Raw genomic sequence first — 53095 nt, forward strand, 5'->3', positions numbered from 1 at the left:
CCGGACTTCCGGTGCAGGAAGTCCCGGACTTCCGGTGCAGGAAGTTCGCAGGCGTACCTGGCCACCGCCGCGGGCAACCCTCCGACCATGACCATCGCCGGACGGTTCGCCACCGCGCTGGACTCGGTCACCGACCCGGAGCTGGCCCGCCCGGAGCTGCTCCCGGTCCGGCTGGCCCGTGCCTGCGTGAGCATGCTCCCCGTCGACGGCGTCGGGCTGAGCCTGCTCGCCGTCGACGGCCACCGGGTGCCACTGGGCGCCGCCCCCGAGGAGGCGGCGCTGGCCGAGCGACTGCAGTTCACCGTGGGCACGGGGCCGTGCGCCTCGGCGGAGAGCTGCCGCCACCCGGTGTTCGCCGTCGAGGAGGAGATGCTGCGCCGCTGGCCGGTGTTCGCCGGCCTGCTGCACCGCGAGACGCCGTACCGGGCGGTGGTGGCGCTGCCCCTGGAGCTCGGCCTCAGCGGCTCGGCGGCGATCGACCTGTACTTCCGGCGCTCGGCGGACGTGGCCGCGCTCGACGTGTTCGAGGCGATGGCCGTCGGCGAGCTCGTCGGCTCGGCGCTCAGCGACGCGGCCCTGTGGTCCACGTGGCGGGCCGAGCGGGGACCGGACTGGCTGCACGGGCCGACGCCGCAGGAGCGCACCGCGGCCTGGGCGGCCGTCGACCGGATCGCCGCGGAGCTGGGCGTGGGCCCGGACACGGCGGTGGCGCTGCTGCGGGCGCGGGCCTACGTGCTGGGTGTTCCCGCGGACCAGGTCGCCGCCGACGTGCGGTCCGGCCGGCTGCCGGTCAGCGACCTCCAGGTCCCGACGGAGACCTGAGCTCAACCGGTGACGGCGGCCGGCGTGACCCCGGCCAGTTCGAGCGCCGTCCGGACCGCCCGGGCCAGGTCGACGGCGCCGGGGGTGTCCCCGTGCACGCAGATCGACTCCACCCGTGCGGGGACCGTGCTGCCGTCGACGGCGACGACCGTTCCCTCGACCGCCATCCGCACGGCCCGGTCCGCCACGACCGCCGGGTCCAGCAGGAGCGCGCCGGGTCCTCCGCGCGGGACGAGGTGCCCGTCGGGCGTGTACTGGCGATCGGCGAACCCCTCGGCGATCGGCCGGAGGCCCGCGGCCTCCGCCGTCCTGAGCAGCGCCGAGCCGGGCAGCCCCAGCACGGGCAGGCCGGGGTCGTACGCGACGACGGCGTCCACCACCGCCCGCGCCTGCTCCGCGTGCCCGACCGTCGCGTTGTAGAGCGCGCCGTGCGGCTTGACGTAGCCGACGCGGCCACCCTCGGCGCGCGCGATCCCGTCGAGCGCGGCCAGTTGGTAGAGCACGTCGTCGGCCAGCTCGCCCGGCTCGACGTCGATGAACCGGCGGCCGAAGCCGGCGAGGTCCCGGTAGGAGACCTGCGCCCCGATCGCCACGCCCCCGGCCACGGCCGATGCGCAGACGCGACGCATGGTCGAGGGGTCGCCGGCGTGGAAGCCGCAGGCGACGTTGGCGCTGGTGATGACGCGCAGCAGCGCGTCGTCGTCACCCAGCCGCCAGACGCCGAAGCCCTCGCCGAGGTCGGCGTTGAGGTCGACGGTGCTGCTCACCGGCGCAGTCTCGCACTGCACCGGGGAGCGGGCCGGTCACTGCTCCGGCTTGAGCTGCACCTTCACCACGCCGTCCTCCTTCTCCTGGAACTTCCGGTACATCTCCGGCGCCTCCGAGAGCGGCACCCGGTGGGTGGCGAAGTCGTCGCAGCCCAGCGGGTCGGCGTCGGTCAGCAGCGGCATGATGTCGGGGATCCAGCGCTTGATGTTCGCCTGGCCCATGTGCAGCTGGATCTGCTTGTCGAACAACGTGAGCATCGGGATCGGGTCGGCCATCCCGCCGTAGACGCCCGACAGGGAGATCGTGCCGCCGCGGCGGACGATGTCGATCGCGGAGTAGAGGGCGTTGAGCCGATCGACGCCGGCGGTCTGCATCAGCGGCGCGGAGATCGCCTTGGGCAGCAACCCGGCCGCCTTCTGCACGAACGTCGTCGCCGGCGAACCGTGCGCCTCCAGCCCGACCGCATCCAGCACCGAGTCGGGGCCGCGCCCGCCGGTCAGGTCGCGGATCGCGTCACCGAGGTCGTCCTCGTGCTCGCGCAGGTCGACGACCTCCACGCCCCGGGCGCGCACCCGCTCGAGGCGCTCGGGCACCAGGTCCACGCCGATGACCCGGTACCCCTTGTGCTGTGCGATCCGGCAGGCGAAGTCCCCGATCGGGCCCAGGCCGAGCACGACGAGCGTCCCGCCGTCCGGGACGTTCGCGTACTCCACGCCCTGCCAGGCGGTGGGCAGGATGTCGGAGAGGTAGGCGAACCGGTCGTCGCTCGGGCCCTCCGGCAGCGGGATGTGCGTGAACTGCGCCTGCGGCACCCGCAGGTACTCCGCCTGGCCGCCGGGCACCTCGCCGTACAGCTTCGAGAAGCCGAACAGCGCCGCCCCCATCCCCTGATCGCGCACCTGGGTGGTCTCGCACTGGGTGTACAGGTGCTGCCGGCACATCCAGCAGTGCCCGCAGGAGATCTGGAACGGGATCGCGACCCGATCGCCGACCTTCAGGTCGCCGACGTCCGAGCCCACCTCCACGACCTGCCCCATGGCCTCGTGGCCGAGGATGTCGCCGACGCCCATGAACGGTGCCAGCGGCTCGTACAGGTGCAGGTCCGAGCCGCAGATGTTGGTCGTGGTCACCCGGATGACGGCGTCGGTCGGCTCCTGCACGAAGGGGTCGGGCACCTCCTCGACGCGTACGTCGCGCTGTCCGTGCCAGGTCACTGCCTTCATGGGTCCACCCGTTCGTCTCATCGCGTGCGCGCCGTCGTCGGCGCAGGCTCACGGCTCCACGGGTGCCCGTGACCGACCGACCGAAACCGGATCGTCCACCACGCTCCCATCGGAATGCACCCGGCCGGCGGCGTGCTGCTGACGGCATGGCACCGGCCGAGCCGCTGACCCTCTTCGATCTCGAGTCACCACCCGCTCCCGCACCGCCGAACCGGCTGCTGCAGGTGCGCCGCATCTACGCCGAGCCGGCGGCCCTCGGCAGCCCGCGCGGCCGGCAGGTGCTCGGCCGCTTCCCCGACGCCGAGGTCGTCGAGGTGCCGTCGCACTGGCAGATCCCGGACCTGCACGGCAACGAGGGCAACGTCGAGCGCTGGGTGCGGGTGAAGACCGAGACGCTGGTGCTCGGGGTGAAGAAGTCGCTGTCCGCCCGGCCCAACGGCCGCTCGGCCGACTTCATCGCGCCCTCGACGGCCAACGGGTGCGCGATGGCGTCGCCTACTGCTACGTCCCCCGGAGGAAGGGCTACGCGAACCCGATCACGGTCTTCACCAACATCGAGCAGATCACCGGCTACCTGCGCCGCCACGCGATCCGGCAGGGGCCCAAGCCGGCCCCGAACCAGGTGGACCCGGACAGCTGGGTCTACGACCTCGGCGAGAACAGCGACTGCTCGGTCGACGCGCTGGTGAGCGACAACGTGGCCGACCTGGTCGCCACCTTCCGCGAGCTGCCGACGGCGAAGGCGTCCTTCGCCACCAAGTACGTCAACCGGCGGCTGCTCGACCTGGATCCGGCCGGCCGCACCCGGATCCGGTTCTCCGTCATGCCCGAGGACGACGCGCACCTGCCCGACGTGCGCACCAGCCGGGTGGCCGAGCGGATCGCCGCCGTCGACGACTTCGTGGCCGCCGGCTACGAGGTGCACCTCAACCTCTCCCCCGTCGTCCTCCGCGACGGCTGGGAGGCCGACTGGGGTGCGTTGTTACAGCGACTGGACGACGAGCTCTCCCCCGCGACCAAGGCGCAGGCCGCCCCCGAGGTCATCCTGCTGACGCACAACCGCGGGCTGCACGAGGTGAACCTCGGCTGGCACCCGCAGGCGGAGGAGGTGCTGTGGCGGCCCGACCTGCAGCAGGCCAAGCGCAGCCAGAACGGGCAGGACAACGTCCGCTACCGCACCGACGTCAAGCGTGACGGAGTACAGCGACTGCACCGACTGGTCGAGCGCCATGCCCCGTGGCTCCGCGTCCGGTACGCCTTCTGAGGCCACCCGCCGACGTGCTGGAAACCCGGCTCCCACTTCCCTCGCACCCCTTCAAATGGTCACCGTTGGTGTGACAAGGTCGTACAGGTAGTGATCGATCGATGGCCGAGGGAGCACGCACGATGGACCTCGGACATCTGTCGGCGGTGCCGCCGGAGCACCTCCTGGACGCGCTGCCGGTCGCCGTCGTCGTCGCCGACGACCAGGGCCGGATCACCTACGCCAACCCGGCCATCCGCACGCTGCTCGGCCACGATCCCGCGTTGCTGATCGGCCGGTCGCTCACGAAGTCGCTGCCGCAGCGCTTCCAGCCCAGCGGGAACGGCACGACGCTGCGCCCGCAGAGCGTCGGCCAGGGCGAGCTGCTCGGTCGCACCACGCAGCTGCCGGTGCTGCACGCCGACGGGCACGAAGTGGTCGTCGACCTCACGCTGGCCCGGCTCGACGCCGCCCCCGGCAAGCCGGCCGACCAGCGCTCGATCGTGTGCGTGCTGCGCGATGCCAGCGCCACGATCCTGCTCGAGCGCCAACTGCAGGTCAGCCGCTACCTGACCGCGACCCTCCGGGTCACCACCGCGCTCACCGAGGCCGCCGACGCCGACGTCGCCTTCCAGCGCGTGCTGCCCACCCTCTGCACCGAGCTGGACTGGGACGCCGCGGTGCTGTGGGAGACCGACGACCACAGCGGCCGCCTGGTGCACGCCGGCACCTGGACCGCGCCCGGCGAGGAGGTCGCCGCCCTGCGCAGCGAGACCCGCCGCACCTTCGGTCGGGGCGAGGGGCTGCCCGGCCTCGTGCGGGCCGGGCGGGCGCCGGTCGTCATCGAGGACCTCTGGACCGATCCGCGGTTCCTCCGCGGGGCGGCGGCTGGTGCCGACGACGTGCGCACCGGCGTGGCCTTCCCGGTGCTGCACGGCGAGTCGGTGCTGGGCGTGTGCGAGCTGTTCTCCCACGAGCAGCGCACGGTGCCACCCGAACTGGTCGAGGTGCTCGCGCACGCCGGCCGGCAGATCGGGCAGTTCCTCGGCCGGTTGCGGGCCGAGTCCGAGGTCCGGGGGCTCGCGGAGACGCTGCAGCGCTCCCTGCTTCCCTCGCACCTGCCGACGGTGCCCGGCGTCGACCTGGCCGCGCACTACCGGGCCGGCGGCGGCTCGGCGCTGGTGGGCGGCGACACCTACGACGTCATGCCGCTGCCCGACGGCCGCTGGATGGCGCTCGTCGCCGACGTGTGCGGCACCGGTGCGGAGGCCGCCGCGCTCACCGCGCTGACCCGGCACACCGCGCGCGCCGCCTCGGCCGCCGGCTGCCCCGCCGCGGTGCTCGCGGCGATCAACACCGCGCTGCTGCACGAGCAGGCCACCGGCCCGCTGCGCTTCGTCACCGCCTGCTGCCTGGTGCTGGAGCGCGGCCCGCGCGGCCACCGCGTCGGCATCAGCATCGCCGGGCACCCCCCACCGCTGCTGCGCACCGCCGACGGCGCGGTCGTTGCGCTGGGCCGGCCCGCCGCGCCGCTGGGCGTCGACCCGGACACCGTCTACTCCGCCCACCCCGTGGACCTGCCCGCCGGGAGCATGCTGCTGCTCTACACCGACGGGGTCACCGAGGCGCGGGACACCGCGGGCGAGCAGTTCGGCGAGGACGCGCTGCAGGAGCTGCTGCGGCACGATCGCTGCGCCGACGCCGAGGTGGCGGTCGCGGCCGTCGCGGCGGCCGTCGAGGACCAGGTGTCCGGCTCCCGGTACGAGGCCGACGACATGGCGCTGCTGGCCCTCGGCGTGCCCGGCTGAGCTCAGCCGGTCTGCCCGGTGTCGGCGTGCGCCACCCCGACCGGCTTGGACTCCGGCGAGCCCCGCTGGCGGAGGTAGACCGCGAAGATCGCCATCGAGCCGACCGCGAGCATCTCCGACTGCCAGTTCTGGAAGCTGCGATTCCAGAAATCGGCCTCGGCCAGATAACCCGCGAAGGTCACCGGGTCCTGTCGCTCACCCAGTTGCTCGCTGTTGAAGGCCACCCATCCGGTGAGCGCCGACGCCGCCCACGTCAGCAGGAACAACCCGCCCATGAGCAACCCGAGCGAGCGGGAGAACAGCGTCGTGCGCCAGCCGCCGGCTCCCGCCCAGGCCGGGGAGTCCGCGTGGGTGTGCTGCCCGACCCGCTGCTCCCGGTCCGATTCCGTGCCCTCCCGACCGGGCTCCTTCGACTCGCTGGAGCCCTTCTGGACCAGCCAGACCGTGGCGAAGATGTAGAGGAAGAACTGCAGGTACTCCGACTGCCAGTTCTCCATCACGTCGACCATGAACGACGACGAGGTGACGTAGTCGGCCAGGCTCATCCGCTCCAGCCCGTTCGCGACCTGGTCGGCGTTGACGTCGGCCACCCCGGAGAGCGCCTGGCCCACGAGCGTGACGAGGAACAGCCCACCGAAGGTCAGGCTGAGCGCGTTGGTGCGCAGGAAGCCGTAGCTCGGTTCGTCGACGCTGCTCACCGGCCCAGCGCCCCCAGCGCGAAGGCGTAGGCGACGCCCATCAGGACGAGCACCAGGTAGGCGAGGAAGACGACCCGGACGCCGTTCACGGCCCGTCCACCTCGCAGTCGTACGGCGCCTCGCCCCGCGGCTCGCACGCCGCTGCGGTGATCCGCCACCCGGCACCGGTGTCGGTCAGGAACAGAACGTCATCGCCGACCCGCACCTGCGCCTCCCCGCTCCAGACCTCGACCGCCGACACCCCGCCGTCCGGCAGCGCCACCTCGCCGATCGCGTCGGGACACGGCGCCGACGCCTCGAACTCGAGCGCCGCCAGGGTCGCCGGGGCCAGGAGAGCGCAGCGCGCCTCCTCGGCCGTCCCGGGGTCGGCGAAGGTGGCCACCACCGCGCGCACCTCGTCGTCCGACGCCCCGGCGCAACCGGCCAGCGCCGCCGTCGCGCCGGCGGCGGCGCACCACGTCCTCACCGAGCCCACGACACCTCCTCGAAGGGGGCGCCGGCCTGCTGCTCGACCGGACCCCGGGAGCGCTACCCCCCTCGATCGCGCGGGCAAACGATCACCACCCGACCGGGCGGTGCCGGCCCGGCTACCGTGGCGGCGTGGCGCGGGTGGTGGTCGTGGGCGCCGGGCTCGGCGGGCTGGCCGCCGCCGCGAGGCTGGGCGCGCTCGGTCATCGGGTGACGGTGCTGGAGCAGGCCGCGGAGATCGGCGGCAAGCTGGGACGCGCCGAGCTCGACGGCCACGTCTTCGACACCGGCCCGAGCCTGGTGACCCTGCCGCAGATCCAGCGCGACCTGTTCGCCGCCACCGGGGCTCCGCTGGAGGCCGCTCTGGACCTGGTCCGGCTCGACCCGGCGGTCGCCTACCGGTTCGCCGACGGGACCCGGCTGTCGATGCCCGGGACGCCGGACGCGGTGCCCACGGCACTGGACGCCGCGCTCCGGGACGGTGCGGGCGCCCAGTGGGCGGCACTGATGGCCCGGGCCGAGCGGATGTGGGCGGTCAGCGAGAGGCCGTTCCTGCGCAGCCCGCTGGCCGGTGCGGGCACGCTCGCCCGGCTGGCCCGCCGTCCGGCCGACGTCGCGACCGTCGCGCCGTGGCGCTCGCTGCGCGGCCTCGGGGAGAGCTACCTGCGGCATCCGCACCTGCGCACGCTGCTCGACCGCTACGCCACCTACTCCGGGTCCGACCCGCGGCGCGCGCCGGCGGTGCTGGCCACGGTGCCGTACGCCGAGCAGGCGTTCGGCTCCTGGTACGTGCGCGGCGGGTTGCGCCGGCTGGCGACGGCGGTGGCCGAGCGGGCGGCGGCGCACGGGGCGGAGCTGCGCACCGGCTGCGCGGTGCGCCGGGTGCTGGTCGACGGCGGTCGGGCGAGCGGCGTCGAACTGGCCGACGGCGAGGTGGTGCCGGCCGACGTCGTCGTCTCCGGGGTGGACGCCGAGGCGCTGTACGCCGATCTGCTCCCGGCGGGCGGCGAGGCCGACCGGGCCCGTCGGAACCTGGCCCGGGCGACGCCGTCGCTGTCCGGGTTCGTGCTGCTGCTGGGGCTGCGCGGCCGCACGCCCGGCCTGGCCCACCACACCGTGCTGTTCCCCGCCGACTACGACGCGGAGTTCGACGCCGTCTTCGGGACCGGGCGCGACGAGGGCCGCCCGCGACCGGTGCCCGACCCGACCGTGTACATCAGCGCGCCCGACGACCCGGAGCTGCGTCCGGACGAGGACAGCGAATCGTGGTTCGTGCTGGTCAACGCCCCCCGGCACGACCCCGTGCGCGGCGTCGACTGGGACGAGCCGGGCTTGGCGGAGCGGTACGCCGAGACGGTGCTGCGGGTGATGGCCGGCCGCGGCCTCGACGTCCGCGACCGCATCCGGGTGCGGGCCGTACGCACCCCGGCGGATCTGGAGCGCGACACCGGCAGCGTCGGCGGCTCGATCTACGGGACGTCGAGCAACGGCGCGCGGGCGGCGTTCCTCCGGCCCGCCAACGCCTCCCCCGTCCCCGGCCTGTTCCTGGTGGGCGGCTCGGCGCACCCCGGCGGCGGGCTGCCGCTGGTCACCCTCTCCGCCGAGATCGTCTCCGGACTCGTCAGCTCCACGTGATGGCCACGGCGGGCTGGAACGGGAGATCGCCTCGGTCGGACCGCTGGGCATCGGTGCTGGGCGAGGATTGGTCGCCGGGTGCTGCGGCGCAGGGTCATGAGGCGCTGCGAGCCGAGGTGCGGGAGACGCTCGAGTCGCTGTGCCAACCGGTCTCGTACTGCCGGATGGGTACGGACGACGCCGCGGTGGTGGACTCGAAGCTGCGGGTGGACGGCATCGAGGAGCTGCGCGTGGCCGTCGCCTCGGTCATGCCCACGCTGATGCGCGGCAGGACGAACCTGCCGTCGACCATGATCGGCGAGCGCTCGGCCGACCTGATCCTCGGCCGCACCAGTGCAGTAGCGGCGGCGTCCCCTCAATGGCGCAATTCCCCTAGCAATCGGACACTCACATTTCGAAGTAGCGGTCGCCCTCGCGGGCGGGCAGCTGCCCCTGCGACCGAGCCCTCAATCGGGCTTTGACTGTTGACGCAGCCTTCGCGCCGCCGGATGTAGAAGTCGCAACTAGCGGTCGGTCGTCCTCTTATTCGTAGACAGCCGCGGCGAACAGCAGTTCAGCAACTAGGCGCCAGGCCTTCTCGGGGAGAGTGGCATATGCGGCTAAGGGGCCTGATCCGGCATCAACCACGAACGCTTGCATTTGCTCTAGAAAGTCATCCAGAGACGCGATTGCATGCACAGCGTCGTCTGCCCGTAGTTGCCCGAGAAAGTTGGCCAATGACTGGGCGTCTGACACGTTTCTAATAGCGTCGTCTATCTCCATCGAATACTCCTTCCACCGTTACGCGTCGTGAACTTTCGTGTCCATTCGCGGGCAACTTCTCGCTTCGTTGCCATTCGATAGGGCATCATCACACCAGCCTGCTTGAATGCCCCCAGGCGTCGATTGTCCAATGAGTAAAGGGTTCCCCCGCGATTCACCAGCCTAACGGCTGGTACCGACCCAGGACTAATCTTTCCCGATCGAAGGCCCGCCGCCAATCCGGCTACAGACTGGCCATCTCTGAACGTCTTCTTTGCGCTGGATTGCGTGTACCGAACCACAGCGGGATCGATCACCTGACACGACGAGTTGTGGACCAGCGTGCCAACCTGGTGGCTGCCAACGAGGTACGTATGCACGTTGGCAACTGCGAGGTTGTAGACGGTTCGGCCGGCTACCCACCCGTAGTCGACCACGTTGGTAATGACCAGGGGCACCCCGGTGGCACCAATGGTCGCGTCTCCGACCCGAAGGTCTTGGGCGTCGGTCCAGCCAGGCCCTTCGACCCAGATGGGGTGGTTCGCCGTGGCGATCCACGTGTCACTGCCTGGGAGGTCTTCCGTGCGGCCATCGCTGGAAGGTGCCCGAGCGGTGGTGACTTCGATGAGATGCTTGTCCCCACGACCCACAATGACGTTAAGAACGGGTTGAGCGGTGAGCTCGCCCGTGAGGGGGTGCCTGGCAGCAACCAAGTCACCGACCTGAACGTCGCTGATTGGTCGAGTGGTTCCGTCGGTCATAAGCACAGCCGTCTCCGGCGTGAAGCTGTTGCATTTACTCAGCTTGTTGACCGAGGCCCCGATCTTGGATGCAACGCGACCGCCGGCTCGTGCGGCTGCGAAGCCGGCCTTGGCGGCCGCCCCACCACCCGGAACCATCGCGGCGGCTGCGACGACGCCCATCTCAAAGGCTTTCCTCTTGTTGCCGGTCGCCGCGTAGGCGCCGGCGGAGATTGCTCCCGCCGCTGCTCCGATGGGCCCGGGAACCACGGTGGCCACGACTTCGGAGACCTTGGCGACCTTCTTCATGGCCTTCTTGAGGATCTTGGGCATCCCCCACTGGCCGTCGAGGTCGACGCAATTGACCGGGTCGCCGGAGCAGTAGTCGTAGGCCGTCGCGTTGCCGCCCGGTGAGGGGTCGCGGGACCAGAACCGGCCGGTGGCCGGGTCGTAGAGCCGCACCCCCATGAGCAGCACGCCGGCAAGTGCGTCGGCCGAGCGCTGCTTGCCGCCCAACCAGCCGTACCGGCCGTCCTTGGCGGGCGCCTGGCCGGCGGTGACGATCCGCCCGCCGATGTTGGACCCTTGGGTGTTCAGGTCGGTCAGGTTGCCGAACTCGTCGGCGGTCTGATGCCTCAGCCCCGTCCAGTCGGCGGTGTTCTCGCCGTCCCGGATCGGCAGCGTCGTCATCACACTGCCGTGCAGGTCGATTAGCTGCAGGACCTGATCGCCGTCCTTGCCGGTCTGCATGGCCAAGTTGCCGTCCAGGCCGTCGACATAGCGGGTGATCTCGTCCGGCAGCGACGCGTCCTCTGCGATCCACGCCGGGGAGTCCGAATCGGAGTCGTAGTGGTTGACCTTGGTGACCGCCTCCTGCCAGCCGGCCACCCCGTCACCGCCGACCGCCCACGCCTGATTGGTATAGGAGGCGAACCGGCCGATCGCATCCAGCGTCCAGGTCTGGCGGGCGACGCCGTCGATCGTCTGGGAGGCGATCAGGTCGTTGGCGTAGTACGCATTCGCCACGCTCACGCCCGGAGAGCCACGTACCGGCGCAGTCGTAATGCGACCGAGCGGGTCGTACACCCACGGGCCCCCGTCGACCACGGACTCCGACAGGAGCCGGTCGGCCGAGTCATAGGCGTAGCTGTTGGTCATCAGTGCAACCGATCCGGGGTCGGCCGGGTCCACGCAGGTACCCGTGTCCGACACCGCCGTCGCCAACGACAGCCGGTTCCCTCGGGCGTCGTATGTGTACTTGCGGGCGGCGCACACCGACGTACCGCCGATGTTGTCCTGCGCGTCGGTCAGGCGACCCAGGGCGTCATAGATGTAGCGCTTGCTCGCCGCGTTCGTGACGTGGGTGACCATCTGCCCGGAGCTGTTCTCCAGCGCGGCCGACGAGGAGATGACCGCGCCGTCCGACGTGCGCACGTAGCTGCGCGAGATCGGCGTGCGGTTGGCGTCATAGCCGATCCGCAGCTCCACCCCGCCGGGCAGCGACTGCTCCGTCACCTGTCCGCCGGGGCCGTAGGAAGCGGTGATGTCACCGCCCACGGAGTCGGTGACCTTCGTGACAAACCCGCGGGGCTCCTCGGTGCGGTCGTAGGTGAACTCCGTCCACCCTGTGTCGTCGGTGACCCTCGTCGGCTTGCCGTACTGATCGAAGACGCTGGTGGTGGTGCCACCGTTGCCGTCCTCGTACTCGGTCATGCGGCCGAGCTGATCGAAGGTCTTCCGGATCGTCGACGTCACCGTGCCGGTGACCGGGTCTTGCCCTTCGATCGTGGTGACGTCACCGGTCCCAGCGTCGTAGAGGTTGACCGTCTTGAAGACCGGTACACCGGCGCCGTCACCCGACGCAGCGATCGAGACGGACATGACGCGATCGGCGGCGTCGTACTCCGTGACCGTGGTGCGGGACTGCGTCGTCGTAGCGCCGTTGACCGGGCCGGTGGCCGACTCGGTCACCGAGACGATCGACCCATGCCGGTTGTAGGCGGTGACGTGCTTGACCGGCAGCTCGCTGGCCATCCGAGCGGGGTCGTGGCCGGTGACGGGCCCGGCCACGTAGTTCATGCACGGCAGGCCGGCGTACGCAGGCTTGTTGCCGCACTCCGCTCTCTGCGGGTTCGGCCCGGCGCTGTAGTAGACGGCGATGTTGGTGCGCGCGTCGGTGCCGTTGGCGCCGATGCCGCGCGACTCGACCGCCTTGCCCTGCGCGTCGTACCGGACGAACGCCGACAGGTTGGCACCGGTGGCGTCGAAGGTGGTCACGGTCGGCTGACCGATCTTCCATCCCGAGGTCGGCCCGATGGGTGACTGCCCGTCGATCGGGTTGTAGCCCATCGTCGTCACTTCGACGTCCACGAGCTGCTCTGGACTTGACCCGGCGATCAGCAAGGCCTCGGTCTGCGTGGTGGCCAGGTGGTAGGCCACACCGTCGGGCTTACCCTCGTCGTATGCGTAGGTAGTCAGGTCGTGGACGAGGTGGACGTTGGTCGGGTCGTTGCCGACCGCCAGCTTCACGAGCGGCCCGCGGGACCGGAGGAGATCCAGTCCCTCCGGCCCGTACGTGGACAGGCTGGAGAGTGCGACCGCCCGGGCCGCCGTGTCGGCCTCACTCAGGCCCAGTGCTTCCAGGTCCACGGCCGCCGTTGGCATCTGTCCGAGGGCCAGCAGCCGGTTGGTGGCATCGAGGGACCGGACGACGTTCCCGTACTGGTCGTACTCCGCGGTGTCGATGTAGCCGGCCACCGGAGCATCCGGCCCGGACGGCGTCGCCGAGTTCACTTCACGGCCGGACGCATCTAGGTAGTGCACGACCGCGGACTTGTAGCCGTCCGGTCCGGGTGCCGTTGCCGTCGCGGTGGTCAGGCCGGGCGGGTTCTCCGGGCCGAAGATCGCGGTGGCGTCCGTGGGCCCGTACCGCTGCGCCCAGGTGGCGATCGTGTCGGGGTCGAGGTCGTAGGGGCCACCGGCCGAGCGGGTGATCGGTACGTTGTAGACGACACTGCTGGTGGTGTCCGGGCCGACCTGAGCAACGGTGCCGGGCACCAGGGAGGCTCGCGAGACGGTGCGGAGCCGGCCGGAGCTGCGGTCGATCAGGTCACCGGCACCGACCGTCGAATTGGCGCCGCCGGTGCCGTAGACGAACGTCCACGGAAGCTCCCCGGGCGGGGCGAGCGTGATCACTCGTCCGTCGGCGTCGTACTCGTAGCTGGTCTTCAGCGCCGGGGTGATGCGCGGGTCCCAGACCTCGCGGAGGCGGCCCTGGGTGTCGTAGGCGTACAGCACGGCGTCGACCGCCTCGGTCTGCGTCGCGGTCGCCGACGGCGACGACAACAGCCGGACCTTGGACAGTTGATCGCCGTAGGCGCCGAAACTCGACGAGGTTGCTGTCGTTCCGGTCGCGTAGACGAGCTCGAGGACCTCGCAGCCGACCGCCGGGTCGGCGCCGGTGCAGGCACCAGGGTTGTGGGGCCAGCTATCGACGCCCGGCTCGACCGGAGCGATCATCCGGGCCAGCCGCACCCGGCCATTCACCTGCTCGTACACCAGTCTGGTCTGCCCCGATGCGACCGGAGGCGCAGTGGTGACCAAAGCCGAATCGAGCGCTGCCGGCTGACGGGCGAAGTCACTGACGGTGCCGTCGAGTTCGGTCAGCCGCCAAGTGCCAGGTCCGGTGGACGCGAGACGCAATCCCTCCGCTCCAGGCTCCGGCAGCCAGTTCGCGCCACCTCCGGTGAACCAGATCTCGTCCCCGCCGGACAGGTGCAGGGTGGCGACGTCGGGGTAGGGCTGGCTGATCCGGGTGTAGGCGGTGCCGGTGGCGTGATCTGCGGTGCCCAGCGACCACTGGCGGCCCAACGGGGCCCAGACCTCACGGACCGAGAGGTCGTCGAAGAAGACCTCCGTTCCGGTCGTGGAAAAGCCGTTGTAGAGCTTGACGTGAGGAGAGTTCGCCGAGGCCGGCAGCGCGACGTCGTAGCTGAGGTGCTGCCAGACGTCGGTCGCAGTTGCCTTCGGGGACGGGATCTCGTTCCACTTCCCCGCGTCGTGGTAGGTGGTGACCAGGCCGATGCCCAGGGAGCTCGCCGGCTGGAGCCCAGTAGCCGCCGGAACGTAGATCCATCCGCTGACCCGATAGGTGCGGCCTGGCTGCATGCCAATGAGGCCGCCGTCGGGTGCGACCGCCCAGGCGTAGCTGATGCTGGTGCCCCCCGTTGGGACGACGCGCAGCGAGTCGCCGCCTCCGTGTCCCCGCGTGGTCACGCGCGAGAAGGAAGCGCCGTCGGGTCTGTATCCGTCAGCCGAGGCGATCGTCTGCTGGGCGCTGGTCAGGCGATCCGCCTGCAGCTCGTACCCTGCGTCGACGTCGCGGCTGGAAGTCGTTCGTTCGATGGAGAGGCCGAACTCGTCGATGTCGGTGCTCGAGAGCCGGTAGTCGCCGGTGAGCAAGTTGACGGTGCCGGGGCCGATGGAGTCGGTGGCGGCGTTCTGCGCGTCCGGAGAGACGGTGACCGTCACCCATGGCGTGGAATATGCCCCAGTGCCCTGATCGTCCTCCGCCAGGATCGCCTGCACCTGAACGGGTCCGGGAACGTGACCCAGCGTCAAGCCGGCGTCCCAGGTCGCGTAATCCCCGAGGACGCTCAGCTCGCTCCACTGGCTGGTGACCGATCCGCCGTTCGAACGGGTCAGCGCGGCGAGGTCGATGTCCTGGCTGGGTGTATCGGGGCCGCGACGCCACACGAACTTGACGTGGGAGAACGCCGCCTCCCCCTTGACCGCCAGACGGACCCGGCGGACCACCTGCGAGCCTTCGATGGGTGAGACCAGCGCCCCGCGGCCTACGTAGAAGACGTGACTCACGACTGGGGACAGGTTCCCGGCCTTGTCGACCGACCTCACCTGCAGCACGTGTCGACCATTGGTCGGCGGAGTCACCGACAAGGTGGTGCTGCCGGAGGCCGCCAGTCGCGTGTCCGGTGTCTTGTCGAGCGCCCAGTCGAATCCGGCGAGGCCGGGATCGACCGCCGGCATCGTCAACGTGAACGTGCCAGCCTCGTGCTCTGCCTTGTGCCACCCGCCGTCACTGGGGTAATCCGTCGACGACACGATCGGCGCAGCCGGCGCCTGGGAGTCGATCGTGATCATGGGGGTGAAACCCGTGTTCTGCCGGTTCCACTCGATGCCGTCGTGCGAGTGGGCGACGAACTTGTACGACTTCCCGTCGTGCATGACGCCCGCAGGAACTTGCACGCCCGTCGTCCAGCCGACGGGCATAGGAGGAGCCCACCCTTCCCAGACGATGCCGGCGTTGTGCTCGTAGAGCTGGAAGAAGACGCTGACCGTCCCCTCGCCGTCGATGTCCACCGTGTTCACGGTGAGCTCAGGCGTGGTGGTCGGTGACCAGTAGGTCGTGCCGTCGAACGTCGCGCTGCCGTACCTGGGGTTGGCGGCCGCGCCCGGGGGCGTGTTCCAGTGGATCCAGAGGCTGGGGACGACGTACGGCGAGTTGGCCGAGGTGAACTTCTTCCACCCCTCGTTTCGGCTCTCGTTCGTAGCCTTGAGACCGAGCCCGACGTGGCCCGCGCCCGCGTTCGACCAGCCCTGGATCATCGAGGTGAGGTCCGCCGAGACCCAGCCCTGCCCGCAAGCTCCGGAACCGAGCGTTTCCCACGAGGCTGCCCTGGGCGCACCCCAGAACGGCTGGGCGTAGATCCGCGTGTTGTGGTCGGCCGCGAAGGTGTCCCACACCTGCCACTCTGTCGGGGCGCAGGACCAGGAGTGGAAGTTCCACAGATCCAGGCGTGCGTTGAGGATCGTCTTGTAACGGATTCCTGAGAGATCCAGGTTGATGAACGAGCGGGCGACGGTCCACCCGCCGTCGTAGGTACCGATCCGCAGCTCGGGACTACCGGACTGGTCGCTGTTGAACCCGTGCTGCACCCACGTGTCGAAGCCGTAGATCCACTGCCACTCCGGATCCACCACGACCGGGTACTCGGTCGCCGGGTCCTGGAGGAAGGCGGCGTCCGGACTGAGGGACAGCTCGACCACCCCGGGTGCGACCACCGCGGCCGCCGTCTCCAGCGGCAGCGCGGTACTCGCCTTGGCCTCGGCAGCCTTCTCAGACGCGACCTGTCCGGCGTCTTCTCCCGGCTCGACCGGGGAGTTGTGGGGCAGGGGCGGAACGGTCGAGGGCGCTGGGAAAGGGGGAACGTCGGAGCCCGGCAGAGGAACAGACGGCGGCGTCGACGGCTGTGCACCTGCCGGAGTGACCTTCCACTCCGGCTGCGGGGAGAGCCCTCCCTCGGGTGCATCATCGGCACGTTCCCACGGTCGAGTGATGGGATTGAGCCGCTCCAGGTCGACAGCCGCATCCCAGACGAGCGGAGTCGCGGACGAGCCGATGACCTCTCCGGCGCCGTCGGTGTACTGCACACCACCGCCAGGCGTCGGTGCCGCCGTCACCCCGTCCCCCACGACAGTGAGGGACAGGTCGAGCGGTGCGTCATCAGCAGGCCGCTCCTTCACCACGAAGAACTGCTCGTAGCCGGTGCGCGTCGCCTCGATGACCAGGTTCAGGCCAGGCCGTACGTCCTCGTAGACGGCCCGTGGCCCCTCCAGCTGCGGTGCCGGCAGATCCCCCCTCCAGGCGAGACTCACGGTCTCCTCGGTCTCACCCGTCATCGAGACGAGGACGCCCTGTTCAGGCGCTTGCTCGCCGGCGAGCTGCAGATCGATGACGTGCGCCTTCGGGCGGACCGACCCGTCATCGGCCACCTCGAGGGTGAGGTCGACCGGAGTCCAGTCGGCTGATGACGTGCCGTCGCCCGTGTCAGTCGGCACCCAGATGGGCCCGGATGCCTGCCCGGTCGTCATGGTGCCGTCGGGCAACGCGAAGGTGGACGACGTCACCGTCCGCTCCCCGACGACCTCCACCCGTTCGTTCTCGAGTCGGGCGATGGTCTTGGCCGTGGGGATGTCAGGCGCCTCGAGCACACCCTCCGGCGTGCGGGTCGGCTCCTCCTGAGCGGGCGGCGTCTGCACCGGCGCCGCCTGCGCACCCGTGGCCATGAGCACCATCTCGGCGAGCAGCGCGCCGCTCAGCGCGATGACGAGGACGCCCCTCGCACGCCACTTGGAAACAGGGCTGGAACCGTGACGTGGGGACACGAGACCTCATCCGGACGACTGCAGGAACGAGGGCTTGAGGTCCTCGCTCGCCCCTGACCGGGGCGTTCGCCGGAAATGTCGCAGCCCGAACAACTCAATGGCTCCGATACATGGTTGCGGTCCTGCAGCGCCGCGCCTCAGTGGCCCCGGCGGTCACGCGTACCTCACGCGCCTCTTAGGTCGCGCTACCGCGGGGAACGGTCAGCCGCGGGCGGCTCCGTAGCCGAGCAGCGCGGCCAGGCCCAGGGCGCTGCGCGGCTGGTACGCCGCCCGCCACAGGCCGCCGTGCGCCGCCTCGCAGGCCTCGTCCTGCCACGGGTGCTCGTGGGCGGGGCCACCACCGGTGTGCAGGTCGTGCACCAGCAGCGCGGCCATGAGCACGTTCGAGGTCGCCGGCTCGAAGATCTCGACGCCGAACCGGTGCGCGCCGGCGTAGGCAGCGGCCAGCGCGCGGTTCTTCACCACCGACCGCGTCCGCGTCGGCGGGGCCACGTTCATCGACACGGTGCTGCCGGCAGCTCGCGCCGTCGTCGCCCGCCAGCGCTGCAGCCGCTTGGCCAGTGCGTAGTTCGGGCCCTGCTGGGCGACCAGGCTGTCGGCGATCCCCGGGTCGGTGCCCGGCACGTACGCGCGCTGCAGCAGCCGGCCTCCGGACACGGTCCGCAGCGGCCGGCCCACCCACTTCCCCATCCGCGACCGCCCGGCGTACGCGCGCACCGAGTGCTCGACGGCGTCGGCCGGGACGGCGAAGACGTCGGTCGGGGTGGCCAGGAAGGCCAGCGCGACGTCCGGCCGGTCGGCGGTCACGCGCACGGTCAGCGCGTCGACGGCCGTCGAGACCCGCACGTTGGTGGCGCCGTCGGCGTAGACGTAGTTGCCGAGCACCGGGCGGCCGGGCAGCCCGGCGAGCCAGTCGGCCACCGCCGGCACCTCGGTGATGAGGTCCGCCCCGGCGCGTGCCGGGTCCGGCTCGGCCGCGGCGTCGGCCGTCGGCACCAGGAGGGTGCCGGCGCTCCCCCGTGCGGTCTCGAGCACCCGCTCCCACAGCGGCGCCCGCGGCAGGTCCACGCCTGCCACGCGGGCACCCCAGCGCAGCAGGGCCGTGAGCGGGCCCATCTCGGCGCCGGCGCCCAGGACCACGACCGTGGTGTCCGGCAGAGCCAGCCACTGCGGGTGGTCGGCGACGGTGCGGACCGCGTCGGCGCACGAGGGCTCGATCACCCCCGCCTCGACCCATGCGTCCAGCTGCCGCAGCAGGTCGTCACCGCGCAGCCGCCGGCCGTGGAAGGGCAGGGAGAGCTCCCGCTCCGGCTCGGCGGTGCCGGCGACCTCGACGGTGTGCAGCGCACGCTCCGCGGGCGCGGTGGTCAGCGCGTGCAGGCCGGTCTCTCCCTCGGGGCCGGCCACCCGCATGCGGGAGTGCAGCGAGTCCAGTCCCGCCTCGGCGATGGTCCGGGCGGCCGGCGCGCTGGTCAGCCCCGCCTCGACCAGTCGCCGCAGGTGGGTCAGGTAGCCCCCGCGCCAGTTCGTCTCCCGCTCCGCCGCCAGCGCTCCGGGCGCGTCCACCGGGCGCAACGCGTCGGCGACCACGGCGCGGCCCAGGGCCGCTGTGCTCCGTCGTCCGTCCGGTCCCACCGGGAAGACGACGCCCTGCTCGTCGACGCTCATCGCTGCTCCTCCACGCCGGTCACCTTGCCAGGGTGGTCCCGCGGAGCGCCGACCGGGAACGGCGCGGCCCCGGCCGCCGGCTCGTCGCCGGCGGCCGGGGCCGCGTCGTCTCCGCCGGACCGCCCGAGGGCAGGCCGGCGGAGACGATCAGCTGGTCGCGCCCTTCAGCGCCTCGGACAGCGCCGTCGCCTCGTCCGGCGACAGCTCGACGACCAGACGGCCGCCTCCCTCGAGCGGGACGCGCATGACCAGGCCGCGGCCCTCCTTGGTCACCTCGAGGGGACCTTCACCCGTGCGCGGCTTCATGGCCGCCATGCGTGCCTCCTTCGCGGCCACACCGCTCCCCGCCGAGGGCGGGAGGTGGGGTGGCGTCCGTCGATGCTGTGAGCTGCCCAGCAATCTTCCCGTATGGGACGCCGTCATCCAACAGGAGCCCCCTGGTCAGGCGACGCGCGGAAGCAGTCGGCCACGTGATCGTCGACCATCCCGGTCGCCTGCATGAGCGCGTAGGCGGTCGTGGGGCCCACGAAGACGAAGCCCCGCCGCTTGAGTTCCTTGGCCATGGCCACCGACTCGGGGCTGGTCGCGGGCACGTCGGCGAGCGTGGCGGGCCGGGTCCGCGGGCCCGTCGGGGCGAAGGACCAGAGCAGGTCGGACAGCCCCTCGGGCTGCTGCTGCGCCGTCCGGGCGTTGCGGACGGCGGCCGAGATCTTGGCGCGGTTGCGGACGATGCCGGCATCGGCCATGAGCCGCGCCTCGTCGTCGGGACCGAACGCCGCGACGGCGTCGATCGAGAACCCGGCGAACGCGGCCCGGAACGCCGGGCGCTTGCGCAGGATGGTCAGCCACGAGAGACCGGACTGGAACGCCTCGAGGCACAACCGCTCGAACAAGGCGTCGTCGCCGCGCAGCGGCCGGCCCCACTCCTCGTCGTGGTAGGTGACGTACTCGGGTGCCGAGTTGCCCCAGGCGCAGCGCTGCACGGGAACGACGGTAGCGCCGGGCACCGACGACTCAGCGGGCCGCGGCGTCCAGCGCCTCGGTCGCGGGAGGCGGCGGCGCGACCGGGCTGCGCCGGGTGGCCAGCACGCAGCCGATCAGCACGAGCGGCAGGCCGAGGGCGATGCCCAGGGTGAACGGCTCGCCGAGCACGAGGACGCCCAGCAGCACCGCGACCGCTGGGTTCACGAAGGTGATCACCAGCGCCCGCTGCGGGCCCACCTCGCGGATGAGCGCGAAGAACAGCGCCAGCGCGATCGCGGTGCAAAGCACGCCCAGCCCGGCCAGCGACAGCAGCGCCTCGGAGGAGGCGTCGGCGAGCGTGCCGAGCTGCGGGACGGCGAACGGCGCGTAGACCAACGCGGTGAACGTGAGCGCGAGGGACGACGCCGCCACGCCGGGCACCTCGGGCAGCTTGCGGCTGACCACCATCGGCGCGGTGGCGTAGCCGACGACCACGCCGCCGATGGCGAGCAGCGGCAGGAACTGCGCGCCCTCCACGTCGAGCCCGAGCAGCACGGCGATCCCCACGACACCGATCGCCAGGCCGAGCAGCCGCACGGGGGTGAGCCGGTCCTCCTCGCCGAACAGGCCGGCGGCCACCGCGGCGACGAACGGCACGCCGGCCACGAGCAGCCCGGTCAGCGAGCTGGACAGCGACTGCTCGGCGTAGGAGAGCAGCAGCCAGGGGGCGGTCATCTCCAGCACGGCGAACAGCAGCAGCCAGCGCCAGTGCCGCAGCGCCGGGCGCAGCTGGCCCCGGCGGATGGTCCACGGGAGCAGCAGCGCCGCACCGATCACGCAGCGGACGAAGACCACCAGGACCGGCGACACCTCGTCGACCGCGACCTTGATCATCAGGTACGGCACGCCCCAGATGACCGACATGGTCAGGAACAGCGCCCATCCGCGGCGGCTCACGGCCGGCCACCCGTCGTGCTCACCGGAGCATCCTCGCCCACGGGCTCCGCGGCGCCGTCGGCGGTCGGCGGGGTCGAGGGCCTGGGTCCAGGGGCTGGTCTAGGGCCTGGTCTCGGCCAGCGCGGCCAGCCGGCGCAGCGAGCGCCGCAGGCCCCAGACCACCAGCGGCCGGGCGAGCCACCAGCCGACCACGCCCACGACGCCGAAGGGCAGGTACCACGTCTCGCTGCAGACGACGGTCGCGTGCCCGTCGCGCGGCAGCACCTCGAACGTGCCCGGGCCCCGCACGATCCGCCCGGTGTGCTGCACCTGGACCAGCCGGGGCGGTTCCCACCGGACGACCACCATCGTGTCGAGGACGCCGAGCCGTCGCCCTCCCGGCAGCGGGATCCCGGTGCGGGCGGCGAGCCGGCCGTGCAGCCGGCGCGCCGGTCCGCCGACCTCGCGGACGTCGGTGAGCAGCATCCAGTCGCCCTGCCGCTCCCAGTCGGTGAGCAGCTCCCACACGCGCTCGGGCGGCGCCTCGACGTCGATCCGCTCGACCAGGTCAGGCATGCCGGGACTCCTCGTCGTCGACGGCCGCGGGGCCGTCGTCCGCCGCCGGTTCCTCTCCTGGCTTCGCCGGGACGGCGGGCGCCGGATGCAGCTGGACCCGCAGCGCGGCCAGCTCGCCGTCCCGCTCGTCCAGGGTCCGGGCGAGCTGGTCCAGGAGCCAGTCCACCTCGCTCATCCGGTAGCCGCGCAGGCTCACCGTCATCCGCAGCGCCCGCACGTCGTCACCGGTGACGGCACGGCCCACGGGCAGCTCGACCGGCGAGCGCTCCGGATCCGCCGCGGGTCGCGTCTCCCCCCGCCCGAGCAGCACGGAGGCGCCCAGGAACAGCAGCGCCGCGACGACCAGCACCCCGCCGACGAGGAGGACGACGTCGAGCACGTCAGGCGTCGGACGGCCCGAGCGACGCCCGCATCCCGCCCCCGCCGTCGCCCTCTGCCTGCGCGGCGGCGTAGGCGGCCTGGATCACCCGGACCACCTCGCCGACGTCGTCGGTGAGCGTCATCAGGTCGAGGTCCGAGGGGTCGATCGTGCCCATCTCGGACACCGTGGAGCCGATCCAGTCGAGCAGCCCCGACCAGTAGTCGGTGCCGAAGAGCACCACCGGAAACCGGGTGACCTTGCGCGTCTGCACGAGGGTGAGGGCCTCGAACAGCTCGTCGAGCGTGCCGAACCCGCCGGGCAGGATGACGAACGCCTGGGCGTACTTGAGGAACATGGTCTTGCGCACGAAGAAGTAGCGGAAGGCGATGCCGACGTCGACCCACTCGTTGAGCTCCTGCTCGAACGGCAGCTCGATCCCGAGCCCCACCGAGAGGCCACCGGCCTCGCTGGCGCCCCGGTTGACCGCCTCCATGGTGCCGGGACCGCCGCCGGTGATGACGGCGAAGCCGGCCTGCGCCAGCGCCGCCCCGATCTCCCTGCCCGCCTCGTAGTACGGGTGCTCGCGCGGTGTCCGGGCGCTGCCGAAGACGCTCACCGCCCGCGGCAATTCGGCGAGCAGGCCGAACCCCTCGACGAACTCGCTCTGGATGCGCAGCACCCGCCACGGGTCGGTGTGCACCCAGTCGGTCGGCCCGCGGCGGTCGAGCAACCGCTGGTCGGTCGTCGTGCCGGCCGTCCGCGGGTTCGGCTCGCCGCCGCGCAGCAGGACGGGGCCGCGGTGGCGCGTCGGGCGCGGCCGGCGGTCCCCGGGCGGCGGTGGCGGCATGCTCGGTGGAACTGTCATGCGGTGCTCCCGGACAGGTAGGCGGTCAGAGCGTCCTCGGCCGGCTGCAGCCGGTCGACCAGGACGTGTTCCTCGCGGGTGTGCGCCAGCTGCGGATCGCCCGGGCCGTAGTTGAGCGCCGGGATGCCGAAGGCGGAGAACCGGGCGACGTCGGTCCAGCCGAGCTTCGCCCGGGCGGGTCGGCCGACCGCCTCGATGAACGCGGCGGCCGCCGGCTCGGAGAGCCCGGGCAGCGCGCCACCGGAGTTGTCGACGACGGTGAGCGTCGCGCCCGCGGCGACCGCGTCGGCGAAGACCTCCCGCACGTGCGCCTCGGCGGCGTCCTCGTCCCGGTCGGGCGCGTAGCGGAAGTTGATCGTCAGCGACGCCTCGTCCGGGATGACGTTGCCCGCCACCCCGCCCGAGACGCCGACGGCGTTGAGCCCCTCCCGGTACAGGCAGCCGTCGATCTCCACCTCGCGCGGCCGGTACGCGGCCAGGGCGGTGAACGCGCCGGTGAGCGCGTGGATGGCGTTGACCCCGAGCCAGCTCCGCGCGCTGTGCGCCCGCCGGCCCCGCGTCTCCAGCACCGCCCGCAGCGTGCCCTGGCAGCCGGCCTCGATCTCGCCGTCGGTGGGCTCCATCAGGATCGCGAGATCCCCGTAGAGCCAGCCGCGCCGCTCGCGCGCCACCCGGCCGAGGCCGTTCTTCACGGCCTCGACCTCCTCGTTGTCGTAGAAGACGAACGTGACGTCGTGCGCCGGCTCCGCGCCCGGGACGCCGAAGCGCCCGGCGAGGCGCAGCATCACCGCGTCGCCGGACTTCATGTCGCTGGTGCCGCAGCCGTAGAGCCGGCCGGTGGCCTCGTCGAGCCGGCTGGGGACGTTGTCGGCGATCGGCACGGTGTCCAGGTGCCCGGCGAGCACGACGCGGGTGGGCCGGCCCAGGTTGGTCCGGGCGAGGACGGCGTCGCCGATCCGCTCGACCTCCAGGCCACCGAGATCGCGCAGCGCCGCCTCCACCGCGTCGGCGAGCGCCGTCTCGCCGCCGGAGACCGACGGGGCGTCGACGAGCGCGCGGGTGAGCGACAGGACATCGGCGGAGAGGTCCAGCGGCGGCAGGTCATCCACGGGCCAAACCCTAAGGGTGGGGTGCCGGGGCGGCCCCCCAGCAGGTCCGCGACGCCGGTAGCGTCGAGAGCGTGACTGACGCAGCCTCCGCCCCCGTCTCCGCCGTGGCCGCCGGTCTGGCGACCGTCACCCCGACCGGCACCGTCCTGGACACCTGGTACCCCGAGCCGCGGCTGGGTGCTCCCGACGGCGCCGGCACGGGGACCACCCGCCTGGGCGCCCTGGAGCTGTCGGGCGAGCTCGGCCCCGACTACGGCGGGCTGGTGCGCAGCGACGAGGCTCGGGGCGTCGAGGTCATCGGCGTCCGCACCGTGATCGCCGACCTCTCCGCGCCCCCCGTTGACACCCACGACGTCTGGCTGCGGCTGCACCTGCTCTCGCACCGGCTGATCCGGCCGAACCAGGCGAACACGACCGGGGTCTTCGGGCTGCTGACCAACGTCGCGTGGACCAGCGCCGGCCCGGTCGAGGCGACGGCGTTCAACGCCCACCGGCTGCGCGCCGCCGTCGGCCACGTGACCGTGTTCGGCGTCGACAAGTTCCCGCGGATGGTCGACTACGTCATCCCCTCCGGCGTGCGCATCGCCGACGCCGACCGCGTCCGGCTCGGTGCCCACCTCGCCGAGGGCACCACGGTCATGCACGAGGGGTTCGTGAACTTCAACGCCGGCACGCTCGGGCCGTCGATGGTCGAGGGCCGGATCAGCCAGGGCGTCGTTGTCGGCGCCGACAGCGACATCGGCGGCGGCGCCTCGATCATGGGCACGCTGTCCGGTGGGGGCACCGAGGTCATCTCCATCGGCAGCGGCTGCCTGCTCGGCGCCAACGCCGGCATCGGCATCTCCCTCGGTGACGACTGCATCGTCGAGGCCGGGTGCTACGTCACCGCCGGCTCCCGGGTCACGCTGCCCGACGGCTCGGTGGTCAAGGCCCGGGAGCTCTCCGGCCGCGACGGCCTGCTGTTCCGGCGCAACAGCGTGAGCGGTGCCCTCGAGGTGCTGGACCGGACGGGCCGCGCCTGGGGCGCGCTCAACGCCGAGCTGCACGCCAACTGAGCGTCTCCCAGCAAAGCGTCAGTATCGCCGCCTACCGTCGTCGGTGATGGCCACCTCGACGACGTCCCGGTCGGCGGTGTTCGCGGCGAGCGGCCCGGCCCGTCGACGGCGGCGAAAGCGGCGGAGCCGCGGCGGCGACAACTGGTGGCCGCTGGTCGTCGTGGGGCTGGTCGTCCTCGTCGGCGTTGCCTGGGTGCGGTCGACCGAGCGCGCAGCAGACGATGACTCCTGCGTCCTTCCCCTCTCGTCGGTGCCCCTGACATCCGAGCAGGTGGGCAATGCGGTCACCATCGCCGAGGTGGGGTACGCGCGCGGGCTGCCTCAGCGGGCCGTCGTGATCGCGCTGGCCACGGCGATGCAGGAGTCGAGTCTGCGCAATCTGGACTACGGCGACCGGGATTCCCTCGGACTCTTCCAGCAGCGCCCCTCGCAGGGTTGGGGAGCCCCTCACGAGGTCCAGGACCCGGTCTACGCGGCCGGCAAGTTCTACGACGGCCTGGTGCAGGTGCCCGACTGGCAGACACGGGACCTCAGCCTGGTGGCCGACGCCGTACAGCGCAGCGCCTACCCGCATGCATACGGACAGTGGTCAGCGATGGCCACGGAGCTGGCGGCCACGTTCGATGCAGGCGAACGGCCCTGCAGCTGATCGTGCACAGACCGAACCCCGCCGAGAGCCCGGGCGGCACCGCGGAAACTGTGCAGGGAGAAGAAGACGGGCTCCGCGCCCGGCCAGCTGATCGTCGCGGATTGCTTCACCGGTCCAGCGCCGCAGGCCGTGAGCGGGCTCACGGGCGATCCCTCAGGTGAGGGATAGTGCTCAACCGCCGTTCCGTTTCTGCCGACCTCCCTGACATGTCGTTCGCGTCCCGTTTCGCCCACGCCCTCGCGGCCGCCGTCGACGAGGCGGCTGCTGACGAGGCGCCTGCTGACGAGGCGGCTCCCGACGTCCGGGCGCTCCTGCCCGACCGCGAGGCGCTGCTGGAGCGACTGACCGAGCGCTCGGCCGCCTCGGACGCCCCCGTGACCCTGCTGATCGTCGGCCTGCTGCGCCGCGACGACGGCCGGCCGACGCCCGCGCCCGCCCTCGCCTCGGTGACCTCGCTCCTCGCCCGGTCGCTGCGCGGCGAGGACTGGCTGAGCAGCCCGGGAGCCGGCGAGTTCGCCATCGTGATGGACGGACCGGAGAGCGCCGCGGAGACCGCCGGAGCACGGCTGACCGCCGCCGTCGCCGGCCTCGGTATCGGCGGCCTCACCGCCGCGGCGGGCCTCTCGGCATCGACCGCCGAGCTGGACGCGGCGGAGGTGTTCCACCGGGCCATGCTCAGCCTCAACGCGGCGCGCAGGGTCGGCGCCGGCACCGTGCTCCGCTACCGCGAGCCGTCCTAGGTCACGCTCCGAGGCGCTCGACCGCGGTGTCGATCCGCTCGTCGGTGGCGGTGAGCGCCATGCGCACGTGCCGCGACCCGCTGGGCCCGTAGAAGCTGCCCGGCGCGGCCACGACCCCCAGCCCGGCCAGCCAGTCGATCGTCGTCCAGCAGTCCTCGTCCCGGGTGACCCACAGGTAGAGCCCGGCCTCCGAGTGGTCGATCCGCAGCCCGGCGGCCCGCACGGCAGCCGCGAGCCGAGCGCGTCGGCCCCGGTAGCGCTCGCGCTGGGCGTCCACGTGCGCGTCGTCGGCCAGCGCCGCGGTCATCGCGTCCTGCACCGGCGTGGGGACGAGCAGGCCCAGGTGGCGGCGCACCTCCCACACCCGCCGCACCAGCGCGGGATCTCCGGACAGCAGACCCCCGCGGTACCCGGCCGCGCTGGACTGCTTCGACAACGAGTGGACGGCGAGCAGGCCGGTGTGATCGGCGCCCGCCACCTCCGGGTGCAGGATCGACCGCGGCTCGACGTCCCAGCCCAGAGTCACGTAGCACTCGTCGGCGGCGACCGGCACGCCGTGCGCCCGACCCCAGTCCACCCAGGCCCGCAGCTCGTCGTCGGTGAGCACCCGTCCGTGCGGGTTCCCCGGGGAGTTCAGCCAGACCAGCGCGACCCCGTCGGCGCCGGCGGGCGGGACGTCGGTGCGCTCGACGGCGAGCCCGGCCACCACGCCACCGACCTCGTAGGTCGGGTACGCGACCGAGGGGATCAGCACGGTGCCCGCGCCGGACAGCCCGAGCAGCGTCGGGAGCAGCGCGACCAGCTCCTTGGAGCCGATCGTCGGGATCACCGACGGGTCCGCACCCAGCGGATCGGCCACCGTGACGCCCAGCCGGCGCTGGAGCCACCCGGCCGCCGCGGTGCGCAGCGCGGCGGTGCCCAGCGCCGTCGGGTACCCCGGCGCGTTGCCGGCGGCCGCCAGGGCCGCACCGAGCAGCGGCGGGGTGTCGTCGACGGGCGTGCCGATCGAGAGGTCGACGACCCCGCCGGGGTGCCGGCCCGCCCGCTCACGGGCCGCGTCGAGCGCGTCCCAGGGGAAGTCCGGCAGCGCCCGCGGCCCGGCGGGCAGCGGGGCGGTCAGTGCCCTTCGCCGCGCGGCGGGAGCGCCGCCACGAGCGGGTGGTCCTTGTGGATCTTGCCGGTCTTCGCCGCGCCACCCGGGCTGCCCAGGTCGGAGAAGAACTCCACGTTGGCGTTGTAGTAGTCCTTCCACTTGTCCGGGACGTCGTCCTCGTAGTAGATGGCCTCGACCGGGCAGACCGGCTCGCACGCACCGCAGTCGACGCACTCGTCGGGGTGGATGTAGAGCATCCGTTCGCCCTCGTAGATGCAGTCCACCGGACACTCGTCGATGCACGCCTTGTCGAGGACGTCGACGCAGGCCTCGGTGATGACGTAGGTCACGGTGATTCCCTCCCGGGGGACGGTGCGGACCAGCAACCGCTGGACGGTTCGATCGCGTGCATTAGTATCACCCTCCCCGGCCGCACGGCCGGGAAGGGTGCCCTTCCTCCCGTGTCACCCCGTGGGGGGAGGCCCGGGTGCCCCACTCAAGGGTGGCTCCGGCCGGACCGATTTCTCCCCCGTGTCCGAGCCCACGGCAGTGCACGTCGCCGCGCCCCGACGGCCGTCGGCGTCCCCGTACGACGCCCAGGCCGCGGTGGACCGCCTCCTCGACCGCCTGCAGGAGGCGTCGGGAGCGAGCCGGGTGTCCGTGTGGGTGCACGAGACCAGCACCCACGCGCTGGTCCCCTTCGCGGTGTCCGTCCCTCCCGGCACGCCGGTCGTCCACCCCCCTGCCGGCCGGGCCGCGTTCGCCGTGGCCCCGTCGTTCCTCGCGGCCGTCATCTCCGAGCGCCGTCCCGCCGTCGTGCACGGCGACGGTGGGCGCAGCGGTGACCCGGGCCTGGCCATCCTCGGCGCCGGCAGCGCGCACGTCGAACCGCTCGTCCTCGACGGCGAGGTCATCGCCGTCCTCACCGTCGAGCCGGCCACCGGCGCGACCCCGGACCTGCTCGCGGCGATCGTCCCCGACCTGACGCCCGCGGTCGCCGACGCGTGGATGCGGCGGTCGGAGCGGCGCCGGTCCCGCCAGGCCGAGGTGCTGCTCGGCCTCATCGAGGCCGCGGCGCAGGCGAACTCGATGGCCCACCTGCTCGGTACCGCCTGCGTGCAGCTGGCCAAGCTCGGCGAGGTGGAGCGGGCCTGCATCTTCCTGCTCGAGGACGGCCGGCTCGTCCCCCGGATGGCGAGCTACGCCGACGGGCACAGGGACCTGGCCACCTGGGAGCGGTTCCGCAACGCCCCGGTGAACCTGCAGCTGGCCGAGACCGTGCTGCGCACCGGCCAGCCGCTCACCGCGGACAGGGACTCCGACCTGCTGGCCGGCTGGTGGGTCGACACGTTCCAGATCGCCTCCGCACTCGCCGTGCCGATCGGGCGCAGCCCGCACGTGGCCGGCGTCCTCACCTTGGACAGCACCGTCGTCCGCCCGTTCTCCGAGGCCGTGCGCCGGCTCGCGGCGGCGGCGGGCGCGCACCTCGGCGGGGTCATCGAGCAGGCCCGCACCAGCCAGGCTCGCGCGGCCTCCCTGACCACCGCCCGGGTCGTGCGCCAGATGATGGTCGACGGCTCGAAGGCCACCGGCGCGCCCGAGGCCGCCGAGGTGCTGGCCCGGGCCGTGCAGGAGCTCGTCGGCACCGAGCGCAGCGCGGCCTACCTCGTCGACGACGACGGCGTGGTCGACGAGATCCGGCACGTCGGCTGGACCGAGGAGCACAAGGCGATCGTGCAGGCCACGCTCGTCGGACGACCGGCGGACGACGTGCCGCTCTGGCGGCTGACCTGCGAGCAGCGGCTGCCGGTCTTCGTGGAGGACGCGCCGAGCACCACCCTGGTCGACCTCCGGCTGATCGCCGCCCTGGACCTGACCTCCTTCGTCAGCGTTCCGCTGCTGTCCGGCGACCGGCTCCGCGGCCTGGTCATCACCGGTTCGACCAGCGGCGGGCGGACCTGGGGACCGGAGGTGCGCGAGGCGGTCCGCCAGGTGGCCCTCGAGGGCTCGCTGGTCGTGGAGAACGCCCAGCTCCGGGCGGTCGAGCAGCTGCGGCTGCAGCAACTGGCCACCGAGGCCCACCACGACCCGCTCACCGGGTTGCCCAACCGCCGCCGGTTCACCGAGGCGCTCGAGGCCGCCGTCTACGGCCCCGGCGAGCCCGCGTGCGCGGTGCTGATGATCGACCTCGACAGGTTCAAGGAGGTCAACGACAGCTTCGGGCACAGCGTCGGTGACGACCTGCTCTGCCTGGTCGGCCCGCGGTTGCAGGCCGCCCTGGAGCCCGGCGACCTGCTGGCGCGGATGGGTGGCGACGAGTTCGCCGTCCTGCTGCCGGACGCCGACGAGCAGCGCGCCCGGGACGTCGCCACCCGCCTCGGCGCGGTCCTGCGCGACGCGTTCGAGCTCGACGGCATGCCCCTGCACGTCGACGCCAGCATCGGCGTCGCACTGTGCCCCGACCACGGCCGGGACCGCTCGCTGCTGCTCGCGCGGGCCGACACCGCGATGTACGGCGCCAAGCGCGGCCGGGAGGGCTTCGAGGTCTGGGTGCCCGACGGCACCTCCGCGCCGCGCGACCGGCTGGAGACCCTCGAGCAGCTGCGCGCCGCGCTGGACACCGACCAGCTGCTCCCGCACTACCAGCCCAAGCTGGACGTGCCCACGGGCGCCGTCGTCGGCGTGGAGGCCCTGGTGCGCTGGGAGCACCCCGAGCGCGGGCTGCTCCGCCCCGACGTCTTCCTGCCGCTCGCGGAGCAAGCCGGGCTCATGCGCCGGCTGGCCCTCCAGGTCCTCGAGCAGTCGCTGCGCGACCTGCGCGCCTGGCGCGCCGCCGGCCAGGACCTCACCGTCGCGGTGAACCTGTCGGTGTCGAACCTGCAGGACGTCGCGCTGCCCGACCAGGTGGCCATGCTGCTGGAGGCCTGCGAGGTGCCGGCCGAGTCGCTCATCCTGGAGATCACCGAGGACGTGCTCATGGCCGACGCCGCGCGCAGCCAGCAGGTCATGGCCGCGCTGCGCCGGATGGGCATCCGGCTGTCCATCGACGACTACGGCACCGGCTACTCGTCGCTGTCGTACCTGCGGGCGCTGCCGGTCGACGAGCTGAAGCTCGACCGCAGCTTCGTCAGCTCCCTGGCCGGCGACGAGCGTGCGGCGGCCATCGTGCGCAGCACCCTGCAGCTCGCGCGGGACCTGGAGATGGACATGGTCGTCGAGGGCGTCGAGGACGCCGAGACCCTCGACGTGCTGCGCACGTGGGGCTGCCAGACCGCGCAGGGGTACCACATCGGCCGGCCGATGCCGGCCGACGAGTTCGCGAGCTGGCTGGGCGACCGGCGCGCCGCCGCCCCGCTGGCCTGAGCCCGCTCTCAGCGAGGCGTCCCAGGGACCGTCGGATCCGGCACGGTCGGGTCCGGCGCCGTCGGGTCCGTCACGGGCGCGGGGGGTCGCACCGCACCCAGGAGCCGGCCGCAGGCGAACGCCCCGGCGACCACCCCGGCGATCAGGAAGAGGATCCCGAACACGCCCAGCGTGCCGGTGCCCACCAGGACCAGGTCCCCCTCGGGGCGGCGCACCATGGCGGCCAGCGCGACCACCAGCCAGGCGAGCGCCGGCAGCACGGCGACCGCGCGCGACCCCGACAGCCGGTACGCCAGGCCCACGAGCAGCAGGTTCCCGACCGGCGCCGCGAGCACCGACAGGGGCACCGGCACGCCACCGACGCGCAGGGGCAGCCAGAACACCTGCACCAGGGCCAGCCAGGTGGCGACGACGACGGCGGCCAGTGCCCAGCCGACCCTGGCGATGATGCGGGAGGTCACCGGTCGAGGCCGGCGAACAGGTCGTCCTCCCAGCCGTGCGGTCCCGCGCCCGGACCGCGCCGACCGCGGACGAGGCGGTAGTGCTCGGTCGCGAGCACCTCCTGGCCGAGGTTGTTCGACAGCGCGAAGAACGGTCCGTCCACGGTGATCTGGGAGGGGTGCGACCGCATCGCGGCGTCCTTCCGGTCGGCGTACTCACGCCCGTCGACCACGGTGGTGACGACGTCGTCGGGGACGACGAACGGCACCTGGTCGAGGTCGCCGAGCCCCTCGAACGGCGAGGCCTCCCCGAGCGCCTCCATCGCCTCGATGCCGGCCTGCACCACCGAGCGCGGCATCGCGTTCCAGTAGACCTTGGCGACCTCCCACGGAGCGCCGAGGTCCGGCCGGTAGGCGGGGTCGGCCGCGGCGTCGACGGCGCGCATCGCGACCCGGTGCGCCTGGATGTGATCGGGGTGCCCGTACCCGCCGAACTCGTCGTAGGTGACCAGCACCTGGGGTCGCACCTCGCGCACGACGGCGACCGCGTGCGCCGTCGCCTCGTCGAGGTTGGCGTTCCAGAACGCCCGCGGGTGCTCGTTGGCCGGCGTCCCCATCATCCCGGAGTCGCGGTAGCGGCCGGCGCCGCCGAGGAACCGCCAGTCGGTGACGCCGAGGGCCGCCATCGCCGCCCGCAGCTCACCGATCCGGTAGCCGCCGAGCTGGTCGGCCTGGTCCGCGGCGAGCTGGGCGAGCTCGGGAACGAGGATCTCGCCCTCCTCCCCCAGCGTGCAGGTGAGCAGGGTGACCGCAGCCCCCTCGGCGACGTAGCGGGCCATGGTGGCGCCGTTGTTGATCGTCTCGTCGTCCGGGTGCGCGTGGACGAGCAGCAGGCGCCGATCAGCTGTCACGGTGCGCATCCTTCCTGGGGTCGGTGGTCCCACGACGACGTCCTCCCTCACCGCGCGTCGTCCTCCCCCACCGCCCACCGCGAGGGAGGACGCGCCACGATCAGGTCACCTGATCGTGGCCGACGAGGTCAGAGCACCGGGCGGGGCTCCGCGTAGTGGCAGGCGTTGAGGTGCCCGGCACCGCGGTCGGCGAGCTCCGGGTCGACGTCGATGCACTTCCGCCGCTGCGTGTCCGACAGCTCGTTCGCGAACTTCTGGCACCGCGTGCGGAAGTGGCAGCCCGAGGGCGGGTTGGCCGGGCTGGGCACGTCGCCGGTGATGATGATCCGCTGCCGCGCCCGCTCGCGGCGGGGGTCGGGCAGCGGGATCGCCGACAGCAGCGCCTGGGTGTACGGGTGCACGGGCCGCTCGAAGAGCTCGTCGCGATCGGCCACCTCCACGATCCGGCCGAGGTACATGACGGCCACGCGGTCGGAGATGTGCCGGACGACCGAGAGGTCGTGCGCGATGAAGAGGTAGGACAGCTGCAGCCGGTCCTTCAGCTCCTCGAGCAGGTTGATGACGCCGGCCTGGATGGACACGTCCAGCGCCGACACCGGCTCGTCGAGCACCAGCACCTTGGGCTCCAGCGCCAGCGCCCGGGCGATCCCGATGCGCTGCCGCTGCCCGCCGGAGAACTCCGAGGGGTACCTGTTGGTGTGCTCGGGGTTGAGCCCGACGAGCCGCACGAGCTCCTCGACCCGCTCGCGGATCGCCGCCTCGCCCTTGACCACGCCGTGGATCAGCAGCGGCTCGGCGATGATGTCGAAGACCGGCAGGCGGGGGCTCAGCGAGGCGTAGGGGTCCTGGAAGACGATCTGGATGTCCCGGCGCAGCGGCCGCATCTGCTTGCGGCCCAGGCCGGTCAGCTCCCGGCCCTGGAACCGGACCGACCCGCTGGTGGCCGGCTGCAGGTTGAGGATCGCGCGTCCGGTCGTGGACTTGCCGCAGCCGGACTCGCCGACCAGACCGAGCACCTCGCCGGGGTAGAGGTCGAGGTCGACGCCGTCGACGGCGCGCACCGCACCGACCTTCCGCCGCAGGAGGCCGCCAGTGATCGGGAAGTGCTTGACCAGGCCGCGCACGGAGAGGATCGGCTCGCCGCGCTCGCCGGCGGTGCGGGGACGGTCGTCCGCGGGGGCGGTCACGGGTGGTCTCCTCGGGGAGTCGTCACGGTTCCGGTCTCGCCGCCCCGCTGCGCGGCCGGCTCGGTCTGGTCGCCCGGTGGCGGACCCGCCGGCTCGTCGTCGCGGGCCACCGCCGCCTGGCCGCCCGACGGCTGCTCGACCAGCAGCGTGTCGGTCACCCCGGCCTCGAAGACCTCGGTGGCGTGACCGCCGGCCGCGGCGACCACCTCGGTGCGGATGCACGCGGCGGTGTGGCCCGGCCCCACGGGGATCAACGGCGGCTCGTCGGCGTCGCACTCCGGGATGTGCAGCGGGCAGCGGGGTGCGAACGGGCACCCCGGCGGCATGTTGAGCATCGAGGGCGGGGCGCCGACGATCGGCGTCAGCTGCTCGCGGGTGGTGCTGTCCAGCCGGGGCAGGGAGCCGAGCAGGCCGAGCGTGTAGGGCATCCGCGGCTGGTAGTAGATGTCCTCCACGCCGCCGACCTCGATCGGCCGCCCGGCGTACATGACCAGGACGCGGTCGGCCATGCCGGCCACCACACCGAGGTCGTGGGTGATCAGCACCATGGCGGCGCCGGTCTCCTCGAGCGCCGTCCCCAGCACCTCGAGGATCTGCGCCTGCACCGTCACGTCGAGGGCCGTCGTCGGCTCGTCGGCGATGATGACGTCGGGCTGGTTGGCCATGGCGATCGCGATGACGACCCGCTGCCGCATGCCCCCGGAGAACTCGTGCGGATACGACCGGACCCGGTCCGCGGCCTGCGGGATGCCGACCATCTCCAGCAGCTCGACCGCCCTCGCGGTGGCCGCCTTGCCCGAGAGGTTGCGGTCGTGGATCCGCAGGGTCTCCTCGATCTGGTGGCCCACGCGGTAGACCGGGTCCAGCGAGGTCATCGGGTCCTGGAAGATCATGGAGATGCCCGAGCCGCGCAGCCGCGACATCTCCTTGTCGCGCATGCCGAGCAGCTCCTCACCGCGGAAGAGCACCGAGCCGGTCACCCGCGCCGAGGACGGCAGCAGGCCCATCACGGCCAGCGAGGTCACCGACTTGCCCGAGCCGGACTCGCCGACGATGCCGAGCACCTCCCGCGGGCGCAGCGCGTAGTCCACCCCGCGGACGGCGTGGACCAGCCCGTCCTCGGTCGGGAACCGGACGTTGAGGTCGCGGACCTCGAGCAGCGCGTCCGACGCCGGCCGCGGGGGTGCGGCGGCGTCGGTCCGGGTCGAGGAGAGCACCTCGTAGGACGTGGCGCCGGCGGGCAGCCCCGAGCCGCTGGGGTCGTTGGTGGTCATGCCGCTCCCCTCAGGCCCGCACGCGGCGCTGGCTGGGATCGAAGGCGTCGCGGATGCCGTCACCGATCAGGTTGATCGCCAGCACGATGAGCAGTAGCGCGATGCCGGGGAAGTAGAAGAGCCAGGGGCGCGTGCTGGCGGCCTGCACCCCGTCGGACACGAGCCGGCCCAGCGAGGTCGCGTTCGCCTGGTTCACACCGAAGCCGAGATAGGTGAGCGAGGCTTCGAGGATGATCGCCGTCGCCGCGGCCAGGGTCACCCACACGATGATCGAGCCCAGCGCGTTGGGGACCAGGTGCTTGAAGATGATCCGCTTGTCCGAGGCACCCAGGGCGTGCGCCGCCTCCACGTACTCCTTCTCGCGCAGCGTCAGGAACTGCCCTCGGACGATGCGGGCGAGATCGAGCCAGCCGAACAGCCCCAGGATGAGGCCGACGCCGAACGGCGTGCGCAGCTCGGGGAAGTTGCTCGCCACCACGATGAGCACGACCAGCAGCGGCACCGTGAGGATCAGGTCGACCAGCCGCATCAGCGTGCTGTCCACCCACCGGCCGAAGTAGCCGGCCAGCGCACCGATGAGCAGGCCGAGCGGCAGGGCGATGACCAGGAAGACGACGACGATGAACAGCGTGCGCTGGACGCCCTGCATCAGCCCGGCGAGCAGGTCGCGGCCGATCGCGTCGCTGCCCAGCGGATAGCCGTCCGAGCCGGGCGGGACCGACTGCGCGTTCCGGTTCTGGGTGGCGTACTCGGTGCCGTAGAACAGGGGGCCGACGAAGCCGAACAGCAGCATGACGACCAGCAGCACCAGGCCGGACATGCCGACCTTGTTGTGCAGGAAGCGGCGGACGATCTGCTGGCGCTGGCTGCGGGACCGGACGCCGAACTCGTGGTCGACGCCGGACTCGACCGGGGTGCCCGGCTCCGCCGGGATGACGGCTCCCGCCCCCGGCTGGGCCTGTGTGGATGACATGTTCGGTTCCCTATCGGCCGAGGGCCGTCACGACAGCCGGATCCGCGGATCGAGCACCGCGTACAGCAGATCGGCGATCAGGTTGAAGAGGACGACGAAGACGGCGCTGACCAGCAGCCAGCCGAGCACGACGTTGATGTCGTTGGCGCCGATGCCGTTCTCCAGCAGGTAGCGCCCCATGCCGTTCCACACGAACACCTGCTCGGTGATGATCGCGCCGCCGAACAGCGTGCCGATGCCGAGGGCGACGACCGTGGTGAGCGGGATGAGCGCGTTGCGCAGCCCGTGCTTGACGACTGTGCGGCGGTAGGTGAGGCCCTTCGCGCGGGCCAGGCGCATGTAGTCCGACCCGAGGACGTCGAGCATCGCCGCCCGCTGAAACCGGCTCCACGCCGCGAAGGAGAGCAGCGCGAGGCTGATCGTCGGCAGCACCAGGTGCGCCAACCTGTCCGACCAGAGCTCCCACCCGTCGGCGTAGAGGCCCAGTGCCGCCGTCTCCTCTCCCAGGGTGAACAGCACCTGGCGCCCCAGCGCGTCGTTGATGCCGACGGCGACGAACTCCTTGAGCAGCGCGGCGAACCAGAAGGTGGGCAGCGCGATCAGGAGGTAGGCGACGAACGTGAAGAAGTAGTCGATCGGCTTGTACTGCCGCACGGCTCCGATGACTCCGACGACGATCGCCAGGATCACCGCGATGATCACCGCGGCGCCGATCAGGCGGGCGGTGACACCGAGCCGCTGGAACAGCTGGTCGGCCACCGGCGTCCCGTTGATCGTCTCGCCGAAGTCACCGGTCAGCACCCCGGTGAGCCAGTTCCAGTACCGGACGAAGAAGTTGTCGTTCAGCCCCAGCTCTTCGCGCATGTTCTCGAAGAACGCCTCCGGCGGTCGCGGCTGGAGCGTGTAGTACCGCGAGAGCGGGTCGAAGCTGGCCGCGCAGAGCGCGAAGACCAGGAAGGAGCTCCCCAGCAGCACGAGGACGGACCCGAGGATCCGTCTCACCGCGAAGAACAGCATGGGCGAAACCTTACGTCCAGGTTCGGCGCGTTCCGGTGCCGGACGGGCGCGGTCCGGGGACCGGGGGCCGTCGGCCGTGACGGGCGGAGGAGGCGGTGGTCGTGCCGGTCGTGCCGGCGCAGGCACACCGCGGCCCTCGGAGCAGTGCGCCGAGGGCCGCGGTGTGGCGTGGCCGCACGGGCGGCCGGGTGGTCATGGGCTCCCGGCGCGAGCCGGGAGCCCATGACCGGTGGATCACTCGACGGTCCAGGTCTCCGAGTTCCAGAGCGGACCGGCCTGCGTGGAGTTGTCCTCCACACCGCTGATGCGGCTGTTGTACGCGATGAACGTCGGCTTCTGGTACAGCGGCACGGTGGCCACCTGCTCCCAGAGCAGCGCGTCGATCTCGTTGCCCAGGCGGGCCTGCTCGTCAGCGTCGGGCTCCTGCACGAACTGCTCGTACAGGGCGTCGATCTCCTCGGTGCCCTGGCGCGAGTAGTTCTGGCCCAGGCCGTTGGCCGGCGACCAGTAGATCGACTGCGTGGCCGACCGGAACGGCGAACCGACCCAGGCGAAGACGGCGGCCTGGAAGCCACCGGCCTCCAGCGAGGTCGGCTTCTCCGCGCCCGCGAAGATGTCGGGGTTGGCGTTGAAGCTCGCCTCGATACCGGCCTCGCGCAGCTGCGGGATCATGACCTCGATGGTGGTCTGACGCAGCGGGTTGTTCGCGGTCGTGTCGATCTGGATCGCCAGCCGCCCGCGCTGCGGGTGGGTGTAGATCCCGTCCGGACCCTGCGTGTAGCCGTCACCCTCGAGGAGCTGCCGAGCCTGCTCGACGTTCTGCTCCTTGTACTCCTCGGGAGCGGTGTCCTCGTACTGCGGCTGGTTGTTGAAGAAGATGCGGTTCTGCAGCACCTCGGCGTCGGAGGAGAACTGCCCGACGGTCTGGGCCACGATCTCCTCGCGGTCCAGCGCCATGGTGATCGCCTGCCGGACGGGCAGGCTGGCCAGGTGCTGGTCCTCGGCGTTGAAGTCGAGGTGCTCGAAGGAGAGACCGAAGGTGATGTCGCTCTCGACGTTCGGGGCCAGCCCCTCGACCTGGTCGACCAGGTCCAGCTGCGGCTGCGGGTAGATCAGGTCGATCTCACCGTTCTGCAGACCCTGGACCGCGGTCGTCGGGTCGTTGCCGATGTTCTGGATGATCAGCCGCTCGATGTTCGGGCCCTCGCCCCACCACTCGGGGTTGGGGGTCAGCACGACGGTCTGCGTGCCGACGTCGATGCTCTCGGCCTTGAGCTGCCAGGGGCCACCGGAGATGTCGTCCGGGAGACCCTCGGCGATCGGCCAGCCCTCGGTGATCGTCTCGCAGAGCGCGGCCGGGTCGTCGTTGTCCATGATGTGCGCCGGCAGGATGCCGCCGCCGAAGTCACTGCTGAACAGCGACTGCCAGTCGGCGAAGGGCGAGGTGTAGGTGACGGTGACGGTCTTGTTGTCGTCACCGCTGCCCTCGACGGACTCGATCTGCTCGTAGCCGGTGGTCGAGAGCAACGACGGGCAGCCGCCGTCGGCCGGGTCGGTGCTGCGGTTGGACCGCCAGGTGAACTCGAAGTCGTCGGCCGTGATGGGCGTGCCGTCGCTCCACACCGCGTCGTCGTTGAGGACGTAGGTGTTGACCTGCTTGTCGCCCTCGGTCTCGAGGGTCGGCTCCTCGGCCAGCAGGTTCTCGTTGTGCACGATGCTGAAGTCGGGCAGCACGTTGAAGGCGCCCGGGAGGATGCCGTTGATGATGTTGGCCGTCGACGTCGCGTTGCCCGCGGCGATGTTCGGGAAGAGGTTCTCCGGGAAGTCGGTGGACTCACCGAAGACGACCTGACCGGAGCGGTCCGAGGCGCTGCCGCCGCCGGAGCCCTCGTCGTCGTCGCCGCCGCCACAGGCGGAGAGCACCAGTGCACCGGCCAGGCCGGTCGCCACGAGCGCTGTACCGCGCCTACTGAAGTTCACGTGCGTGCCTCCCTCTTCCCCCGCTGTCAGCAGAGGAATGGATGTCCGATGTCCGGCGGGCCGCGGCCGAGAACGCGGGAGTGCGGGCTCGGGGGGCTTGCGTCCGTTCGACACGGAACGGACCACCGGGTGTATGCGGGGGAAACCCTAAGTTCGCCCGGCGGGGTCGTCCACGACCGTCACCCTTCTGTGACCTCGCCGCAGCACCCCTTCGGAGGGGTGTCCCGGCCGCCCGGACGGCGGGCGTGGCTCTCACCTGCGGAGTTGAGACGATGACCCCGATGTCCCCGCCCGCAACGCCCCGTCCGCACCGGCGCGCCGTGTCCCAGCTGTTGCTGGGGCTGCTCCCGCTCGTCGCGGTCGGCGCGGTGCTGGTGGGGCTGCTCGCCGCGCAGCTGCCCGGGGCGCGGGCCCCGCTCGCCGACGCGACCGCCACCGCCGTCGCCCGCGTCGTCGACGTCGGTCAACCGCCCGACGACCGCGGCGTCCTCGTGACCTTCGACGGGGAGGACGGCGAGGCCAGGACCGGCCGCATCGTCCTGGCCGAACCGGTGGCCGTGGAACCGGGCGCGGAGGTCACCGTGCGGTACGACCCGACCGTGGCGGGCGGCCCGTCCACGACGGTGTACGCCGACGGCGACGCGACCACCCGCGAGGTCCAGGACCTCGTCGCGGGCGTCGTCGTCGTCGCCGTCGTGCTGCTCGTCGCGGCCGTCTCGACGGCGCTGGTCGTGCTCACCCGGCGGCGGCTGCGCCAGCGACCGGTGCGCGCCCTCGCCGCCACGCGGCTGGTCGTGCGACGCGGCCTGCTCGTGCGCAGCTGGCTGGAGCTGGAGACCGACCGCGGATCCCGCTGGCTGCCGGTGTTCTGGGCCCCGGAGCTGCCGGGGCTGGCACCCGGGGAGCGGGTGGAGCTCCGCGGGAACCCGGTCACCGACCGGCTGGTCCTGCCCGTCGTCGCCGGCGCGGAGGTCTGGCCGTCGGGGCGGCTCCGGGACCAGGCGCCCCGCGGCGAGCAGCGCGCGCCCCGCCCGACGGACGTCGCCCCGCCGGCCGGCCTGGCGCGCCAGGTCCGCGTCGACCTGGTGGCGGTCTTCGTCGCTCCCCTGCTCGGGCTGGTGTGGGCCTACCTCGACGAGGGTGGGCTGGCGAGCTTCGCGGGCGGGACGGCGTTGAGCGCCGCCGGGGTGTTCTGGTTCTTCCAGCGGCTCGGGTCCGACCCGGAGGCGCCCGCCCGCGGGTGAGCTCAGGCCCGCCTGCTCAGGCCTCCTCGCGCAGCACCGCGGAGGGATCCGCGCGGTCGGCCGCCGCCTGGGCGTAGCGCGCGGTCAGCACGGCGACCAGCAGCGCCACCGCCACGGTGAGCCCGATCGCCGTCCACGGCACGTCGAGCAACGGCGTCGGCGGGCGCAGCAGGTCGACGTCGAGCCTCCGGTACACGAGCGCCACGGCGCCGACGGCCAGCAGCGCGCCGAGCACCAGGCCCGCGCCGGCCACCGCGCCGAGCTCGACGACGAGCGAGGCCAGGTGCGACCGCCGGGAGAGCCCGAGCCGGCGCGCCATGACGTAGCCCGCGACCCGGCTGCGGCTGCGGCTCTCCAGGTGCAGCAGCAGCCCCGCCGCGGCGATCACCCCGACGAAGACGGCCAGCGCGGAGAGGTACCCGAAGGTCCAGGAGATCCCGAGGAAGTTCGCCGTGGTGAGGACGTCGGCGGGCTCCAGCGTGCGGGCGAGCCGCCCGCCGGCCTCGGTGAGCGCCTCGACGGCGGGGCCGGCCGGCCCGTCGGTCCACAGCTCGGAGCGCCGGTCCGCGCCGGCCGACGACGGGACGTCGGGCAGCCGGTCGGCCGCGACCAGCACCACCGGCTGCGCCAGGCGGCGGCCGGGCAGGACCCGCGCGGTGCCGGCCACCTCCGCCTCGACCGGCAGGGTGCCCAGCCGCAGGTCGACCGGACCTCGGGGCAGGCCGGTCGCGACCACGGGGAGCCGGCCGCCGTCGGCCGGGCCGGTCAGCCGGGTGACCAGGTCGTCGAGCGGGACGTCGGCGAAGCTGTCGTCCCAGAAGGCGGTGCCGGCGAACGTGGCCGGGTCGACGGCCAGCACCTGGACGTCGGTGCGGGAGTCGTCGAGCTCGACGGTGCCTTCGTACCTGTCCAGCACCGTGCCGACGGCGTCCGTGCCCGCGGTCGGCGTCACCCGGTCGATCGAGACGAGGGCGCGCTCGGCCCCGATCTGGACGCCGACCTTCGCCGCGAGCGTGGTCTCCGACGAGGCGGCCAGGGTCGCCGTGTAGCCGAGGACGGCGACCGGCACCGTCACCGCGACGAGCAGGGCGGCCGCCGCTCCCGGCGCGGCGGCCAGCCGGTTGACCGCCAGGAACACCGACGGTCGACGCCGGCCGGCCCACCTGCGCAGCGGCGGCAGCACCCTCGTGCCGAGCCGGGCCGCCAGCAGCGCCGTCCCGACGATCCCCAGGATCGGGAACGCGACGAGCAGGCCGTTGACCTGCGCGACCCCGCCCTCCAGCACGATCGCGTCGCGGCTCTCCAGCAGCAGCCAGCACAGCCCCGCGGCGACGACCAACGCCAGCTCCCACGGGACGGTGGCGAGGCGACGCGCGCCGACCCGAGCGGGCGCTCGACGGTTCCCCGGGCGCGCAGCCCGGCCGCCACGGCGGCGCCTCCCAGCCCCGCCAGGAAGGCGCCGGCCCCGGCCAGCACCGCCACGACGACGGCCGCGCGGTCGAGGTCGTCGGCCGGGCCCAGGGCGCCCACCAGCACCCGCGCGGTCAGCCAGCCGGCTGCTGCACCGAGCAGGGCCGGCAGGAACAGCTCGAGGGCCGCCTTGCCGCCCAGCGCCGCCGGACCGGCGCCGCGGGCGGCGAGCAGCCGCACCTCGGCGCTGCGCCGGTCGGCCCAGAAGCCGCCGGACGCGGCCACGAGCAGCAGCGCCAGCACGCCGGCCGCCGCGGCCACGGCCACCACCGGCCCGCGCAACCCCGCCTCGATCAGCTCGGCCCGCTCCACCGCCCGGTCCAGCCGCTCGTTCCAGCCGCTGCCGACCAGGGCCGTGCCCTCGCCGTCGGTGAGCTCGCCGGCCGCCGCGCGTTGCTCGGCGACCAGGTCCCGCGCCTCGTCGACGGAGAGCTCGTCGAGTCGGGTGGGCACCTGCTCGGTCGTCTGCAGCAGGCCGGCCGCGCTGCTGAGGACGAGGAGCGTCTCCTGGTCGGCCGCGAGCAGCAGGGCCGGCGGGGGGACGTTCGCGGAGGTCTCGTTCAGGTAGAGGTCGCCGTAGTCGCACCAGTACGGGCCGGGGTCGGTGTCGAACAGGTCGGTGTAGACGCCGGCCACCGGGACGCTCGTGTCCGCGATCGTGATCGCGTCCCCGACGGTGGCGTTCGCGGCCTCCGCGTAGGACGCGGGCAGCCACACCCCCGGCCCGGGGGCGGAGTCGACGACCTCCACGTGGTCGGTGGCCCCTGGCCGCCACACCAGGGTGGCCGGCTGCGACATCGGCGTCCCGGTGGTGTCGCGGACCGGCACCGCCGCCTGCGGGTTGCCGGCCGGGCCGATCGAGCTCAGCACGAGCAGCGCCCGCTCGGGGTCGCGGCCGCGGTCGGTCCAGACCTTCCGGTTGGCGTCCGCCTGCTCGGCGAGCCGCTCGGGCGCCGTCCCGGGTTCGAAGCGCACGGTGGCGGCGGTCGCCGGCTGCGCGGCCTCGGCGCACTGCGGGGCCAGCTGCGCCTGCAAGGCGGCCGAGCGGGCCGAGGACAGCAGCAGCGGCGCCGAGGCCAGGGCGCAGGCCAGCACCGCCGTCGTCACCAGGACCGCCACGACGGTGATCGGGGAGCCGAACGCCAGCAGCGGCGCGCGGCGCCAGGGGGCGAGCCGCCACGTCCTCATGCCGGCGCCCCCTCGCCGAGACGGCCGTCGCGCATCGACAGCACGCGGTCGGCCCGGTGCCAGGCCTGCTCGTCGTGGGTGGCCAGCAGCACCGCCGAGCCGCGTCCGGCCTGGGCGGCGATCGCCTCGAGCAGCGCGTCGGCGTGCCCGCGGTCCTGGTGGGCGGTCGGCTCGTCGGCCAGCAGGACGGCGGGATCGAGCACGAGCGCGCGGGCGACGGCGGCGCGCTGCTGCTCGCCGAGGGAGGTCTGGTGCGGGTAGCGCTCGGCGATCCGGGCCAGGCCGAGCTCCTCGAGCAGCTGCCGGCCGCGGGGTTCGGCCCCGGCGAGGTCCCTGGCGAGGCGGGCGGGCAGCAGCACGTTGTCGGCCAGCGACAGATCGGCGACCAGCCCGAGCGCCTGCGGCACCAGCGCGAGCTCCGGCCACGACAGCTCCGCGGGCGCCCGGCCGGCCAGCGGACCGGTGTAGGTCAGCGTGCCCGAGTCGGCGGTGTCCCAGCCGCACAGCACCGCCAGCAGCGTGCTCTTGCCCGAGCCCGACGGCCCGGCGAGCGCCACCACCTCCCCGCCGCCGACGGCGAGGTCCGCGCCGGCCAGCGCCGGGACGGTCTCGGCGCCGCGGGTGAACGTCCGGACCAGCCCGCGCGCGACGAAGCCGGGCCGGGTGTCGGCGCCGGTCACGCCACCACCCGGCCGTGGTCGAGGTGCACTGTCCCGTCGGCGACGGCCATGACCCGCGGGTCGTGGGAAGAGACGACGAAGGCGACGCCGGTGGCGGCCAGATCCGCCATCGCGGCGAGCACGCGCTCGGCGGCGGCGGTGTCGAGCTCGGCGGTGGGCTCGTCGGCGACGACCAGCGTCGGGGAGCCGATGACGCTGCAGGCCACGGCGAGGCGCTGCTGCTCGCCGCCGGAGAGCTCGGCGGGGCGGTGCGCGCCGCGGTGGCCCAGGCCCAGCCGGGTCAGCAGGTCCTCGATCTGCGCGTCGTCCACCGGCGCACCGCGCATGGCCGCGGCCAGCCGCACCTGCTCGGTGGCGCCCAGGTAGGGCAGCAGGTTGTCGCCCGGCCGCTGGAAGAGGTACGAGACGTGTCGCCGTCGCAACCCCCGCCGGGCCCGGGCGCGCAACCCGTCCACCCGCTGGTCCCCGACGTGCACGGCTCCCGAGTCGGGCCGGTCGACGCAGCCGAGCAACCGCAGCAGCGAGGACTTGCCCGCCCCCGACGGCCCCACCACCACCGTCACCCGGCCGCGGGGGATGCCGAGGGTGACCCGGCCCAGAGCGGTCACCGACTCGGTGGCCGTGCGGTAGGTCTTCACCACGTCGACGCAGCGGGCGGCCATGCCTTCCGAGGTGGGGCCCTCCGAGGCGGTGGTGCTCGGGTCGCTCCTGGGCTCCACCCGACCACCTCTCGCACCCCGGACCGGTTCCGGCCCTCGCCCTCGCGTCCGGCGCAGACCCTAGGACCGGCCGGCCGCCGCGCAGCGCAGCGCTCGCTCAGGTGTGTCATCCCGCCGGCCCCGGGGTAGTGCGGGTCGGGACGAAAGGAGCTCAGATGAGCGGCGAGGACAAGACGAACAACAAGCTGGAAGAGCTCGGCGGCAAGGCCAAGGAAGCGCTGGGCAACGCGACGAACGACAAGGACCTGCAGGCGGCCGGTCAGAAGGACCAGACCAAGAGCAACCTGAAGCAGGCCGGCGAGAAGGTCAAGGACGCCTTCAAGTAGGCGCTCCCACCCCTCGACCGCGGGGGGCCGCACCCACCGGGTGCGGCCCCCCGCTGCTTTTCCGCGGAAAAGCCGTCTGCTTCTCCGCGGAAAAGCAGGGTGGCTCAGTTCGCGACAGCGGACTCACGGAGCGCCTCAGCGATACGGGCGACGACCTCGGTCAGATTCCGCAGGTCCGCAGCCGAGAGCCGGATGACGCGCCAGCCCGCTGCGACGACCGCGTCCAGCCGGGCGTCGTCCTTCACGATCTGCAACTCGTCGAAGTGGTGCTCTCCCTCGTACTCGACGATCAGCCGCTGCTCGGGCCAGGCCAGATCGACCCGCGCCAACCAGCGTCCGCCGTCGTGCACCTGGTACTGCGGGATCGGTGCCGGCAGCCCAGCGAGAGCGCAGGCGACCCGCACCCACGACTCCGGTGGCGACTCGCTCCGGCCGTCCACCATTCCGAGAGCCCGTCGCGCCCGCGCCGAACGCCACGACGCGAGTGGTCGCTCGATCATCGCCTGCAGTCGGCCGGCGTCGATCAGCCCGGCCCGGACCATGGCATCCAGCACCCCGACGGCGGTGGCCGTGGTCTCGAGCGTGGCGACGTCCCATGCCGTCCGCGCCGCGGTCGCGTGTCGGATGCCCCACTCGTCCAGCGCGACGTCGGCCGGCGAGAAATCCGTCGTGTGCACCCGGACCCCGACCGGGCCCGTCCACTTCGTGCCGGGCGGAACGAGCACCGTGACCGGATCCCCGTAGCTCGGTGCTGGGGCACCCAGTAGCGCCGCGGCCGAGCGTCCACCGAGTACTGCTTCGCTCGGCATGAGCAGCGCCGCCGCCCGACAGCGCAACAGATGGTCTCGGTCCAGCGACGAGTCCGCGTACACCCCGTGGAGCACGCGGACGTACGGGCCGTTCTGCAGCTGATGGCGGGTCAGCACTCCCTCGGAAACGGCGTGGGAGCCGATGAACACCCCGTGGAGCCCCTGGGACCGGAGATACATCCGCGCATGATCGCGGCCGGGGGCGCCCCGCCGCTCCCGTCGTCCACAGCCCCTGCTTTTCCGCGGAAAAGCGGGCTGCTTTTCCGCGGCAAAGCAGTCAGGGCGGGGTGAGGTGGGTGCGGAGGGCGGGGAGCAGGGGGCGGTCGGCGGCGATCCAGTCGAGGTCGTCGAGCTCGTCGCGGCCCACCCACCGCAACGCGGCGTGCTCGTGCGCCACGGGCGTGCCGGACTCGACCCGGCCCACCCACACCCGCATCGTGGAGGCCCCGGGAGCCCCACCCCCGACCGGCCCGTCGAGCACGACCTCGCCCAGGAACTCCTCCGGGACGACGACGACGCCCAGCTCCTCGGCGCACTCGCGGACCAGCGCTTCCAGCTCCGACTCCCCCGGCTCGACCTTGCCGCCCGGAAACTCCCAGCACCCGTCGTAGGAGCCACCGGACCGTTGCGCCACCAGCACCCGGTCCCCCTCGACCAGCGCCGCACCCACCACCCGCACGACGCCCCGCGCCCGGGCCTGCGCCGCCGCCGCGTAGACGTCCAGGTGCGCCCGCATCGCCCGCGCCAGCCGGCGCCGCACCGCCAGGTCGGCCAGCACCCCGAGCGGCCCCGGCAGACCGGTGCTCCCCTCGATCAGCTCCTCGACCCGCGTGCCCTCGGCGGTCGCGGTGAACCAGCGGGTGTGCGTGACCCGCCCGCGGCCCCGCAGGCCCTCGACCGAATGGACGTCGGACCACGGCCGCACCGACTCGATCTCCCGCGTCGGCCGCGGCCACGGGCGGCCCAGGGCCCGGCCGACGTCGAACGCCACGGTGAGCGGCGCCTCCACCGTCGTGGTGAAACGCAACCGGATCACGCCGACCACTGTCGCAGACCACGGCAGGATGGCCGTCGTGCGCATCAATGCCCGGGTCGACTACGCCGTCCGAGCCGTTCTCGAGCTCGCCGCGGCCGCGCCGGACTCGAGGACCGCCGACGCGATCGCCACCGCCCAGGGCATTCCTGCCCGGTTCCTCCAGGCGATCCTCACCGACCTCCAGCGCGCCCGACTGGTCACCAGCCAGCGCGGCCGGGACGGCGGCTACCGCCTGGCGCTGCCGGCCTCGGAGATCTCGATCGCACGGGTCATGCGGGTGGAGCAGGGCTTCCTCGCCGAGGTCCACGGCCAGCGGCCCGAGGAGGTCTCCTACCCCGGCGCCGCCGCCGACCTCGCGAAGGTGTGGGTGGCCGCGCGCGAGGCCTACCGGCGGGTGCTCGAGGGCGTCACCGTCGCGGACGTGGTCAGCGGCGACCTGCCGCCGCACGCAGCCGAGCTCGTGGCCATCGACGAGGCGTGGCGCTCGTTCAGCGACTCCTCCGACGGCTGACCCTCGGAACGGGTGCGCGACACTGGCCGCCATGTCCGCAGCTCCGCGCCCCGGTGTCACCGTCTTCCTCACCGGCCTGTCCGGCGCCGGGAAGTCCACGATCGCCGACGCGCTCGTCGCCGACCTGGAGGCCGAGGGGCGGCCGGTCACGGTCCTGGACGGCGACGTCGTCCGCACCCACCTGTCCAGCGAGCTGACGTTCTCCCGCGAGCACCGCGACCTCAACATCCGCCGCATCGGGTGGGTCGCCGGCGAGGTGGTGAAGCACGGCGGCACCGTCGTCGTCGCCGCGATCGCCCCGTACGAGGAGGCGCGCGAGCAGGCGCGGAAGCTGGTCGAGCAGCACGGCCGGTTCGTGCTCGTCCACCTCTCCACCCCGTTGGCGGTCTGCGAGGAGCGGGACGTCAAGGGGCTCTACGCGAAGGCCAGGGCCGGGGAGATCCCCGAGTTCACCGGCGTGAGCGACCCCTACGAGCCGCCGGTCGCCCCCGAGCTGGTCATCGACACCTCGGTCACGCCGCTGGCGGAGTCGGTCGCCCGCATCCGCGCCGCCATGGCGGCCTGAGCGGTTACCCGCATCACACCACCAAGCCGATCGGGATATGGCACCATCGTCGCCATGACCAGCCGTGGCGTGCTCCTCGTCGCGCGCCTGCACATCGATCTCGCGCGCGTCTCCAGCGCCACCTGTTCCGCCTCGCGCTGACCCAGGTCCCTCCCGCGCACACCTGCGCATCGAACCGGCAGCGCCCTCCCGATCCGCGGCCGGCTGCCGTGACGGGTGCAGGCGCAGGAAGAAGTACCGAGACGTGACCACCCCCACCCGTACGAGCAACCGCCCCAAGCGCGGCGAGGGCCAGTGGGCCCTGGGCTACCGGGAGCCGCTCAACCCCAACGAGCGGATGAAGAAGGACTCCGACGGGCTGGAGGTGCAGCAGCGGATCCTCGACATCTACTCGAAGACCGGCTTCGACGGCATCGACCCCGGTGACCTGCGCGGCCGGATGCGCTGGATGGGCCTCTACACCCAGCGCGCCCAGGGCATCCCCGGCGGCAAGACCGCCGTGCTGGAGCCCGAGGAGCTCGAGGACTCCTACTTCATGATGCGCGTCCGCATCGACGGCGGTCAGCTCTCCAGCGACGCGCTGCGGATCATCGGCGGCATCAGCACCGAGTTCGGCCGGGACATCGCCGACGTCACCGACCGGCAGAACGTCCAGTACCACTGGATCCGCATCGAGGACGTCCCGGAGATCTGGCGGCGCCTCGAGTCGGTGGACCTGTCCACGATGGAGGCCTGCGGCGACGTGCCGCGCGTGATGCTGGGCTGCCCGCTGGCCGGCGTCCTCGAGGACGAGGTCATCGACGCGACCGACGTCATCGCCGAGACCGTCGCCAAGTACGTCGGCAACCCCGAGTTCAGCAACCTGCCCCGCAAGTGGAAGTCGTCGATGTCCGGGTGCGTCGACCACTGCACCGAGCCCGAGATCGACGACGTCTCGTTCGTCGGCGTCGTGAACGAGGCGGGCGAGGCCGGCTACGACCTGTGGGTCGGCGGCGGGCTGTCCACCAACCCGCGGTTCGCCGAGCGGCTCGGCGTCTTCGTCCGCCCCGACCAGGTGACCGACGTCTGGGCGGCGACGACGGCCGTCTTCCGCGACTACGGCTACCGCAGGCAGCGCAACCGCGCCCGCATCAAGTTCCTCATGGCCGACTGGGGTCCGGAGAAGTTCCGCCAGGTGCTGCAGGACGAGTACCTGCACGAGCAGCTCCCCGACGGCCCGGCGCCGGCGCCCGCCAAGCACGACCAGCGCGACCACGTCGGCGTCAGCCGGCAGAAGGACGGCGCCAACGCCGTCGGGTTCGCGCTGCGCACCGGCCGGATCAGCGGCTCGCTGCTCACCACGATCGCCGACCTCGCCGACGAGTACGGGCAGGGCCGGATCAGGACGACGACGCAGCAGAAGCTGATCATCCTCGACGTCCCGGACGAGAAGGTCGAGGCGCTCGTCGAGGCGCTCGCCGCGCACGACCTGCAGGTGCGCCCCAGCGCCTTCCGTCGCGGCACCATGGCCTGCACCGGCCTGGAGTTCTGCAAGCTGGCGATCGTCGAGACCAAGCAGCACGCGCAGGACCTCTACGCGGAGCTGGAGAAGCGGCTGCCGGAGTTCGACACCCCGATCGGCATCAACGTCAACGGCTGCCCGAACAGCTGCGCCCGCTTCCAGACCGCCGACATCGGGTTCAAGGGCTCGATGGTCAAGGACGCCGACGGCGAGATGGTCGAGGGCTTCCAGGTGCACCTCGGCGGCCACCTCGGCGTGGAGGCGACCTTCGGCCGCAAGTTCCGCGGGCACAAGGTGACCAAGGCCGAGACCGCCGACTACTGCGAGCGGGTGCTCCGCGGTTTCCTGGAGCGGCGGACGCCGGGCGAGTCCTTCGCCCACTACGTCTCCCGCGCCGAGGAGGCCTGGCTGCTGTGACCGAGGAGACCGGCGCGGGCCGGACCCGGCAGCTGCCGGTGTTCCACTGCCCGTACTGCGGGGACGAGGACCTGACCCCGCACGACGACGGCGGCTGGCGCTGCAGCGCCTGCCTGCGGGCGTTCGCCGTCCGGCTGATCGCCACGGGGGTGCAGCGGTGACGACGGCGGTCGGCGCGACCCCCGAGCTCGCCGCCGAGGCCGACGCCCGCTTCGGCTCGATCGCCGACCCGGTGGAGCAGGCGCTCGCCGTCCTGCGCTGGGCCGGCGAGACGTTCGGCGCGCAGTTCGCCATCACGTCGTCCATGGCCGACGGCCTGCTGTCCCACCTGGCCTCGCGGGTCATCCCCGGCGTCAACGTGGTCTTCCTCGACACCGGCTACCACTTCGCCGAGACGATCGGCACCCGCGACTGGATCAGCAGCGTCCTGCCGATCACGCTGCACAACGTCACCCCGCCCCAGACCGTCGCCGAGCAGGACCTGTCCTTCGGCGCGAAGCTGCACGACCGCGACCCCGACCTGTGCTGCGAGCTGCGCAAGGTGAAGCCGCTGGCCGAGGCCCTCGCCGGGTTCACCGCGTGGGGGTCCGGGGTGCGCCGCGACGAGTCGCCGACCCGCGCGGACACGAAGCTGGTCGACTGGGACGCCAAGCGGGGCATGGTCAAGGTCAACCCGCTGGCGGCCTGGACCCAGGACGTCGTCGACGGGTACCTCGCCGAGCACCGGATCCCGGTGAACCCGCTGTTCGAGCTCGGCTACGGCTCGATCGGCTGCGCGCCGTGCACGCGGCCGGTCGCCCCGGGCGAGGACCCGCGCGCCGGCCGCTGGGCCGGCTCGACCAAGACCGAGTGCGGCCTGCACACCTGAGCCACACTGAGGCCGTGCCTCGCCCTCCGCGCCTCTCGCCTGACGCCGTCGCCGATGCCCTGACCGGCCTGCCGCTGTGGTCCGGCGGTGCGGACGGGCTCCGGCGCACCGTGGAGCTGCCCGGCTTCCGCGACGCCGTCGCCGCGATCGTGGCGATCGCCGACGTCGCCGAGGAGCTGGACCACCACCCCGACGTCGACCTCAGGTACCGGACGCTGCACCTGGCGCTGGTGAGCCACTCCGAGGGCGGCGTGACCGAGCTCGACCTCGAGCTGGCCCGCCGCATCGACGCCCTCCTCCCCACCTGACCCCTGCTTTTCCGCGGAAAAGCAGCCCGCTTTACCGCGGAAAAGCAGAGGTCAGGCGGAGACGGGGAGGACGAGGAGGCGGAAGAGGCGGTCGGTCTCGGCGTCGGGGTCCTCGGTCAGCCCGGTGTGCACGGGCCCCGGCTGGACGACGGTGCTGCGCGGCGCGGTCAGCCACCGGAACCGCGATCCCAGCGCCTCGCGACCCGCCGCACCGGCGCCCGGCTCGGCGGCGGACACGTCGGCGGCCGCCTGCAGCGCCCGCTCGATCGCGGCTGCGTCGGCGGTGGGGTCGAGCGCCCGCAGCCGCTCGGGATCGAGGTGGATCCGCGACCCGAGGTAGTCGCGCTGGCGGCAGTAGAGCAGGACGCCGGCGTTGAGGAACTCCCCGCGCTCGACGCGCGGCACGACCCGCAGGACGGCGTACTCGAACGTGTCCCGGCTCATCGCTGCGTCATCCCCTCGGGCGGTGGCGGGCCCAGCCAGGACGGCCGGTTCTCGCCCCGCGGCGCGCGGCGGCGGCCCGCTCCCCCGGCCTCCGCCGCGGCGACCAGGCCGGGCACCCAGGCGTCCCGCGCGTCGAGCCGAGCCAGCAGCTGCTCGACGTACCGGGCGCGCAGCTCGTCGGGCGGCTCGCCCTCCAGCCACTCGTCCGGCACCAGCGTCAGCACCCGGTCGAGCAGCTCCCGGGTGACCAGCGGCGCCAGTGCGGCGTCCGCGGCCGGCACGTCGGGCCCGCACTCGACCAGCGCGTGCGTGGACGCGTCGTAGGGCCGGGCCACCGCCGCGGCCGCGCCCGGCCAGTGGTGGTGGAAGGTCAGCGCGGCGCCGTGGTCGATCAGCTGCAGCCGGCCGTGCCAGAACAGCATGTTCGGGTTGCGCCACGACCGGTCGACGTTCCCGATCAGCGCGTCGAACCACAGCACGCGACCGGCCAGCCCGCCGTCGACGCCGTCGGCACCGGCCTCGAAGTCCAGCGCGCCCGGCAGGTAGTCCATGCCGAGGTTCAGGCCGGCCGAGCGCTGCAGCAGGTCCTGCACCTCGAAGTCCGGCTCCCCCACCGCGAGCTCGGGGGCGACGTGGACGGTGACCAGCGTGGGCACCGGCAGCTCCAGCGCCCGCGCCAGCTCGCCGCAGATCACCTCGGCGACCAGCACGTTCACGCCCTGCCCGGCGGCCCGCCACTTGACGACGTAGGTGCCCAGGTCGTCGGCCTCCATGAGCCCCGGCAGCGAGCCACCTTCGCGCAGCGGGGTGACGTAGCGGGTGGCGGTGACGGAGGCGAGCACAGTGCGGCGACCCTACCGGGGCGGGTCGCCCCAGTAGCCGGACATCAGCTCGTGCGACCAGGCAGGTTGCCGGACCTCGCCCCGTGGCCCGAACTCCGCCAGGTACGGCTTGACGTCGAGCACCGGTGTCCCGTCGATGGCGTCCAGCGCCTGCACGGTGAAGGTCAGCCCGTCGACGGCGAGCAGCCGGCACACGGTCACCCCGATCCGGTTCGGTCGGGCCTTGCCCCGCTGGGCGAAGATGCCGACCCGCGGCCAGGCGGGGTTGCCCCGCGGATGGCGGGCTCCGGTCTGCACCGTGGCGGCATCGACCCGGTCGAAGACGTAGACCACCTCGACGTGGGAGAACTCCTCCAGGCCGAGCAGCGCCTCGGGGCCGAAACGGTCGGCGTCCAGGGTGATCGTCGAGGTCACCGATCCCCAGTCGTCGTCCAGGGGCTCGGTCCGCGCGGCGGTGACCCAGCCGATCGGGGTGACGTCCATGGCGGCAGCCTGGCACGCCGCGGTGGGCGAGACTGGCTGCCGTGGGCATCCTGCGCAGGACCGATCCGGCGGCGCTGGCCGACGCCCCGCTCACCTACGCCGAGGTGGGTGGCACCGGGGCGGCCGAGTTGCCCGCCGGGTACCACCACGCCGTCCACTCGGCCGTCGTCGGATCCGGACAGGACGCCTTCGAGCGCGCGGCGGACGCCGTCCTCGACTGGGGACAGCAGCGGGGCACCGGCCTCCGCGTGCGGGCGACGGGTCCGGCCGGGCGCCCGGGCACCGTCGTCGTCCTCACCGCCGGGCTGCCCCGCCTGGGCTACGACATCCCCTGCCGGGTGGTGTGGGCCTCGACGGACGGCGACGAGCGCGGGTCCGCCTACGGCACGCTGCCCGGCCACCCGGAGAGCGGCGAGGAGCGGTTCACCGTGCGGCTCACCCCGGACGACGACGTGGTGTACGAGATCCGCGTCTTCTTCCGGCTCGCCTCGACGGCCGCCCGGCTGGCCGGGCCGCTGAGCCTGGTGCTGCAACGGCTGGCGACCAGGCGCTACGTCGCCGCGATCCGCCGGGCGGCGCAGGCCTGATCCGCGCCACCCGGCGCACAGTTCCCGTTCCGCTGGGTGGCGCCCCGCCGTGGCCCGAGCCTCTCCAGGAGCTGCCGCGCAGGGAACTCCCCGCCTCGTGACCTGCTCGGACAGGGTGCCCGCGACAGCGACCAGCGGCCCCACGGGGAGGCGCCATGACCCACCGGAGAGGACGACTGCGGCAGCCGACACCTGTCCAGTGGCTGGAACTGCCGCACTGGCGCAGACCGATCGACGTGCTGATGGGCCTCGTGGTCACCGCCTCGATCGGCTGGCTGACCCTGGTGGCGATCCCCGCGGCCACCAGCGGGGAGGCCGCCGCCGGCCAGGCGCGGGAGACCGTCGCCGCGGACCGGGGGCCGGCCGCGTCCGACGACCTGGTCATGGGTCCGTTCGCACCTGCCGCCCCGACGACCCCGCCGCGGACCGCTCCCCCGCCCGCTCCCGTCGTCGCGCCGCTGGCCGAGGCGGCGCCGCCGCCCGCCGTCGCCACCCCCGTCCGGTCGACGGCACGACCGGCTCCCCGGTCGACGGCACGACCGGCCGCGCGGACGACACCCCGGCCCCGGGCGGCCGCCACCACGCCTCCCCCGCTGCCGGCCGCGG

At 72.9% G+C, this 53095-nt stretch carries 51 protein-coding genes and 2 pseudogenes; 21 read left to right on the plus strand and 32 right to left on the minus strand.

The features are described 5' to 3' along the window. The first annotated feature begins 87 nt into the window (after window positions 1-87). A complete protein-coding gene (locus A6V29_RS16595) occupies window positions 88-822 on the plus strand; it encodes a GAF domain-containing protein (protein ID WP_249933298.1) in 735 nt (244 codons plus the stop codon). A gap of 2 nt (window positions 823-824) precedes the next feature. Here the strand turns inward: A6V29_RS16595 and A6V29_RS16600 are convergent, their stop codons facing one another. After that, window positions 825-1589: a LamB/YcsF family protein gene (locus tag A6V29_RS16600; RefSeq protein ID WP_137161328.1), complete on the minus strand. Its 765-nt coding sequence runs from the start codon at window positions 1587-1589 to the stop codon at window positions 825-827. A 36-nt stretch (window positions 1590-1625) separates the two neighbouring features. Continuing rightward, window positions 1626-2813 carry a zinc-dependent alcohol dehydrogenase gene (locus A6V29_RS16605; RefSeq protein ID WP_137161329.1) on the minus strand — a complete coding sequence of 396 codons (1188 nt, stop codon included), beginning with the start codon at window positions 2811-2813 and terminating at the stop codon, window positions 1626-1628. Between the two features lie 146 nt (window positions 2814-2959). Here A6V29_RS16605 and A6V29_RS22075 point away from each other — a divergent pair. From A6V29_RS22075 to A6V29_RS16615, 3 genes and pseudogenes are all read left to right on the plus strand, one after another. Next, window positions 2960-3238, plus strand: a pseudogene (locus A6V29_RS22075) (spore photoproduct lyase family protein); the annotation flags it as partial. Between the two features lie 53 nt (window positions 3239-3291). Next, complete coding sequence (locus A6V29_RS16610; protein ID WP_249933300.1) at window positions 3292-4077, plus strand: spore photoproduct lyase family protein; 786 nt, start codon at window positions 3292-3294, stop codon at window positions 4075-4077. A 122-nt stretch (window positions 4078-4199) separates the two neighbouring features. After that, window positions 4200-5864 carry a SpoIIE family protein phosphatase gene (locus A6V29_RS16615; RefSeq protein ID WP_137161330.1) on the plus strand — a complete coding sequence of 555 codons (1665 nt, stop codon included), beginning with the start codon at window positions 4200-4202 and terminating at the stop codon, window positions 5862-5864. Window positions 5865-5866: 2 nt separating this feature from the next. On the opposite strand, the gene A6V29_RS16620 is transcribed toward A6V29_RS16615, so the two are convergent. Together A6V29_RS16620 and A6V29_RS16625 are read right to left on the minus strand one after the other, a co-directional pair. Beyond that, window positions 5867-6562 (minus strand): DUF6766 family protein, encoded by a 696-nt coding sequence (locus tag A6V29_RS16620; RefSeq protein WP_137161331.1) that lies wholly within the window; start codon window positions 6560-6562, stop codon window positions 5867-5869. Between the two features lie 85 nt (window positions 6563-6647). Beyond that, window positions 6648-7037, minus strand: a complete 390-nt coding sequence (locus tag A6V29_RS16625; RefSeq protein ID WP_137161332.1) for a hypothetical protein — start codon at window positions 7035-7037, stop codon at window positions 6648-6650. A 125-nt stretch (window positions 7038-7162) separates the two neighbouring features. Between A6V29_RS16625 and A6V29_RS16630 the strand changes: the two genes are divergently transcribed. Beyond that, window positions 7163-8665: a phytoene desaturase family protein gene (locus A6V29_RS16630; RefSeq protein ID WP_137161333.1), complete on the plus strand. Its 1503-nt coding sequence runs from the start codon at window positions 7163-7165 to the stop codon at window positions 8663-8665. Then, window positions 8665-9126, plus strand: coding sequence for a GMC oxidoreductase (locus A6V29_RS16635; protein WP_137161334.1), 462 nt, complete (start codon window positions 8665-8667; stop codon window positions 9124-9126). The genes A6V29_RS16630 and A6V29_RS16635 overlap by 1 nt, the downstream gene beginning before the upstream one ends. Window positions 9127-9187: 61 nt before the next feature. Here A6V29_RS16635 and A6V29_RS16640 read toward each other — a convergent pair whose 3' ends face one another. From A6V29_RS16640 to dapE, 10 genes are all read right to left on the minus strand, one after another. Next, window positions 9188-9427 carry a DUF7660 family protein gene (locus A6V29_RS16640; RefSeq protein WP_137161335.1) on the minus strand — a complete coding sequence of 80 codons (240 nt, stop codon included), beginning with the start codon at window positions 9425-9427 and terminating at the stop codon, window positions 9188-9190. Beyond that, a complete protein-coding gene (locus A6V29_RS16645; RefSeq protein ID WP_137161336.1) occupies window positions 9418-17331 on the minus strand; it encodes a DNRLRE domain-containing protein in 7914 nt (2637 codons plus the stop codon). Before A6V29_RS16645 ends, A6V29_RS16640 begins: the two co-directional genes overlap by 10 nt. A 201-nt stretch (window positions 17332-17532) precedes the next feature. After that, window positions 17533-18999 carry a hypothetical protein gene (locus A6V29_RS16650; RefSeq protein WP_137161337.1) on the minus strand — a complete coding sequence of 489 codons (1467 nt, stop codon included), beginning with the start codon at window positions 18997-18999 and terminating at the stop codon, window positions 17533-17535. A gap of 147 nt (window positions 19000-19146) precedes the next feature. Next, window positions 19147-19314, minus strand: coding sequence for a DUF3117 domain-containing protein (locus A6V29_RS16655; RefSeq protein WP_081807929.1), 168 nt, complete (start codon window positions 19312-19314; stop codon window positions 19147-19149). Between the two features lie 104 nt (window positions 19315-19418). Continuing rightward, entirely contained in the window at window positions 19419-19982 is a 564-nt protein-coding gene (locus tag A6V29_RS16660) for a DNA-3-methyladenine glycosylase I (RefSeq protein ID WP_249933301.1), read from the minus strand. A 31-nt stretch (window positions 19983-20013) separates the two neighbouring features. Next, window positions 20014-20919 carry a DMT family transporter gene (locus tag A6V29_RS16665; protein ID WP_137161339.1) on the minus strand — a complete coding sequence of 302 codons (906 nt, stop codon included), beginning with the start codon at window positions 20917-20919 and terminating at the stop codon, window positions 20014-20016. Between the two features lie 99 nt (window positions 20920-21018). After that, window positions 21019-21474, minus strand: coding sequence for an SRPBCC family protein (locus A6V29_RS16670; protein ID WP_137161340.1), 456 nt, complete (start codon window positions 21472-21474; stop codon window positions 21019-21021). Then, on the minus strand, window positions 21467-21853 hold the full coding sequence (locus A6V29_RS16675) for a DivIVA domain-containing protein (RefSeq protein WP_137161341.1): 387 nt from the start codon (window positions 21851-21853) through the stop codon (window positions 21467-21469). Before A6V29_RS16675 ends, A6V29_RS16670 begins: the two co-directional genes overlap by 8 nt. 1 nt (window position 21854) lies before the next feature. Continuing rightward, entirely contained in the window at window positions 21855-22700 is an 846-nt protein-coding gene (locus A6V29_RS16680; protein ID WP_249933302.1) for an LOG family protein, read from the minus strand. After that, window positions 22697-23809, minus strand: coding sequence for a succinyl-diaminopimelate desuccinylase (dapE, locus tag A6V29_RS16685; RefSeq protein ID WP_137161342.1), 1113 nt, complete (start codon window positions 23807-23809; stop codon window positions 22697-22699). The genes A6V29_RS16680 and dapE overlap by 4 nt, the downstream gene beginning before the upstream one ends. Window positions 23810-23880: 71 nt before the next feature. Between dapE and dapD the strand changes: the two genes are divergently transcribed. From dapD to A6V29_RS16700, 3 genes are all read left to right on the plus strand, one after another. Continuing rightward, the gene (gene dapD / locus A6V29_RS16690; protein WP_137161343.1) at window positions 23881-24864 is read left to right on the plus strand and encodes a 2,3,4,5-tetrahydropyridine-2,6-dicarboxylate N-succinyltransferase; all 984 of its coding nucleotides are present in this window, start codon (window positions 23881-23883) and stop codon (window positions 24862-24864) included. Between the two features lie 46 nt (window positions 24865-24910). Beyond that, a complete protein-coding gene (locus tag A6V29_RS16695) occupies window positions 24911-25513 on the plus strand; it encodes a hypothetical protein (RefSeq protein WP_137161344.1) in 603 nt (200 codons plus the stop codon). A gap of 206 nt (window positions 25514-25719) precedes the next feature. Next, window positions 25720-26253 (plus strand): GGDEF domain-containing protein, encoded by a 534-nt coding sequence (locus A6V29_RS16700; protein WP_137161345.1) that lies wholly within the window; start codon window positions 25720-25722, stop codon window positions 26251-26253. A gap of 1 nt (window position 26254) precedes the next feature. Here A6V29_RS16700 and dapC read toward each other — a convergent pair whose 3' ends face one another. Together dapC and fdxA are read right to left on the minus strand one after the other, a co-directional pair. Beyond that, window positions 26255-27373: a succinyldiaminopimelate transaminase gene (gene dapC / locus A6V29_RS16705; protein ID WP_283956374.1), complete on the minus strand. Its 1119-nt coding sequence runs from the start codon at window positions 27371-27373 to the stop codon at window positions 26255-26257. Next, entirely contained in the window at window positions 27370-27696 is a 327-nt protein-coding gene (gene fdxA, locus A6V29_RS16710; protein ID WP_040337236.1) for a ferredoxin, read from the minus strand. Before fdxA ends, dapC begins: the two co-directional genes overlap by 4 nt. Before the next feature lie 181 nt (window positions 27697-27877). On the opposite strand from fdxA, the gene A6V29_RS16715 reads away from it, so the two are divergent. Next, complete coding sequence (locus A6V29_RS16715) at window positions 27878-30709, plus strand: bifunctional diguanylate cyclase/phosphodiesterase (RefSeq protein WP_170977917.1); 2832 nt, start codon at window positions 27878-27880, stop codon at window positions 30707-30709. Between the two features lie 8 nt (window positions 30710-30717). On the opposite strand, the gene A6V29_RS16720 is transcribed toward A6V29_RS16715, so the two are convergent. From A6V29_RS16720 to A6V29_RS16750, 7 genes are all read right to left on the minus strand, one after another. Then, complete coding sequence (locus A6V29_RS16720; RefSeq protein ID WP_137161348.1) at window positions 30718-31170, minus strand: hypothetical protein; 453 nt, start codon at window positions 31168-31170, stop codon at window positions 30718-30720. After that, window positions 31167-32060: an N-acetyl-1-D-myo-inositol-2-amino-2-deoxy-alpha-D-glucopyranoside deacetylase gene (gene mshB / locus A6V29_RS16725; protein ID WP_212719509.1), complete on the minus strand. Its 894-nt coding sequence runs from the start codon at window positions 32058-32060 to the stop codon at window positions 31167-31169. The genes A6V29_RS16720 and mshB overlap by 4 nt, the downstream gene beginning before the upstream one ends. A 128-nt stretch (window positions 32061-32188) precedes the next feature. Then, complete coding sequence (locus tag A6V29_RS16730; RefSeq protein ID WP_137161350.1) at window positions 32189-33247, minus strand: ABC transporter ATP-binding protein; 1059 nt, start codon at window positions 33245-33247, stop codon at window positions 32189-32191. Continuing rightward, a complete protein-coding gene (locus A6V29_RS16735) occupies window positions 33244-34521 on the minus strand; it encodes an ABC transporter ATP-binding protein (RefSeq protein WP_137161351.1) in 1278 nt (425 codons plus the stop codon). Before A6V29_RS16735 ends, A6V29_RS16730 begins: the two co-directional genes overlap by 4 nt. Window positions 34522-34531: 10 nt before the next feature. Continuing rightward, on the minus strand, window positions 34532-35494 hold the full coding sequence (locus A6V29_RS16740; protein ID WP_137161352.1) for an ABC transporter permease: 963 nt from the start codon (window positions 35492-35494) through the stop codon (window positions 34532-34534). A 27-nt stretch (window positions 35495-35521) separates the two neighbouring features. Continuing rightward, on the minus strand, window positions 35522-36511 hold the full coding sequence (locus A6V29_RS16745) for an ABC transporter permease (RefSeq protein ID WP_137161353.1): 990 nt from the start codon (window positions 36509-36511) through the stop codon (window positions 35522-35524). 234 nt (window positions 36512-36745) lie between these two features. Then, a complete protein-coding gene (locus A6V29_RS16750) occupies window positions 36746-38491 on the minus strand; it encodes an ABC transporter family substrate-binding protein (protein WP_137161354.1) in 1746 nt (581 codons plus the stop codon). A 281-nt stretch (window positions 38492-38772) separates the two neighbouring features. Between A6V29_RS16750 and A6V29_RS16755 the strand changes: the two genes are divergently transcribed. Further along, a complete protein-coding gene (locus A6V29_RS16755; RefSeq protein WP_137161355.1) occupies window positions 38773-39735 on the plus strand; it encodes a hypothetical protein in 963 nt (320 codons plus the stop codon). A gap of 16 nt (window positions 39736-39751) precedes the next feature. On the opposite strand, the gene A6V29_RS16760 is transcribed toward A6V29_RS16755, so the two are convergent. Genes A6V29_RS16760 through A6V29_RS16770 form a run of 4 tightly spaced genes read right to left on the minus strand, consistent with a single transcriptional unit; the run spans window position 39752 to window position 43792 of the window. Beyond that, window positions 39752-40873 (minus strand): FtsX-like permease family protein, encoded by a 1122-nt coding sequence (locus tag A6V29_RS16760; RefSeq protein WP_170977918.1) that lies wholly within the window; start codon window positions 40871-40873, stop codon window positions 39752-39754. After that, a complete protein-coding gene (locus A6V29_RS21060) occupies window positions 40807-42393 on the minus strand; it encodes an ABC transporter permease family protein (protein WP_170977919.1) in 1587 nt (528 codons plus the stop codon). The genes A6V29_RS16760 and A6V29_RS21060 overlap by 67 nt, the downstream gene beginning before the upstream one ends. Continuing rightward, complete coding sequence (locus A6V29_RS16765; RefSeq protein WP_212719511.1) at window positions 42390-43073, minus strand: ABC transporter ATP-binding protein; 684 nt, start codon at window positions 43071-43073, stop codon at window positions 42390-42392. Before A6V29_RS16765 ends, A6V29_RS21060 begins: the two co-directional genes overlap by 4 nt. Continuing rightward, complete coding sequence (locus A6V29_RS16770) at window positions 43070-43792, minus strand: ABC transporter ATP-binding protein (protein WP_249933303.1); 723 nt, start codon at window positions 43790-43792, stop codon at window positions 43070-43072. Before A6V29_RS16770 ends, A6V29_RS16765 begins: the two co-directional genes overlap by 4 nt. Window positions 43793-43947: 155 nt before the next feature. Between A6V29_RS16770 and A6V29_RS16775 the strand changes: the two genes are divergently transcribed. Continuing rightward, window positions 43948-44118 (plus strand): CsbD family protein, encoded by a 171-nt coding sequence (locus A6V29_RS16775; RefSeq protein WP_137161357.1) that lies wholly within the window; start codon window positions 43948-43950, stop codon window positions 44116-44118. Window positions 44119-44222: 104 nt separating this feature from the next. On the opposite strand, the gene A6V29_RS16780 is transcribed toward A6V29_RS16775, so the two are convergent. Further along, window positions 44223-45107: an endonuclease domain-containing protein gene (locus A6V29_RS16780; protein WP_137161358.1), complete on the minus strand. Its 885-nt coding sequence runs from the start codon at window positions 45105-45107 to the stop codon at window positions 44223-44225. Window positions 45108-45204: 97 nt separating this feature from the next. Next, window positions 45205-45963, minus strand: coding sequence for a (deoxy)nucleoside triphosphate pyrophosphohydrolase (locus A6V29_RS22000; protein WP_137161359.1), 759 nt, complete (start codon window positions 45961-45963; stop codon window positions 45205-45207). Window positions 45964-45991: 28 nt separating this feature from the next. Here A6V29_RS22000 and A6V29_RS16790 point away from each other — a divergent pair, with 28 nt between their 5' ends. From A6V29_RS16790 to A6V29_RS16815, 7 genes are all read left to right on the plus strand, one after another. Then, entirely contained in the window at window positions 45992-46474 is a 483-nt protein-coding gene (locus A6V29_RS16790) for an RrF2 family transcriptional regulator (RefSeq protein WP_137161360.1), read from the plus strand. Window positions 46475-46505: 31 nt separating this feature from the next. Beyond that, a complete protein-coding gene (gene cysC, locus A6V29_RS16795; RefSeq protein WP_137161361.1) occupies window positions 46506-47039 on the plus strand; it encodes an adenylyl-sulfate kinase in 534 nt (177 codons plus the stop codon). A gap of 54 nt (window positions 47040-47093) precedes the next feature. After that, entirely contained in the window at window positions 47094-47180 is an 87-nt protein-coding gene (locus A6V29_RS22230) for a putative leader peptide (RefSeq protein WP_502700108.1), read from the plus strand. Window positions 47181-47283: 103 nt separating this feature from the next. Then, window positions 47284-48957, plus strand: a complete 1674-nt coding sequence (locus A6V29_RS16800) for a nitrite/sulfite reductase (protein WP_137161362.1) — start codon at window positions 47284-47286, stop codon at window positions 48955-48957. Continuing rightward, window positions 48954-49118 (plus strand): Insertion element protein, encoded by a 165-nt coding sequence (locus A6V29_RS16805; protein ID WP_170977922.1) that lies wholly within the window; start codon window positions 48954-48956, stop codon window positions 49116-49118. Before A6V29_RS16800 ends, A6V29_RS16805 begins: the two co-directional genes overlap by 4 nt. Then, window positions 49115-49825 carry a phosphoadenylyl-sulfate reductase gene (locus A6V29_RS16810; RefSeq protein ID WP_137161363.1) on the plus strand — a complete coding sequence of 237 codons (711 nt, stop codon included), beginning with the start codon at window positions 49115-49117 and terminating at the stop codon, window positions 49823-49825. The genes A6V29_RS16805 and A6V29_RS16810 overlap by 4 nt, the downstream gene beginning before the upstream one ends. Before the next feature lie 14 nt (window positions 49826-49839). Further along, window positions 49840-50133, plus strand: a complete 294-nt coding sequence (locus tag A6V29_RS16815; protein WP_137161364.1) for a 4a-hydroxytetrahydrobiopterin dehydratase — start codon at window positions 49840-49842, stop codon at window positions 50131-50133. A 51-nt stretch (window positions 50134-50184) separates the two neighbouring features. Here A6V29_RS16815 and A6V29_RS16820 read toward each other — a convergent pair whose 3' ends face one another. The 3 genes from A6V29_RS16820 to A6V29_RS16830 are packed head-to-tail and all read right to left on the minus strand — an operon-like array spanning window position 50185 to window position 51902. Next, window positions 50185-50577: a DUF3037 domain-containing protein gene (locus A6V29_RS16820; RefSeq protein WP_137161365.1), complete on the minus strand. Its 393-nt coding sequence runs from the start codon at window positions 50575-50577 to the stop codon at window positions 50185-50187. After that, a complete protein-coding gene (locus tag A6V29_RS16825; RefSeq protein WP_137161366.1) occupies window positions 50574-51419 on the minus strand; it encodes a HipA family kinase in 846 nt (281 codons plus the stop codon). The genes A6V29_RS16820 and A6V29_RS16825 overlap by 4 nt, the downstream gene beginning before the upstream one ends. A 12-nt stretch (window positions 51420-51431) precedes the next feature. Continuing rightward, window positions 51432-51902, minus strand: coding sequence for an SAM-dependent methyltransferase (locus tag A6V29_RS16830; RefSeq protein WP_137161367.1), 471 nt, complete (start codon window positions 51900-51902; stop codon window positions 51432-51434). Between the two features lie 41 nt (window positions 51903-51943). On the opposite strand from A6V29_RS16830, the gene A6V29_RS16835 reads away from it, so the two are divergent. Continuing rightward, a complete protein-coding gene (locus tag A6V29_RS16835) occupies window positions 51944-52489 on the plus strand; it encodes a DUF1990 domain-containing protein (RefSeq protein ID WP_137161368.1) in 546 nt (181 codons plus the stop codon). Between the two features lie 155 nt (window positions 52490-52644). Beyond that, a pseudogene (locus tag A6V29_RS16840) lies at window positions 52645-53095 on the plus strand (hypothetical protein); the annotation flags it as partial.

The sequence above is a fragment of the Blastococcus sp. CCUG 61487 genome (genome assembly GCF_005222955.1).
Lineage (GTDB): Bacteria > Actinomycetota > Actinomycetes > Mycobacteriales > Geodermatophilaceae > Blastococcus.

Bases quoted from the DNA above. Each gene is read 5' to 3' on its own strand.
- A6V29_RS16670 (WP_137161340.1), bottom strand. From the start codon at position 21,474: ATGCCTGACCTGGTCGAGCGGATCGACGTCGAGGCGCCGCCCGAGCGC.
- A6V29_RS16740 (WP_137161352.1), bottom strand. From the start codon at position 35,494: ATGTCATCCACACAGGCCCAGCCGGGGGCGGGAGCCGTCATCCCGGCG.
- A6V29_RS16655 (WP_081807929.1), bottom strand. From the start codon at position 19,314: ATGGCGGCCATGAAGCCGCGCACGGGTGAAGGTCCCCTCGAGGTGACC.
- A6V29_RS16650 (WP_137161337.1), bottom strand. From the start codon at position 18,999: ATGAGCGTCGACGAGCAGGGCGTCGTCTTCCCGGTGGGACCGGACGGA.
- A6V29_RS21060 (WP_170977919.1), bottom strand. From the start codon at position 42,393: ATGAGGACGTGGCGGCTCGCCCCCTGGCGCCGCGCGCCGCTGCTGGCG.
- A6V29_RS16735 (WP_137161351.1), bottom strand. From the start codon at position 34,521: ATGACCACCAACGACCCCAGCGGCTCGGGGCTGCCCGCCGGCGCCACG.
- A6V29_RS16605 (WP_137161329.1), bottom strand. From the start codon at position 2,813: ATGAAGGCAGTGACCTGGCACGGACAGCGCGACGTACGCGTCGAGGAG.
- A6V29_RS16695 (WP_137161344.1), top strand. From the start codon at position 24,911: ATGGCCACCTCGACGACGTCCCGGTCGGCGGTGTTCGCGGCGAGCGGC.
- A6V29_RS16820 (WP_137161365.1), bottom strand. From the start codon at position 50,577: ATGAGCCGGGACACGTTCGAGTACGCCGTCCTGCGGGTCGTGCCGCGC.
- A6V29_RS16780 (WP_137161358.1), bottom strand. From the start codon at position 45,107: ATGTATCTCCGGTCCCAGGGGCTCCACGGGGTGTTCATCGGCTCCCAC.
- A6V29_RS16775 (WP_137161357.1), top strand. From the start codon at position 43,948: ATGAGCGGCGAGGACAAGACGAACAACAAGCTGGAAGAGCTCGGCGGC.
- A6V29_RS16595 (WP_249933298.1), top strand. From the start codon at position 88: ATGACCATCGCCGGACGGTTCGCCACCGCGCTGGACTCGGTCACCGAC.
- A6V29_RS16700 (WP_137161345.1), top strand. From the start codon at position 25,720: ATGTCGTTCGCGTCCCGTTTCGCCCACGCCCTCGCGGCCGCCGTCGAC.
- A6V29_RS16830 (WP_137161367.1), bottom strand. From the start codon at position 51,902: ATGGACGTCACCCCGATCGGCTGGGTCACCGCCGCGCGGACCGAGCCC.
- A6V29_RS16790 (WP_137161360.1), top strand. From the start codon at position 45,992: ATGGCCGTCGTGCGCATCAATGCCCGGGTCGACTACGCCGTCCGAGCC.
- A6V29_RS16635 (WP_137161334.1), top strand. From the start codon at position 8,665: ATGGCCACGGCGGGCTGGAACGGGAGATCGCCTCGGTCGGACCGCTGG.
- A6V29_RS16615 (WP_137161330.1), top strand. From the start codon at position 4,200: ATGGACCTCGGACATCTGTCGGCGGTGCCGCCGGAGCACCTCCTGGAC.
- A6V29_RS16680 (WP_249933302.1), bottom strand. From the start codon at position 22,700: ATGACAGTTCCACCGAGCATGCCGCCACCGCCGCCCGGGGACCGCCGG.
- A6V29_RS16640 (WP_137161335.1), bottom strand. From the start codon at position 9,427: ATGGAGATAGACGACGCTATTAGAAACGTGTCAGACGCCCAGTCATTG.
- A6V29_RS22230 (WP_502700108.1), top strand. From the start codon at position 47,094: ATGACCAGCCGTGGCGTGCTCCTCGTCGCGCGCCTGCACATCGATCTC.
- A6V29_RS16755 (WP_137161355.1), top strand. From the start codon at position 38,773: ATGTCCCCGCCCGCAACGCCCCGTCCGCACCGGCGCGCCGTGTCCCAG.
- cysC (WP_137161361.1), top strand. From the start codon at position 46,506: ATGTCCGCAGCTCCGCGCCCCGGTGTCACCGTCTTCCTCACCGGCCTG.
- A6V29_RS16745 (WP_137161353.1), bottom strand. From the start codon at position 36,511: ATGCTGTTCTTCGCGGTGAGACGGATCCTCGGGTCCGTCCTCGTGCTG.